We start from the raw sequence: 57267 nt of genomic DNA on the forward strand, positions 1-57267 counted from the left end.
GGATCTTGGCGTTGTTCGGCTCCTGCTCGAACTTCACCAGCTGGTTGTCCACGGTGTCCAGGCTCTCGCTGGTCTCCGTCAGAAACTCCCGCAACAGATCATCCATGAAAACAGGCCTTCATACAGGGAGGGCACGCACGAGACGTGATGCGCCAATTCGGAATGTGGCCAGCTTCACCGCAAAGCGTTTAATAATGGTTGAGTATGTGCAAAAGAACGGAACCAACAAAGAGATAAGGCGCTCCGGACAAGCCGAAGCGCCTCGTAAAGATTCGATTAATCCTTGCGGATGACGCCGCCCGTTTACGAAGCCGTAATGATGATGGCTTCGCCCTCCAGCTTGAGCGTCACGGTGAGCCCGCAGGCCTGCGCCAGCAGCCGGGTGTAATAAGGCTGGATCGCGTGCGCGTCCGCGGCAGGGCCGCGCTCGCCGCTCAGGAGCTCGGAAATGTTCTGCGGCAGGCGCGCATTATGCCCGGTCGCGGTGATGCGGAAGCTCATCGTCTCGCCCTCGCTGATCGGATCGATCGTCAGCATGCCGCCGCGCGGGATCGTGTGCTGGGAAACAACCAGCATGTTGAGCAGCAGCTTGACGCGATTCTTCGGCAGCAGAAGCCGCGGCAGATTCCAGGTGATCGAGCACTTGCCGTCCTCGATGTGGCCGCGCGCCATGGTCTGGGCGTCGCCGAGATCGATCTGGGCTCCGGAAGACCCGGCGGCACCGAACGCAAGCCGGCAGAACTGGAGACGGGCGGACGCGGTCTTGGCGCTCTTGCGGATCAGGTCGAGCGCGAACTCGCGATCGTCGGGCTTGGGATCGTCGTCGAGCACTTCGAGCCCGTTGACGATGGCGCCGACAGGGCTGATGAGATCGTGACAAACCCGCGAGCACAGCAGCGCTGCGAGTTCGAGCATATCGGGAGCAGTAGCGGTACCGGGTGACGAGGCGTCAGACATAAAGGTTTCCTGGTATTGCACGGCACGGACGCGGCGAATCACGCAAGCTTGGCGATGCCGCGGGTTCTAACATTCGCAAGCCCGCGGCAGCTAGCTTGCGATAGGGTCGAGGCGGCCCTAAAGCCACCGGCGAATCAGTCGAGGGAACGGAATTGCCGATGAATGAGGCATGCAGGTGAAGCGGATCATCGACAGGGCGGCCGCATCCGGCCTGATGGAGCCGCTGACCACGCTGGTGGTGAGGGCGGGCGAAGCGATCCTCAGCGTCAACCGCGCGGCGATGCGGGTCGAAGGCAAGCAGGACGGCTCGCCGGTGACCGAGGCCGATCTTGCCGCCGACCGCATCATCGCCGAGGGCCTGGCGCAGCTTGCGGGCGACGTGCCGACGCTGTCGGAGGAGCGGACCCAGCTCGCCTCGCCGCCGTTTCAGGGCAGCTTCTTCCTGATCGACCCGCTCGACGGCACCAAGGAGTTCGTCGCCGGTCGCGACGAGTTCACCGTCAACCTTGCCCTGGTAACGTCAGGCGTGCCGCTGCTGGGCATCGTGTCCGCGCCCGCGCTCGGGCTGCTCTGGCGCGGCATCGTCGGCCGTGGCGCCGAGCGTGTGAGCTTTGAGGGCACGACCATCGGCGCTGCCGTGCCGATCCATACCCGCAAATTGCCGGCACAGGGCGAGCCCTGGATCGCGACGGTGAGCCGCTCCCACGGCGATCCCAAAAGCGAGGCATTCATCGATAGCAGGCCCAATGCCGTCAGACGGACGGCCGGCTCGGCCGTGAAATTCGGCCGGATCGCGGAAGGCAGTGCCGACATCTATCCCCGCTTCGGGCCGACCTGTGAATGGGACGTCGGGGCCGGCTGCGCGGTCGTGACCGCGGCCGGCGGCCGGGTGACCGACGGCAGGGGCGGCGAGCTCCGCTTCGGTGAGCGGCACGATGGCGGCTTCATCATCCCGGAGTTCATCGCCTGGGGCGACTCGCAGGCGGCAAAACTCCGAGCAGGCCTCTGAGGTTGTAAAACCGCTACTGACCGAGCTGGTCCTGGATTGCGGGCCAGCGCTTGCCCACCTCGTAGAGGAAGCGTTCCGGATCGGCGGCGAAGGCGTCGCGATTGGCTTCCCGGCTGAACAGATAGAGCCGCTGAGCCGAGATCACGTAGAAGCGGGGATTGGCGGCGATGGCAACGCCCCGGGCGATGTCGGCCGGATCGTAGCCGCCGAACTGCGGCCCGTAGATTTCGGGATGGGCCAGGAACTCGGCCCGGTTGCCCTCGTTGCGGAAGCGCCAGACCGCGCCCCAGAGATTCGCCTCGAACTCGGCCGTCCCTTGCACGGCCGCGCCGTCGACGAAATAGGCCACGGGGTCGAAGCCCTCGATGGCCACGCCGCTGAAACGATTGACGACGATCCGCTCGGTGGTGGCGGCCTGTGCCGACAATCCCCAAGAGGCGATCCAAATGCCCGCCAGAAGGCAGACCAGGCGCCCGATCAAGGCAATTCCGGGGCGCAATGGGCTATCTTCCTGCCGTTGTGCCGTCATAGTTGCTGCGGATAACATCCGAGTCGAGGGGACATCCGGCGCAACCTAGAGCCGCGCCTGTTGGCGTCAGGTTAAGGAAGCGACCGGATTCGATACCAGGGGTTCTTTTATGACTTTCGCATCACGCCTTGCTGCGCTCGCGCTTGCCGCGATGGTCGGCTGGATCGTGCCGGCCTCCGCCCAGCAGGCGCCGCCGCCCGATCTGCCGCCGCCGCAGCGGACCCCGACGCCCGGCACCTATGGGCCGGACGAGCTCGTCACCGCCGGCCACCGCTTCTTCGGCAACGTCTCGCGCGGCCTCGCCTCGATCATCGAGAAGGCGGTCAGCCAATGGGGCCTGCCCAACGGCTACATCCTGGGTGAGGAAGGGTCCGGTGCCTTCGTCGCCGGCCTGCGCTACGGCGAAGGCACGCTCTACACCAAGAACGCCGGCGACCTGCGCGTCTACTGGCAGGGCCCCTCGCTCGGCTTCGACTGGGGCGGCGACGGCGCGCGCACGATGACGCTGGTCTACAACCTGCCCGCCACCAACGCGATCTACCAGCGCTTCGCCGGCCTCGACGGCTCGGCCTACATCATCGGCGGCTTCGGCATGACGGCGCTCACCGCCAACAACATCGTGCTGGTGCCGATCCGCTCGGGACTCGGCCTGCGGCTGGGAGCCAATATCGGCTATTTGAAATTCACCCCGCGCGCGACCTGGAACCCGTTCTAGCGTCCCCGCTTTCCCCTCAGGCGACGGATCAAGGTTAACGACGTGTCGGGGCTGGCTTTTTGCCGGCCCCGCATGCAATGTCGTTGGTAAATTTTTCCTTAGCTTTGGAGTTCTGGCCCATGGTCGAACCGATCATGTACCTGGCGATCGGTTTCCTGCTCTCGATGCTGTGCGGGCTTGCCATCGTGCCGCTGGTGCACAACCGCGCGGTACGCCTGACCACGCGCCGGCTCGAGGCCGCCACGCCGCTGTCGATGGCCGAGATCCAGGCCGACAAGGACCAGCTCCGCGCCGAATTCGCCATGTCGGCGCGGCGGCTCGAGATGAGCGTCGACCAGCTCAAGAACAAGACCACGAGCCAGCTCGCCGAACTCGGCAAGAAGAGCGACGCCATCAACCGCATGAAGATCGAGCTCGGCGAGAAGAACGCCACGATCTTCGCACTCGAGGCGCGCGAGAAGGCGGTGAAGGAGCAGCTGCGCGCCACCGAAGAGGAATTCAACGCCAAGACCGCATCCTTGCGCGAGGCCGAGATTGCGCTGAGCGACAAGCAGGGCGAGCTGGCAAAGATCAATTCCGAACTGTCCGACCGCTCGATGATGGCGGAGAGCCGCCAGGTCGAGCTGTTGGCTGTACGCGCGCAGATCGAAGAGCTGAAGAACCGCGTCGGCGATGCCGAGAAGGAATTTGCCACGACGCAGGCCCGGCTGACGCAGGAGCGCACCGAATCCGAGACCGCCTCGCGCGAGCTCGGCGACGCGCGCGGCCGCGTCGAGAATCTGAGCCAGCGCGTCACCGAGCTCGATCGCCAGCTCATGCTGCAGGTGAAGGAAGCCGAGATGCTGTCGGGCCGCGTCAGCGATCTCGAAGGCCGCCTCGCCACCCAGGGCAAGCTGCTTGCCGAGCGCGACTATGAGAACAACCAGCTCCGCCAGGCCAACGAGGGCAACGAGCGCACCGTCAAGGAGCTGCGCGTCGAGATCGCAGCCCTGAGCGGCGGCAAGTCGTCGGCCGCCATGGAGCAGATCCGCGCGGAAAAGACCGCGCTGGAGGAGCAACTGCGCAGCGCGCGCGACGAGCGGGCAAAACTCCAGCGCGACCTCAACGCGATCCAGCAGCAGGCGGAAAGCTCCTGGGCGACCGAGCGGATGGAGAACGCGCTGCTGCGCGAGCGCATCAACGACATCGCCGCCGAGGTGGCCAAGCTCGCGATGCAGCTCGAAGGCCCGAACTCGCCGATCGAGGCCCTGCTCGCGGCCGAGGCCGGCCAGCCCCCGAGACCGGCGCCGCGCCCGGCCAACGACGCTGCGACCAACGGCGCGGCCGCAGGCACCCTGCCCGAAGGCGGCGGAACGCTCGCCGAGCGCATCCGCGCACTCCAGGCCCACGCCTCCCGCGCCCGTCAGCAGGGCGCGTAAACGGCCCCAAAGCGGTCCCGTCGCCGGATTGCGTGAACTCCGGAAGGTTTTCGGGCCGCGGGGCGCCTGGAAACTTGACACCTTTGGCCCGCACTTCTAAATCGCGGGCTCCAATGCGCCGGCCGGCCGAAAGTCCGGCCGCCTGCATGATGGTCCCGGGCGCATAGCTCAGCGGGAGAGCGTTCCCTTCACACGGGAGAGGTCCAAGGTTCGATCCCTTGTGCGCCCACCATTCATCCCACCCCCCGCCAGCCTTCCTGAACCATCCCGTTGCGGACAAAGATCGACGCCTCGCGGCAGTCGAGACCCGTCCCGTCAAAATTGTCGAAAACAACCCCATGCACAGTAGCCGAGGCGAGCGGAAACAATAAGTTACGCTTTTCCGAATTCGATTTGACGCGTCGGGCAAGACAGGGGCCAGGATGGCATCATCCCCGGGCGTGGTGGCTCTCGCGAATGGAACCAGGCGATTCGACGAAAAGCCCGGCACGAGACCGGGCTGATCGCTAATATATTCCGAAGACGCTAATCGAGCAGCGAAGCAGGTTTAGGGCGCGCTGTCTGTATCTATTCGCGAGAATGCGGTGTTCGGCCACGCCTGAGGCAAGTCAGGTCATCACGGTCGAGGGAGGTGACCATGCCCGACGGCGTGAGGCGGGAAGCTGCGCAAGGGCCTCAATTTCATTGATGGACCCTTCCGGATGCCGCTCAGGCCGCCTCTCCCAAGACGTGGATTTCCGCGCAATCAGGACATTGCTTGCAGCAGGGCCGCGATCTTGATCGTCGCAAAGTTGGAATAGGTGTCGGAGACGGCATAGGGCAAAATAATCTGATCATGATGCCGCATCGCCCCACAGGTATAGACCACGTTGGGAACGTAGCCCTCGCGCTCGGACGGCTCCGGATGCAGCAAAGGTTCGCTCGCACGACCCAGCACCCTGGATGGGTCCTTCTTGTCGAGCAGGGCGGCGCCGATTGAATATTTTCGAACGGGGCCGACACCGTGCGTGAGCAACAGCCAGCCTTCATCGAGCTCGATCGGCGAACCGCAGTTTCCGATCTGCACGAACTCCCACGGAAACCGCGGCTTCAGGATGGCTTGACCGCCGTCCCATTGGTGCAGATCGTCCGAATAGATCAAGTAAAGGTTCTCGTTGTCCTGCCGCGCGATCATCGCGTATTTGCCGTCAATCTTGCGCGGGAACAGCGCCATGCCCTTGTTGTGGGCGGCGGTCCCCTGCAGCGGCGTCATTCGAAATGACAGGAAGTCGCGCGTTTCGATCAACTCCGACCGTATCGCTCTGCCCGTATACGCGGTGAACGTCGCGTAATACGTCTTGCGATCCTCATCGCTGAATTGGACGAAGCGGGCGTCTTCGATGCCTTGGGACTGTGACTCCGTAACCGGAAAAATCACCCGTTCGCTGATGTCCTGTTCTTCCTTGAACGTAATTTCAACCGTTTCGCCTGACGGCCCGGGTACGCGGCTCCCGATGCGGGGACTGGAGGCCAGTCGCGCGGTCGGATCGACCGCCAGGCTGCCATCGGCTGCGATCGTGCCGGTGCGAAATGTCAGCGAGGATACGTGCCCCTCGCCGACGGCCCGGAGACTGAGAACGAAGCGCAAGCCGCCTTTCGGCGCGCCCGACTGGTCGGGATGCGGCACGATGCTGGGATTGAACAGGGCGGACGCCTCGAACGAATATTCGTTGAGGAAATAGGCTCCGATCAACTGGCGCTGGACGCTCGAAAAAGCGCCGTGAGCCGCCAGCGCCCGTTCCATCTCCTCGGCGCGGAATTCGAACGTCTCCAGCAGGTTGCGATGCCGGCCCTGAAAGTTCGCCAAGACGTCCGCCAACAGGCTGGCGGTGACTTCGGGGTCAAGGGCCAAAACGCGTTCGACGATGTGATTGGCGCGCGTCTTGTCGGTCGGGTTGAGATCGCGCGGCTCAGTTGCCGGCTTGAACGGCCGAACGATCACGCGCGTAGGGTCGGGGCGCAGATGGAGCGCTTGCCGATGCAGGAAACTGGCTTGCGACAAGATGTCCTCGGATCTTTGGAGAGGTCAACCGAACTCAGACGCCGATGACGCGAAGCGCCGCCGACGGCGTCACGCTGACATTGACGCGCGCAAGCTGACGAATATCCGCAAGACTGAGCAGGTAAGACACGACGGATTCGCCGCCGCGGTTTTCGTTGGCACGGTCGGGATGCAATCCATCCCGGCAACTGCCGGTCTCGGGATCCACGAGCGCGATCGACAAATCGTTCCGGCCAAGAAACCAGGCGAAAACGTTGGTTGCGATCGCCTTCCATTCGGCATGACCTTCCGCGCGCCAGGCGGTCAGGCAGGCTGCGATCGTCGCCGCGGCCTCCACCGGCTGCTGGTCGAACGGGCGAGGCGCCCGGCGCAACTCACCGAAGCCGTCAGTGCCGATGGGGCGAAAATGCCCGGTGGAAGCCGTTTGCTGCGTCATCAGCCAACGCAAGGATCGCAATCCGGCGGCGAGGTAATCCCGTGCTTCCGTGGCCATCCCCGTGAGGATCAGGGCTTGCGACAGACGCGCGTTGTCGTACGCCAGGCCTTCCTCGAACCACGTCCAGTCCGGCGTCTCGACCGACGCGAGACTCGCCATCAACCTGTCGGCCAGAGCAAGCCGGATTGCGCGGGCGCGCGCATCATCGCGAACAGCGGCGCAATAGCCGTCCAGACCCAGCAGGGTGAAGGCCAACGCGCGGGGCGAACCAAAGGTCTCGACGACAGGCAGTGCCTCGGCAAACAAGCCGGCGGCCCATCGGCGTCGCGACGGGCTTGCGTCCCTGCGTGCGCACTCACCCAGTGCCCACAATGTTCGCCCATGGCTGTCCTCGGAGCCACGGTCTTCGAGCCAGCTTCGATTGAAACCCATGAAATTGCGAAACCGTCTGGTGTCGGGATTCCACGCATGCTGAACGAACGCGGCGAAACGGGCCGTCAACACTTCGGACAGGCGCGTTTCGCCGGGATTGTTGAGGGCGCACGCCAGCAGCAAGGCACGGGCATTGTCATCCACGCAATAGCCGTGATCCCGGTTCGGCACAGAATGCACGGCGTGCTGGAACAGGCCGGTGTCGTCGCACATCGAGAGAAAATGATCCAGTTGCATATCAGATGCCGCCGGACTGTGGGCGACCGCGACCGGCCCGGTACGCGCCACCACCTTGAGCCAGTCTCCATGACGTGCATTTTCGAACGCGACCATGTAACGCTCGGCCGTGCGCTCCCACGTCATCGATCGGCTGATGGCGTAGGCGCGCTCGCGCATCGCCTGCCGGCGAGGGGCATTGGTGAGCAATTGCGCGATTTCCTTGCCGACTGCGACCGCGTTGCCGAAGGGAACGATCACGCCACGGCCGTCATCCAGCAACTCGAGCGCATGCCAATACGGAGTCGAAACGACCGGCTTGCCCAATCCGAAGCTGTAGGCGAGCGTCCCCGACGTCATCTGCGCTTCGTTGAGATAGGGCGTAACGTAGACGTCGCTCATGGAAATGAATTCCAGCAACGTCGCCTGATCGACGAATTGGTCGAGGAATACGACGTGGTCGTCGATGCCAAGCTCGCGCACGCGCGTCATCAGACTCTCGCGATAGGCCTCGCCCTGGTCGCGCACCAGATTGGGATGCGTCGCGCCGAGCACGACATAGACCGCGTCCGGGCGACGTTCCAGGATCAGAGGCATCGCGTCGATCATGACCTCGATGCCCTTGCTGGGGGACAGCAGCCCGAAGGTCAGGATGACGGAACGCCCGCTGAATCCGAGCTTGGCCTTGGCCGCGTCGGGCTCGACAAACGGAAAATCGGGAATGCCGTGGGCAATCACCTCGATCTTGTCGTCCGGCACGCGATAGACGCTGCGCAACATCTCGCGTCCCTTGTTCGCCATCACGATGATCCTGGAAGACGCCTCGACGAGGCGCTCCATGACCGCACGCTGCGCGGCGGTCGGCTTGGCCAGCACCGTGTGCAGCGTCGTGACGACAGGCATGCTGAGGCCCGAAAGCAGCTCCAGGATGTGAGCGCCGGCCTCACCGCCGAAGATCCCGAATTCATGTTGCAGGCAAACGACGTCGAATCGGCCCGCATTCAGGAATGCCGCGGCACGGACATAGTCTTCGATGGCGTCATCCTTGATCTGCAGGGCGACGGAAGCGGGATAATCGTAGGCCTGTCCGTGGTCGTTCATTGTAACGATGCTGACCTCCAGGTCCGGCCGCGAATTCGAAATCGCCCTTTCCAGATCGGTCGTGAACGTCGCGATGCCACAACGGCGAGGGAGCGAATTGCCGATGACTGCGATGCGCCGAAGCGGGCTCACGTTCGCGCCTCGGCGAGGCCTGCGAATTGCGGAACTGAATGCGCGACCGGACGGGCATGCTTGCCGGGCTGGTCGAGACTCTGCAACAGCAAATCGACCGGGCGGCTGGCGGGATACGCGATCAGCGCGCTCAATCCATTGTCGCCAACCTCGATGCTGTTGCGGCCGCCACCGATGAAGATGGCTTCCCCGACGGATGCCGGGGCCAGACCGACTGCGGCGTGGCCCTCGAGAATGAGCATCCAGGTCTCCGGTTCGGCAAGCAGCGCCCAGTTCGAACCTCCGGGAAGTTCAATGCGTTCGAGAACGAAATGCTTGCTCGCGACGAGAAGCGTCCGGTTGGCGGTAACGGCCGCCGAATTGCCAAGCGTTCGAAGCGGCCACGGATGGGCAACGGCGACGGCGTTGTCCTCGTGCAATTCACGCTGCCGACCATAGTCGAACAGGCGGAATGTCGTGTCGCTGCGTTGCTGAATTTCCGCGAGCACGATGCCGGCTCCGATGGCGTGGATGGTGCCGGCCGGGATGTAGATGACATCACCTGCGGCAACCGATCGCCAGTGAACGAGTTCGGCGATCGAGCCGTCCTGGATCGATGCACGCAACTGCTGCGCCGTTACCTGATGTTTCAATCCAGCGCCGATCTGCGCGTCGGGCTGGGCCGAGAGGATGTACCATGCCTCGCTCTTGCCGTTCGGCATCCCCATTGCGCGCGCGAACGTGTCATCTGGATGAACCTGGATGGATAACGGTTGACTGGTGAACAGCAGCTTGAGCAGCAAGGCGGGGGTGGGTGCGCTCTCGTCGGATCGCTCGAACCACAGCTCGCCGACGGCACCGCCAGACCCGTCAATATTGCTCCAGGGTTTGAGATCGCCGACGCCCCAGGGCTTGTGGACGACCCGCACGCTGGCATGTTCGGTAGGCATAGGTGATCCTGACCCGTGACGCACACGTCGGGGCGACGTGCCGTTGACCGATTTCGTCAATAGGATTTGGCGTGGCTAAGGCGTCGCGAATCCGGGCAGGCGCCCAAGGCGTCGGATGCTGAGCTCCTCAGGTGGCTACTCCGGCACGCGATTACAACCTCCCGGAGGGCGCTTTACTCGCTCCACTTCGCAACAGCAGCGTTCGTCTCATTTGCTCCACGACGTGCCGCCAGCGTATCCAGGGGCCAAGTCGTACCTGGCTTCCGCAATGTCTCAGTCGATGATGGATGTCGGAGTGCTGGATTTCGGTCCCCAGGAAGGACGAGGCCCAGTCCATGCCGGGAGCGAATCCCATTCGGCCCATCGCATACGGCGCTCCTCATCTCCCACCCTGACAAAGACGAAAGCCGCGTCATCACTTCCCGTTTTCGATCCAGCGAACACGGCCGGCATTCCATACGCATTCCTGATCGTTGCTTTGTTGGCCATTGCGACCTCCTGGCGGGTTTGTTGCGCGGTCCGGACCGCAGAAGGGCCGACGTTAAAAGATAAACGCGGCCGCGATGAGCAGCACGAAAACGACCAGCAGCAGCGTCGGAGGCACGCCCCACTCACGCAAATCGAATTTGGCTGGATTTGACACCTGACCGCCTCCTTAGCTTGGGCGGGAGCGCAACGCTCTCAGTCACCGATAGACTGCCAGGGGCGCGCGGTGATGCCTCAGGTATAACCACTTCTGGCCGAATAGCGAGAAATTTGCAGACTTATTCCCAAATCCGCCAGGATGGGGCCTGCTGCGGTCTCGCCATCAAGAGGAACCATCCGCGAGTACGGCGCTCTGCTCGCTTGTTCAGGCTTCATGCGGCCCGAGCCGGCCGCAAGGCTGCGTAGAGGCCGACGAGGGTCCCGATGGCGACCAGCGCTGCCGCCAGCAGCACCTGCAATTCCCCATCGTCGGTCGTGCCGATGGACGACACGAGTCTGGTCACGACGACGAACAGAATGCCCACGGAGGCCGCTGCGCCCACGCTGAGATAGGCGAGCTCTCGCGTCAGGTTCCGGCCGAGAAGTCCGAGTGCCGTGAAATACATCGCGCAAGCGTTGGGATGAACGAACAAGGCGACGCGCGCGTAAGGACCGTAGGCGTCGAGAAGCGACTCACACCGGTTCAGTGCCGCCTTTGAGGCAACCCGCTGCAACAACGGTCTGAAAAAACGAGCCTGTCCGTAACTCAAGACGGCGCCCACGATGATGGCGAGCCACGCCACGACGAAAACGGAGACATCCGCGGGCTTCGGATTGAGCGCCACGGACATCAGGATGAGTGCGGTTCCGGGGAAATAGCCGAAATACGGGAAGACGGACTCCAGGAGCACGCAGACGAATATGAAGACCGGAAACCACGGTGAACCGGTCGCATCCTGGACGATGGCGTTCAAGTCGAAGAGATCAGTCCTGTACAGGACGAGGTACATGCACATGGCCAACCCAGCCAGCGCATAAAACGGCAACGCTCCCGAGAGAAACCGTCTCATCCAACCATCGGGCTTTGTTGCGCGGACACGGCGGAGACCATCGATATCAGGACAAGACAATTGAAACGCATGGCCCATGGTTTAGGCGAATGAGATCGCCCCTGTCGATAGCAATCCTCGCCTCGCCCTGCGCGCCCCTCATGCGATCGACAGAATCTCGATCTCCTGCGTGCCCGCCCCAACGACGTCTCCGACCGCCTTCCCCATCAGCGACTTCGCGACCGGCGCGACGAACGAGATCGAGCCTGCCTTGGGGTCGGCTTCGTCCTCGCCGACGATGCGATAGGTCTGCACGCGGCCGTCAGGGCGGCTGAAGGTCACCGTGCTGCCGAAGGCGACGATATCGGTCGAGGCCGGATGAGGAACGACCTGCGCCGTGCGCAGCCGTTCGGTGAGATAGCGGGCGTCCCGCAACGGCACCGCCGACTGCCGGCGCCTCTCGTTGACGTCCTCGATGGCTTGCGCGGCTTCATAGGCCTCGCGCGCTTCGTCGAGCTGTCTCTGCAACGCCTGCAAGCCTGCTTCCGTCACGAGGTTGGGATGCGGCGAGATCGGGCGATCCGGCAGCAGCGTCTCTGCCGCGGTTTCGGCGCTCTCTTCCTTGGTAAAGGCGACGCTCAATGCAAAATCCTGTCGAACTGTTTTGGACGATTTGCCAAATTATATCTCAAGTTCGACGAAACGGCGCAGCTTGAAGACGAGGTCCGGCATGGCTTGGCGGAACCGCGTCGCATTCTGGAACGTCGTCGAGAACGGCGCGAAGGTGATCATCGCGTTCCAGTGCCGGTAGCCGTAGACCGTGACTGAGGCGCCGGTCGCCGGAAAATCCTCCAGTTTGCGCAGCTCGCCGAGCACGAGATCGGCAATCGCTTCCGCAGGCAGCAATTGCCTGCCGTCCGGCGTCGTGGCGATCTTCACCGGCGGCTCGACCGGCCTTGTGACTGCCGGCACGGTTTCGGCCGCTTTCTCGGGCTTGATCTCGGCCTTGTTCTCGGGCCTGTTCTCGGCCTTGGCCGGCGCAGCATCGGGGGTGGGCGGCTCGACCAGCTCAAACCCGTTCGTCGGCGCGGTCGGGGGAACCTCGGTGAGCGGCGGCGGTACGATACTGTCTGCTGAGCGCTTGTTGCCTCCCAGGATGCTGCTGATCATGGCCACAAGGCCAGCATCCTTCACGTCGTCACTCATTGCTCCCCCCGGGCTTTGGCCTAATCTAGCACCGCTCTCGCAGACCGCCACCGGGGATGTGGGGCCGGAATCGGCAGGGCCAAGATCCCATTCCAGGGCCGTCCTTCGAGGACATCGGCGGCGCAAAGGCTGATCGCCTCGCGCCGCCGCGCGATCGTCACTGCTTATCGAACGGAATGTATTGCTGATACTGCTTGGGCACCGAACTGCGGTAGCGCGCGGGCACGGTGCCGCTGTCGACCGAATGATCGATCTCCTGCTGCCGCGTCATCTTCTTCTTCGCGGACTTCTTCAACGCGCTCTTCTTGGAATCGCTCGGCTGGCTGGAGCTGTCGGTGGCTGCGCCGGGCGCCGTCGTCGTCGCTGCCGGCGCAGTCGTTGTCGCCGCAGGCGCCGCGGTGCCGGCGGCAGCAGGCGCGCCCTGGGCCAACGCGAGCGGTGTTTGCGTGAGAAGCGCCAGCGCTGCTGTCGCAGCCAGCAAGTATGACCTATGCATCAGAACCTCCAAAATACCTGATCGGAATGTGGCAAGCGTAGTTCTCCCGGGGAGACGCATGCAAGTCTGCTCACGATAGGCCGGAACCCCATCGCAAACTGTGGCCGAGATCACATAGCCGGCCGCTCGCTGCGGCACGATGTGCCTCGTCGCGAACGCAAGGCATTCCATCGCTCGCGGCCCTGCTCGCCGTAGCATCCCCGGCCGCGCAGGCGCATCCTTCGAACGATCGATATCATCGCCTGCGCTGTACGTTCGCGCAGCAGCGCAACGACCGACGACGTCGCGGCGTGCGCGCACGACGCGCGCGTCGCTACAATCTCGACGTGAAGACGATCCGTCTCGCCGACGATCCCGCGAATTGACACTGCGCGAAGCCGCTTGCGTCTTTCGATGACGAGAATGTTATCCGCCATCGTTCCGGGAAGAATTTGCAAAGCGCAGCCGCAGCTTGTCCATCGCGCTTGCTCCCGGAACAGCATCGATGCCGCGCAACGTGTGAAGTGGCGGCTTGTGGCGTCCAAACGCCTGATCTAGCCTGACATGCATATTATGTTGAAAACAACTTTAGCTTTATTTGTTCCACCGTGACTTTTCAGGGAGGTGTTTCAATGACCAGCCGCCACGCAGTTGTTCCGCGCGGTCTGAACGCAACGCGTTCGTCGCTTTCGCAAGGCCGCTTCGGACGCATGTTCCGCAAGCTCGCACCGGCCAAATTCGGCCCGAACGATTCCGACAATGTCGCGAACCTGTCGGCGCTGGCCGACAAGATGGTCGCCGACTTCGACGGACCGAAGGACGGGCCGGATGCGGAAGAGAGCGGCATTCCCGCGCTCTACACCTATTTCGGCCAGTTCATCGACCACGACATCACCTTCGATCCGGTCAGCTCGCTGACCAAGCTGCAGGACCCCGACGGGCTCGTCGACTTCCGCACGCCGTCGCTCGACCTGGACAATCTCTACGGCCGTGGCCCGAACGATCAGCCGTACATGTATGACGGTATCAAGTTCCGCCTCGGCGAGAAGGTCACCGGCGCGGGCGTACCGGATGCCAGCGACCTGCCGCGCTTCAAGGGCCGCGCGCTGATCGGCGATCCCCGCAACGACGAGAACAGCATCGTCTCGCAGTTCCAGGCCTTGATGCTGCGCTTTCACAACCGCATGGTCGACGACAATGACAGCCTGTCGTTCGAAGACGTGCAGAAGCGCGTCAGATTCCACTATCAATACGTGGTGCTGAACGACTTCCTGCCGCGCATCGTCCACGCCAGCGTGCTTGACCAGCTGAAGACCGCAGGTCACTACGACCGCAGCAAGCTCGCCCACTACCATTGGAAGACCTATCCGTTCATGCCGGTCGAGTTCTCGGTCGCGGCCTACCGGCTCGGGCACTCCATGATCCGTCCCGGCTACCGGCTGAACGACGCGGCCAACATGCTGCTGCAGATCTTCCCCGATCCCAACAATCCCGACCACAACGCACTGACCGGCTTCCGTTCCATGGGACCGGGACGCGCCATGGACTGGAGCCGCTTCATCGATCTGGACACGCGCCCCTACGGCGTCGAGGACGACGACACCAATCCCGACAACAAGAGACGGCTTCAGTTCGCCTATCGCATCGATACCTCGCTGGTCGATCCACTGCGCAAGCTGCCGCCGGAGGTCGCCTCCAATCCGTCGTCACTGGCGCTGCGCAATCTCGAGCGCGGCTGGCGGCTCGGACTGCCGTCGGGCCAGGCCGTCGCCAGGGCGATGAACCTGACGCCGCTGACCGACGATCAGATCATCATCGGCAAGGCCGTCGACGAGCCGGGACCGGGCGATCCGCAAGTCAAGATCGCGAACATCGCGAACGGCGTGTTTGCCGACAACTGCCCGCTCTGGACCTACATCCTGGCCGAGGCGCGCAACTTCCACACCGATGTGATGGTCCCGGCGACCGGCGCGCCGGCGACGGGAGTCAGGACGCCGCAACTCGGGCTGGTCGGCGGCCGCATCGTCGCCGAAGTCTTCCTGGGCATGATGTTCGGTGACAATTCCTCCGTGCTGTCGCAGGACCCGAACTGGACGCCGGTGACCGGCTCCGGCTTCGCACTGAAGGACCTCGTCGCCTACGCGCTCGGCCAGGGCGATCCCCTGCACTGAGCACGTGACGGACGATGATGCAAAGGCCGCTCGTGTCGTGCGAGCGGCCCTTTGTCATCGCGCGCGACGGGGAGAGGCGACCGTGCTGCTAGAGCATGATCCGGAAAAGTGCGAAGCGGTCTTCCGAAAAGATCATGCTCAAACAAGAACCTAGAGCGCGATGACGATTCATCCCAACCTCAACGCGCTTTAGCGCGCATCGAGTCAGCCAAAGATTAGCCAGCTCACAGGCGTGGCCTCATAAACTCGTCGAGTCCGGATTGCTCTCAGAAGGCGACATTGAGACCGACATGCCAACAGTTCGGCCTTGGCCAAAGGCGGAAGTGAATACGTTTTCCTGCCGCCACACTCGATCTTCCAATGTGCGATATCGGTTATCGCTGTAGCGCCCGGCAAATTGCAATGATCTCCTGCGGTTCAGGCCGGTTGCGATAGTCTGCATCGACATGCGCATAGACAATATGCCCGGATCGATCAATCACGAATGTACCAGGTACGGGAAGTATCCACTTGCCGTCGGCATTTCGCTTCTCAAGATCGATGTTCGAGCCTTTCAATATGCTTTTTGCGGCATCATCCATTTCGAAGGTAAGACCGAATTGTTCGGCTATCTTCCCACCCTGATCGATCAGGACCGGAAATATCGAGCCGGCGGAAGTGGTATTGTCAGAAAAAACCGGGACGGCCTCCGGAGACACCGCTATCAAGGCTGCGTTGGCTTCGGACAACAGCGATTGAACTCCAAGCAGCCCACGGAGGTAGACATTGCAGTATCCGCACCAAGTGCCGCGGTAAAAGACCATAACCAGAGAAGAGTACTTGTTCTGGGCAAGATGCTCGGCCAGACTCCATGTTCCGCCCTCAGCCATCGGCATCGAAAAGTCCGGTGCTTTGTCGCCAACGCCGACGGCTTTGGTTCTCACGCGCAAAGCCTGAATGGCAGGATCTATCTGGCCCCCGAACAGGATGTTCGCTTGTTCGACACCTCGCCGTGCGATCAGATTTTCGCTGAACAGGGCAAGGGAAGCTGCGAGAGGGACGGTGGGCCGATTGTGAGCACTTTCATTGCTCATGTTTCACTCCATGGCAATTTGGGGCGACTTCCGCTTTGACCTCGACATCTGACGCTTACGAGATCGCGCCTCAATGCGCGGCCCCGAGGCCGATCTCTTCCAGCCGCGTTGCGAACCAGCGCGACAGCGGCTGATCGAGGAGGCCGCTGACATAGACCTCCGACATCGTCACATTGTGCGCGTCCAGCACCAGCAGCACGCCGATCCAATAGGCGAACCAGACATGCGCGTCGGTCAGCGCCATCAGCTTGTGCTGGTCGTGATCGAGCGCGGTGTGGTTGCTCGCCTTGCGGATCTCCACGGTGAGCAGATTGTTCGGGATCTCGCGCTGATGCACGACGACGTCGGGATAGATCGACTTGCCCAGATGATCGTCGGTCGAGATGATGGTGCCGTGCGGCAGGTGCAGCGTGCGCTCGCCGAGCCGGTCGTAGTTGCAGTCGACCGCCCAGCCGGCGAACTGCTTCTCCAGATGCACGGCGAAGCGGTGCGTGATCGCCCGCTCGCCAAGGTCCTTCTCGAACAGGAAACCCTCGTTGGCGTAGAAGTCCCGGAGCGCCGCGATCACCTTGTTCAGCTCGGTCTGCATCTTGCCCCCCGGCCCTCGGCGCTCCTGATGCTGTGCCCTACATCTGGACTTCGATCAGCCGCGGTCCGGGCTCGGCGACAGCCTCGGCCAGCGCCTTGTTGAATTCGTCCGCGCTGGTGACGGCGCGGCCGGGCACGCCCATGCCCTTGGCCAGCGCCACGAAATCCAGCGTCGGACGGTCGAGCCGCAGCATGTCGTTGGCGCGCTGGCCGGGCTCGCCGGCGCCGACATTGTCGAACTCGCCGCGCAGGATCTGGTAGATGCGGTTGGCGAACACGATGGTGACGATGTTGAGGTTCTCTCTCGCCTGCGTCCACAGCGACTGGATCGTGTACATCGCGCTGCCGTCGCCGACCATGGTGATCACCTTGCGGTCCGGACAGGCGATCGCGGCGCCGATCGAGAGCGGCGTCGAGAAGCCGATCGAGCCGCCCATGTTCTGGAGCCAGTCGTGCGGGGCGGCGGCCGCCGTCGGCGGGAAGAAGGCCCGGCCGGTGGTGAGGGATTCGTCGACCATGATCGCGTTCTCGGGGATCGCGTAGGCGATCGCCTGCGCGATCGAGGCGTGGGTCAGCGCGCCGGTCGGCTTGACCAGATCGGCCAGGGCCTGCGGCTTGACGTCCTTCGCACTGGCCTTCACAGCGCCCGCGAGCGCTTCGAGCGCGGCGACCGAATTCTCGCCCCAGGAGGTCATGCGGTGCACGTCGCAACCCTCGGGCCTGAGCACGCTCGGCTTGTTCGGATAGGCGAAGAACGCTACGGGGTCGTCGGACTCGACCAGCACGATGTGACGGAATTTCGCCAGCATCGGAATTGCGTTCTCGATCACGTAGTGAATGCGGTCGATCGAGTAGCGGCCGCGGCCGCGCGCCATCTTCGGGCGGAAGGTCGGGCCCATCACGGTGCAGCCGGTCTTGTTCGCGATGCGCTCGGCCAGCGCCAGGCCCTGCTCGGAGAGCGCGCTGCCGGTCATCAGCAGCAGCGTGCCCTCGCCGTCGCCATGCAGGATCTTCGCGGCCTGCTCGACCGCCTGCGGCGAATAGCTCGCGCGCTGCTGCTCGGCCGGAACCTCGGCGATGCCGTCGGCCTCGTTCCAGGCGGTGTCGGCGGGCAGGATCAGGGTCGCGATCTGCGGCGGTGCGCTTCTGGCGGCGGCGATCGCCGCGGCGCCGTCAGCGGCGATCGATTTGGAGTCCGGCGAGGTGCGGACCCAGGACGACATCGGCCGGGCAAGGCCCTCGATGTCGGAGGTCAGCGGCGCGTTGTAGCCGATATGGTAGATCGCATGCTGGCCGACGATGTTGACGATGCCGGAATTCGCCTTCTTGGCGTTGTGCAGATTGGCAAGGCCGTTGGCGAGGCCGGGACCGAGATGCAACAGGGTCGAGGCCGGCGTGCCCTTCATCCGGAAATAGCCGTCGGCAGCGCCCGTCACCACGCCTTCGAACAGCCCGAGCACGCAGCGCATGCCCGGGACGCGGTCGAGCGCTGCGACAAAATGCATCTCGGAGGTACCCGGGTTGGTGAAGCAGACGTCCACCCCGCCCTTGACCATCGTCCGCACCAGGCTTTCCGCACCGTTCATCCGTCAGCTCCCGCAACCGGCAATGTCCAATTATCCGTCCGATCAATCATTGTTCGCTGGTTCCGTCAAAGCAATAGGCGGCATCGCGGCCCAGCCCCGCGCGACGATGCGCAGGTTTGGCTAATGCTTTCCGACCAATCGGCGTGGTTGCCGATTTGGTAACGCCGATCGCCGAGGATGACGTCCCTCACGGCGCCGTGGCTTGCGAAATGCCCGCAAATATGGCCTGTGGCTTTCGTTGAATCGATTTTTTGCTGGGGGAAACAATGATCCGGTTTTTTGCCGCGCCGATTGCCGCCATCGCATTGCTGTCGGCCACATTGGGCGGCGCCTCTGCGGCCGGAATGTTCGACTTCACGGGTACCAGTTCCACCGGGTATCTCGGCGGCGGCGGCGGCGTGAGCCCGATCCCCCGGACCACCGTCATGTACAACGGCAATTATGCCCCCGGCACCGTCGTGGTGAACACGGCCGAGCGGCGGCTGTATCTGGTGCTCCAGAACGGCCAGGCGCTGCGCTACGGCATCGGCGTCGGCCGCGACGGCTTCCGCTGGGGCGGGGTGCACAGGATCACCGCCAAGAAGGAATGGCCGGACTGGACGCCGCCGTCGCAGATGCTGGCCCGCCGGCCCGACCTGCCGCGCCACATGAAGGGCGGCATCGAGAACCCGCTCGGCGCGCGCGCGATGTATCTGGGCTCGACGCTGTACCGCATCCACGGCTCCAACGAGCCGGAGACGATCGGCCAGGCGGTGTCCTCGGGCTGCTTCCGCATGACCAATGACGACGTCAGCGACCTCTACAGCCGCGTCTCGGTCGGCACCCCCGTGGTCGTGCTGAACAACTAGCCGGGCAGCGAACGGCCGCAATCCGACGGGGCGGGTGAATATGCGGTCTTGTGCGTCGCTTCCGAATACGGCAGCGTCGCATGGCAATGAGCGCACTGGTCCCGCCTTCGTCCGGCTTTCGCATCGCCCTGCTGGCGCTCGCCACCTTCGGGTTCGCCCCTGACACCACCATCGCCGTCGCGGGCGAATTGCCCGCGATCGCCTCGCGCCAGCGCGCCGAGAAGAAGAATTTTACCGACGGCGAGATCGTCGAAGGCTTCCTGAAAACGGCGTTCGGCGCCGAGTATCATCTCGCCGGCCGCGTCGACCGCATCCGCAAGTTCGACGGGCCGGTGCGCGTGTTCGCCGAGAGCGACCGCGCCGACCGCAAGACCCAGCTCGCCAAAGTCGTGGCCGACATCGGCACCCGCGTGCAGCATCTCGACATCGCCATGACCGACTCCAGCGAGGCGGCGAACGTGCGCGTGAAGCTCGTGCGCGACCGCGATCTGTTCCGCACCATCTCGAGTTTCTACGGCGCGGAGAAGGCCCGCGAGATCCGCACCTCGCTCGATCCGCAATGCCTGTCCGGCTTTCGCAAGAACGAGCATTTCGAGATCGAGCATTCCGACGTCATCCTCACCGTCGACAACGGCGATTTCACCTTCCTCGACTGCGCCTATGAGGAGCTGCTGCAATCGCTTGGGCCGATCAACGACACCGCGAGCGTGCCGTGGACGATGTTCAACGACAACGTCTCGATGGGCTATTTCGACGTCTACGACCAATACATCCTCAATCTGCTCTACGATCCCCGCATCAAGGCCGGCATGACCGTGGCCGAGGTCAAGGCGGCGCTGCCCGGCGTGCTCACCGATGTGCGCATCTGGGTGAAGCGCGTGAACGACCTGAAGGAGTGAGGCTCTGCCCCTCCCCTGGGGGCCTCACACCTTCGTCGCCTTCGTCATCAGGAACTGCTGGCGCATGACGTTGTTGCCGGCGTCGAAATATTCCGAGATCAGCGCCTCGAACCCGGCGCGGAAGCTCTTGAGCTTGTCCGGCTCGTCCTTGTACTGGCCGATCAGCTTGATCAAAGGTCCGATGGTCGTTTCCATGGTACGGCGAAAATGCTGCGGACTGAGTGCGGACGGCGTCATCATGTCCATCTCGAAGCGGAGATCCGCCACCTTGCCCGCGAGGCGCTCGGTGACGATCTTCGGATCGCCCCACAGCACCGGCGATGCAACGCCCTCGGGCGGCGGCAAATGGCGGCCGATCAGCGCGAACATCCGTCCGACGTAGAGATGCGGCGGCCAAGTGGAGAAGGCGATGGTGCCGCCCGGCTTCAGCACGCGCAGCATCTCGGCAATGGTGACGTCGGGGCGCGGCGCGAACATGTGGCCGAACTGGCTCAGCACCACATCGAACTCATTGTCCCCGTAAGGCAGGCTCTCGGCGTCGCCGTCGGCGAAGTCGACATCGAGCTTCGCCAATTGCGCGTGCTCGCGGGCGCGCTCGATCAAGACCGGCGACAGATCGAGACCCCTGACTTTTGCGCCGCGGCGCGCCGCCGTGATCGCGACGACACCGGTGCCGCATCCGACATCGAGCAGCCTTTGGCCGGCGGCAACGCCGGCAAAACCAACGAGCTTGGCGGCACTCGGCGTCGTGAACACCTCCATCGGCGTAAACAGCGACCAGGCCTCCTTCTGGACTGCCTTGAAACCTGCAAACGGATCCTGCTCGGTCACGGAACTCTCCTTTGCTCGAGGTCGATCTTCATGAGGCTCGCAAGGGTCGCCGAAGGTTCAACGCACGCGCAAGGGCCGTCCAAGGGCGGTCGCGCCGGCCTATTGAACGAGATCGGCGACGGTGGTTGCCGCCTTGAGGCCGGTGCCGGTCAGGACTGCGACCGTGGTCTCGTTCGCCTTGATGGCACCGTTGGCGGAGAGTTTTTCCAGCGCCGCGGCCGCGCTGGCGCTGGTCGGTTCGGCAAACAGGCCTTGGCGGGCAAGACGCCGCAGGGCGGCGACGATCTCGTCCTCGGTGAGCGCGACGGTGCCGCCGCCGCTCTCGCGCAAGGCGCCGATGATCTCGCGCAGGCGCAGCGGATGCTTGATCGCGGTGCCTTCGGCAATTGTCTTGCTCACCTCGCGCGCGACGGGCGTATCGACGCCGGCCCGAAAGCTCGCGTCGATCGGCGAGCAGTTTTGCGGCTGCGCCGCGAACAGGCGCGGCAGCCTTGCGATCTGGCCGGCCTTGAGCAGCTCGCGGAAGCCGAAGGCGCAGCCGAGCAGGCTGCTGCCGGCGCCGACGGGGACGATGACATTGTCGGGCGCGCGAAAACCGAGGTCTTCCCAGATCTCGTAGGCGAGCGACTTGGTGCCTTCGAGGAAGAACGGCTGCCAGTTGTGGCTGGCGTAAAAAGTCTGGCTCGACTGGCGGATGGCCTCGGCCTCAGACTCCTCGCGCGGGCCCTCGACGAGCTGCACCGCGGCGCCATAGGCACGCACCTGCGCAATCTTCGCCGGCGAGGTCGACGCCGGTGCAAGGATTTTCACGCGCATGCCCCCGGCGGCACCTAGCCCGGCCATCGACGAGCCGCCATTGCCGGAAGAGTCTTCAAGGATGGCGTCGACGCCGATCTGCCGCAGGAAGGACAGCATCACCGCCGAGCCGCGGTCCTTGAAGCTGCCGGTCGGATTGAACCATTCGAGCTTGAAGAACGGTCGCAGCTCGCCCCAGTTCTGCTGAACCAGCGGCGTGCACCCTTCGCCGAGCGTGATCGGCTGCGCGATCGCGACCGGCAGCGCTGCCCGGTAGCGCCAGAGTGAACGCGTGCGGGGCTCGATGTCCTCGCGCGACAGCCCTGCCCCCGGCGTCACCAGCAGCGGCGTACGCTGGTCCGAGCACCAGCGCGGCTGGTCCAGCGGATAAAGCTGTCCGTTGCGGGGATCGATATAGCTGGCGGCGGGCATGGCGGTCTCCAGGGCAAGGGCGTTCTGTGCGACTGGACTGATGACATGTTTTGTCCAGAAACTCGACGGCCGCCGCGCAGACCAGGCACCGCCCCTTGAAAATACAAAAATAACAATTATTTCAGTATCTTACACTAATCGCGACGGCGCGCGGGCAAGGCTCGCCGGCGTGAGATTGCGGCGCACGGAAGAGCCCCGCCGGCGCGCTGATGACGGGAATTTGGCGGCGAACGGCCCTGCCCCGCACAGCACGATTAACTTGTCTGTCGTGGCTGGCCGCTACAATATGTTGGATTGAGCTTGCGTCGCCGGCGTTCCGGCAGCGCAACAGAGCCAGGCCCGTCCGAGCGGCGGGCCGTTGGCTTTTTGGGAGCCTGGACATGAGCCGCGCGAACCGTACCGACCACATCCGCCTGACCTCCCATCCGGAGCCGGGCCGGAAGGCCGCCTTTCCGATCCACTGGGGCGCCGCCGACGCGCGCGCCCGCGGGCCGATCATCGGCACGGTGTCGCGCGCTGGGGATCGCAACGTGATCGGCAGCCATGGCGGCTCCTATGCGATGTACCGGGCGCTCGCCGTCTCCGCCGGCGCGCTCGATCCGATCCGGCGCCCCGACCTCACCAACACGTTCCCCGCGGCGACCATCGGACCGTTCGAGCAATGGCGCGATCCCGCAAAGATCGTCGCGCTCGATCCCTGGGGTCATCTGGTCGCCGAGAATTTCGGCAAGGAGATCGCCGAGGGCTCCGACATCCGGCCGAGCATCGCGGTGACGCGCGCGCGGCTCGACCTGCCGGAGATCCGCGAGGCGCTGGCCGCAAAACGGCTGCGCGCCGACGGCGAAGTCGTGCATGCCAATGGCAGCGTGTCGGTGGTGAAGATCGCGATCGATCCGGTCTGGTATTTGCCCGGCCTTGCCGAGCGCTTCGCGACCAACGAGACCGAGCTGCGGCGCACGCTGTTCGAGCAGACCGCCGGCATGTTCCCCGAGCTGGTGACCCGGCCGGACATGAAGGTGTTCCTGCCGCCGATCGGCGGCACCACGGTCTACATGTTCGGCGACGTGACCAAGCTGCCGGACCATCGCACCAAGATCACCTGCCGCGTGCATGACGAGTGCAACGGCTCCGACGTGTTCGGCTCCGACATCTGCACCTGCCGCCCCTACCTCATCCACGGCATCGAGGAATCCGCGCGCGGCGCGCAGGAGGGCGGGCTCGGGCTCGTGATCTACAACCGCAAGGAAGGCCGCGCGCTCGGCGAGGTCACGAAATTCCTGGTCTACAACGCCCGCAAGCGCCAGGAGGATGGCGATGCGGCCGCCGCCTATTTCGAGCGCACCGAATGCGTCGCCGGCGTCCAGGACGCACGCTTCCAGCAATTGATGCCGGATACGATCCACTGGCTCGGCCTGAAGCGCATCGACCGCTTCCTGTCCATGAGCGACATGAAGCACGACGCGCTGACCTCGCAGGGCATCGACATCGTCGAGCGCGTACCGATCCCGCCGGAGCTGATTCCGGCCGACGCCTATGTCGAGATCGCCGCGAAGAAGGCCGCCGGCTACTACTCGACCGACATCGCGCCGGAGAAGGACGTCAACGGCGTGGTCGGACGGTCGCTGGAAAAATATTGATCGCGTGATGGCGGACGCTTTGGAACGGCAGGCCCGCTCGCTGCTCAGCGCAGAAGCAGTGCGCACGCGGGCCGGAGAGATGCTCGAGATCGGCCTGAACGGCGGGCTCACGCATTTCACCATCGATCTCGATCGCATGGACGGCGTTGCGGAGGCCGTGCTCGCGGTCACGCGCAAGGCCTATCCGACGCTCGATATTCCCTTCCATGCGCGCTGGCGCCACTTCGTGCTCGGCGGCGTCGACCGCTGGGCGCGGCTCGCCGACGCCACGTCGTGGCCGGATCGCGCGGCGCGCGCGCGCGCCGAGTTCGACCTTGCCATCGTCAGCGTCCTGCTTGATGCCGGCGCGGGAGCGGCGTGGCGATACCGTGACGCCGTGACGGGGCAAGATATCGGCCGATCCGAGGGACTTGCGATCGCCAGCCTCGACATGTTCGCAAGCGGACTGTTTTCCGGCGATGCGCGCGCACCGTTCAGGGCCGACGCGGATTTGCTCGCAAAGCTGCCCCTCGCCGCGCTCACCTCCGCTTTTCAGGTGAGCGATGCCAATCCGCTGCTCGGCCTCGAAGGACGCACCGATCTGTTGCGGCGTCTGGGCCGGCTCGTATCCGAACGTGCCGATGTTTTCGGCCTGCGCGATACGCCGCGGCCGGGCGGCCTGTTCGATCACATCGCGGCACAGGCAGTGGGCGGCGCCATCGCCGCGCCCGCGATCCTGTCGGCGGTGCTGAACCAGCTTGGGCCGATCTGGCCGTCGCGCCTCGAACTTGCAGGAATTCCGCTCGGCGATTGCTGGCGCCATCCGGCGATCAAGGCCAACGACGCAACGGCGGGCCTCGTGCCCCTGCACAAGCTGTCGCAATGGCTGAGCTATTCGTTGATCGAACCGCTGCAGCGCGCCGGGCTCGAGGTCACCGACATCGACGGCCTGACCGGGCTTGCCGAATACCGCAATGGCGGCCTGTTCGTCGACCACGAGGTGCTGCGCCTGCGCGATCCCAATGACGCCGAGCGGGCGCATGCGGTGGATTCCCTCCTCGTCGTGGAATGGCGCGCGCTGACCTTGGCGTTGCTGGACCGTTTGGCGGAGCGCGTCCGCGCAAAGCTCGGTCGCACGCCCGAGTCCCTGCCACTCGCCAGCATTCTGGAAGGCGGCACCTGGGCCGCAGGCCGCGCCATTGCCTTTTCGCGTCGTCCCGATGGCGCGCCGCCGCTCAAGGTGATCAGCGACGGCACGGTTTTCTGACCCTCTCCTTGTGGGAGAGGGTGCCTCGCGTAGCGGGGGTTGCTTCCGCGGGAGTCTCTCTCACTGAAGCTCGCGGAAGGTACCCCTCATCCGGCGCTTCGCGCCATCTTCTCCCACAAGGGGAGAAGGAAGAAAGGCATCCGATCATGGAAGGCGTCACGATCGTCGATCATCCGCTGGTGCAGCACAAGCTGACGCTGGTGCGGGACAAATCCATCTCGACAAAGTCGTTCCGCGAGCTGATCAAGGAGATCGGCATGCTCTTGTGCTACGAGGTGACGCGCGATTTGCCGCTCGCCGATACCGTCATCGAGACGCCACTGGCGACGATGCACTCGGCCAAGATCGCCGGCAAGAAGCTCGTGTTCGTGCCGATGCTGCGCGCCGGCACAACTTTCGTCGACGGCATGATGGATCTGGTGCCGACCGCGCGCGTCGCGCATATCGGGCTCTATCGCGAGCCGCACAGTTTTGCGGCGGTCGAGTATTTCTTCAAATCGCCGTCCGATCTCAGCGAGCGGCTGGCGATCGTGGTGACGCCGGTGGTTGCGACCGCCAACACGGCGGTGGCCGCGATCGACCGGCTGAAGGAGCGCGGCGCCAAGGACATTCGGCTGGCCTGCCTGATCGCAGCGCCGGAAGGGCTCGAACGGCTGCGCGGTTTGCATCCGGACGTGCCGATCTGGACGGCGGCGGTGGATGAAGGCCTCGACGAGAATGGTTTTATTATCCCCGGCCTCGGTGATGCCGGCGACCGCGCTTACGGGACGCGGTAACGCTGAAGCTCAGATCTTCCCGCTGCCGCAAATCCCCTTCAGCGCCTGCCACTCCTTATCCGTCAGCAGCGGCGGGCCGCTTGGAGGGCGATCCTCCCTGGTCATGCGTGCGAGGCGGTCCTCGGTCAGCGGATGGCTCGCCAGGATCGAGGTGAGGCCGCCGCCTTCCTTGCCGGTGATGCGGAACATCAGCTCGGCCGCCGGCTTCGGTGAGCGCCCGAGCTTGTGCATGATCTCGATCGCGAACGTGTCGGCAGCGGCTTCCGCCTCGCGCGAATAGGAGGCTTCGACCACGCTGCGCGAGGCGAAGATCACGGCGCTCGAACCGGTGACGTCGCCGAACAGCAGGCCGATCAGGAACGAGGTGCCGCCGTTGTAGATCAGGCCGCGCATGTTGTCGTAATGCTTGAGATGGCCGAGCTCGTGGGCGAGGATGCCGGCGATCTCGTCGGGGTTCTCCGCCTTGTCGAGCAGGCCCCTCAGCACGTAGACCTTGCCGCCGGGCAGCGCGAACGCGTTCGGCACGGAAGTCGGCAGCACGCCCGCCGTCACGGAATCGTCGTCGAGACCGGCGGCATCGCGCAGGCGGTTGACGAGCTTGACGAAGGCGGCCTTGCCTGAGGGGTCTTCGCATACGTTGCGCCCGAAGATGGTCTTCACCTGGACTTCCGACGCATCGCCGATGCGCCGCTCGATCGGTTTCGGCACCAGCGGCGCGAGACGGTCGGCGGCGAGCGGCACGCCGAACAGCACGACACAGACGATGGAAACGGCGGCCGCCACCGACCAGCCGACGATTTTTACCACGCCACGACGCGAGGTCTGGTGCTCGTCGAGATGCATGCAGCGGACGGTGACGTCGGCGGCCAGCGCGGCATCGCGGATTTCGAGGCGCGCCAGGGACGGCGCGGACGTGCAGGCAAGACGCAAGATTCCGGCCGGACTGTCGGCGCGGCGAATGTCAGCATAGGCCCAGCTCACGGGCGCCCCGCCCTCCTCGGCAATCTCGAGCGCTTGACCGAGCGCCAGCGTCACCTGCCGCCTGCGGCTCGACACGCCGTCGAAGAAGATCGTCGGCCTTGCGGACTGCGCCGGGATCTCGGTGGACACCTCACTCACAGCTCAGAATCCCGCGACATCGAGCCCATCGGCAAAGCCTTCGCCGAGCGCGCTGGCGAGTTCACCGCTGCCACGCACGTCCGCCGCAGCGCCGATGTTGTGCACCTCGACGGTCTCCAGCACCTTGGCCCAGAGATCGCGCTGGAGATAGACCCGCATGACGATGTTGAGGGCAAGGGCCAGCGCGAAGTAGCCGATCACCATCATCACCAGCATCGGGATGCTCTTGGCGGCATTGTCGGGCCCGAAGGCCTGCTCGGCCGGAACGCCGCTGAGCGTGACGACGAGCATGGTCGCGCCGCCGAGATAGGCGCCGAAAATGGCCGAGAGCAGCGTCCACCAGCCGATCACTTTCCAGTACAGGCCGTAGAAGGCATCGTGCGGCAACTTCGAGGACAGGCTGACGCCGCCGATGCGGATGCCGTCGAGCCACCAGCGCCATTCGCGCGCCTTGAACTCGGCATAAAAGAACGGGGCGAGCGGGAAGATCACAATTGCGATCGGGCTGAGCAGCCACAGCCACCAGCCGCGCTTGAAGAAGGTCCAGCCGTCGGCGGCGAAATCGCCGCGCAAATCGCCGTAATGGGTGTGCCGCATCTTGTAGCGTTCGAGCGAGGCCTCGCGCCAGGGCAGCGCCAGGCCGAGCGTCAGGAACACCAGCAGGCCCCACAGCATGGCACGGAACGAATAGGCCCAGCCGGAGCCGTCCATCCAGAACCGCACGCCGCGCCAGACCGTGCGCGTCAGCCGATAGCGCCGCGCGCGAAAGATCGCGAACTGACCGAAGGCGTAGAAGCTGATGAACAGCGGCGTCGAGGCAAAGCCCTGCCACCGCTCGAACTCGATACCGACGAGGAAATAGGCGAGATAGATCGGCACCAGGATTGCCAGCGCGAACAGGAAGCCGATCAACAGCTCCTTGCCGCGGCCGGTATATTCGGCGGCGTCGCCGTCGATCGACGTGTCCGTCCACAAATGACGACGGATGTCGGTGACGAGCCAGAACCGGTAGAAGCCGAACGTGACCAGCTCCAGCATGGCACCCTTGGTGACCATTTTGCGGAACGCGGAGCGGTCACCGGTGAAGTCGACCCGCGTGGGCGGCAGCGGCGGGGGTAAGGGTTCGGAACCGATGGGGGCCCATTGCATGTCGTTCACGGCGGCAACCTCGGGATGTCGGCCTGGTGCGATCAAACTATAGATCAGAGATTGGTCGATCCCCAAGGCGGGCGGGTTCGATTCACCTCGATTCCAGTCGGTTTTCGCACGTCTCCGCAGCCGAGGGCGTGCGGGAGATCACGTTGACACATCCGCGTGACGGCCGATCAACCCTCTCGCAAAGGTTGGATGTGGCAAAACTCTCCCTTGCTCCGGCGCGGACAACCGGCTGTAATTGCAAATCAAATACCGCAGCGCAGAATTCAACGAGAACGCGCGGTTCATGTCAGGGAGAGCGGTCATGCATGGGACCATCGAGAACGCGGCGAAGCTCGACGCGTTACGCGCGCGCGCCACGTCATTGCCGCTGGAGCAGTTCGATCCGGGCGATCCCGAGCTGTTCAGGACGGATACATTCTGGCCCTATTTCGACCGCCTGCGCCGGGAAGATCCCGTGCACTATTGCAAGGATTCGATGTTCGGGCCGTACTGGTCGGTGACGCGCTACAACGACATCATGGAGATCGAGACCAACCATTCGGTGTTCTCCTCGGCCTCCTCGCTCGGCGGCATCACCATCCGCGACATCGATCCGGATCTGCGCCGCGAGAGCTTCATCTCGATGGACCCGCCGCGGCACGCCGCCCAGCGCAAAACCGTGGCGCCGATGTTCACGCCGACGCATCTGGACAATCTCGCGCTCAGCATCCGCGAGCGCTCGGCCGAGTGCCTCGACAATCTGCCGCGTGGCGAAGTGTTCGACTGGGTCGACCGCGTCTCGATCGAACTGACCACGCAGATGCTTGCGGTGCTGTTCGACTTTCCCTGGGAGGATCGCCGCAAACTGACGCGCTGGTCGGACATCGCCACCACGATTCCCGGGCCCGACGGCCTCGTCGCCACCGAGGACGAGCGGCAGGCCGAACTGACCGAATGCGCGGGCTATTTCGCGCGCCTGTGGAAGGAGCGCATCGCGCAGCCGCCGAAGAGCGATCTGCTCTCGATGATGGCGCATGGAGCCGCGACACGCGACATGGACGCGAAGAACTTCCTCGGCAATCTCGTCCTTTTGATCGTCGGCGGCAACGACACCACCCGCAATACCATGTCGGGCTCGATCTACGCACTGAGCCAGCATCCTGAGCAATATCGCAAGCTGCGCGAGAATCCCGGCCTGCTCGACAGCTTCGTGCCGGAGGTGATCCGCTGGCAGACGCCGCTGGCGCACATGCGCCGCACCGCACTCGCCGACTTCGAGTTCCGCGGCAAGCAGATCAAGAAAGGTGACAAGGTCGTGATGTGGTACGTCTCGGGCAACCGCGACGCCGAGGCGATCGAAAAGCCCTACGATTTCATCATTGACCGCGCCCGGCCGCGCACGCATCTGTCCTTCGGCTTCGGCATCCACCGCTGCGTCGGCTTGCGGCTTGCCGAACTCCAGCTCAAGATTATCTGGGAGGAGATCCTGAAGCGATTCGACCATATCGACGTGGTCGGCGAACCCAAGCGGGTCTATTCGAGTTTCGTGAAGGGTTTGGAAACGCTGCCGGTGAAGATTACGGCGTGAGTTCGAGCTATAACCCACGAGGATATTGCCCCCTCTCCCGCTCGCGGGAGAGGGTTGGGGAAAGGGTATCTCCGCAACGGGACAATCCCCTGGAGGAGAAAGCCCTCACCCGGCGCTGCGCCTTAGCCGAGCCTTCGCCTTGGCGTTCTTGAGATGTCGGCCGCCGGAGGCGGCCTGTGCCTCTCCCGCAAGCGGGAGAGGTTGGAAACAAACACTGGAGCTACCAACATGAACATCCAGACTCCGGTCAAGACCGACAAGGCCGAACGCATGCGCAAGGCCCGCGAGGAGGCCTATGCGACGCCGCTGTCGCACTTCCATCCCGGCGCGCCCCGGCTGTTCCAGGACGACACCTTGTGGCCGTGGTTCGAGCGGCTGCGCAAGGAAGAGCCGGTGCACTACTGCACCAACGCGCCGATCGAGCCGTACTGGTCGGTGGTGAAGTACAACGACATCATGCATGTCGACACCAACCACGCCCTGTTCTCCTCCGATTCAACGCTCGGCGGCATCGGGATCCGCGACGTGCCGGAAGGTTATGACTGGCCGAGCTTCATCGCCATGGACCAGCCGCGTCATTCGTCGCAGCGCAAGACGGTGTCGCCGATGTTCACGCCGACCCATCTGGACGAACTGGCAAAACTGATCCGCCAGCGCTCGCAGACCGTGCTCGACAATCTGCCGCGCAACGAGACCTTCAATTTCGTCGAGCGCGTCTCGATCGAGCTGACGACGCAGATGCTGGCTACCCTGTTCGACTTCCCCTGGGAAGAACGGCGCAAGCTGACGCGCTGGTCGGATGTCGCGACCGCGCTGCCCAAGAGCGGCATCGTCGCATCCGCCGAGGAGCGCCGCCGCGAGATGGACGAGTGCTACGCGTACATGTCCAAGCTGTGGAACGAACGCGTCAACTCCGCGCCGCGCAACGACCTATTGTCGCTGATGGCGCACAACGACGCCACGCGCTTCATGGACCCCGACAACCTCATGGGCAACATCATCCTGCTCATCGTCGGCGGCAACGACACCACGCGCAACACCATGACCGGCTCGGTGCTGGCGCTGAGCGAGAACCCGGACCAATACGACAAGCTCCGCGCCAACCCGGAACTGATCGATTCCATGGTGCCCGAGGTGATCCGCTGGCAGACCCCGCTCGCGCATATGCGGCGCACCGCGCTTGCCGATACCGAGATCGGCGGCAAGCACATCAAGAAAGGCGACCGCGTCGTGATGTGGTACGTCTCCGGCAACCGCGACGAGGAGATGTTCGAGAAGCCGAACGACTTCATCATCGACCGCCCGCGGCCGCGCACCCATCTCTCCTTCGGCTTCGGCATCCACCGCTGTGTCGGCATGCGCCTCGCCGAGCTGCAGCTCAAGATCGTCTGGGAGGAGATGCTGAAGCGCTTCGACCGCATCGAGGTGGTGGGCGAGCCGAAGCGGATCTATTCGAGCTTCATCAAGGGGTACGAGTCGCTGCCGGTGCGGATTCCGGGGTAGACCCTAGCCTCCGTCATTGCGAACGCAGCGAAGCAATCCAGAATCCCTCCGCGGAAACAGTCTGGATCGCTTCGCTGCGCTCGCAATGACGAGTTGTGGATGCATATGCGCGTCACGGCCGCGCAGGCGAGCGCGGCGGCCACCTCCAGCTATAAAATTTCGGCATGACAGCTCGCGCCAGATGCGAAGGCACGATGGCGCGCGGCTGTTCTACGACAAGCGCGCATCTAACTCAACTTGATGTCCCACACGCCGTCCTTGCGGCAGGCGGCGACCTCCTCGCGCAGGAGGGCGGTGACGGCAAGCGAGGCCGTCGAGACCGGGCGGTCGATTGGAGAAGCGAATATGAGCTCGCGCGTCATCGGCTTGGATACGACAGCGGTTTCCAGTCGCCCGTCGGCGACCTCGCCGTGGACCGACGAGGGCGGCAGCAGCGCGAAGCCGAGGCCTTCCTCGACAAGGCTGGTCAGCACACGGAACGAATCCGCCTCGAGCTGGACGTTGAGCTTGATCTTGCGCTGGGCCGCCGCATGCTCGATCAGCGCGCGGAGACCGTGGGAATGACTGGGCAGCACCAGCCGCTGCCGCAGCAGCCAGCCGATCTCGACGTTCTTCCTGCGCGCAAGGCCGCAGCCGCGCGGGCCGACCGCGACGATGTTGTCGCGGCCGAGGCTTTCCACATTGAGATGCAGATCGGCGGAGCGGCCATAGAGGATGGCGAGGTCCATCTCGCCGCGATGCAGCCATTCGACGAGATGGCCGCTGTAGCTCTCGACGATGCGCAGCGAGATGCCGGGAAACTTCTCGACGCAGCGCCGCGCGAAACGCGCCGACAGCACGCAGCTCACGGTCGGAACCAGGCCGAGCACGACCTGACCGGACAGCGGCCCCTTGGCCGACTGGATGTCGTCGCGGATCTGGTCGATCTGCCGCACGATGCCGGCGGTGCGCGCCAGCAAGAGACGGCCCGCCTCCGTCAGCACCATGCCGCGACCGTTGCGCGTGAACAATTCGGTGCGCAGCTCGTGTTCCAGCAGCTTGATCTGCCGGCTCAGCGCCGGCTGCGCCACGCGCAACGTGTCGGACGCCTTGGAGAGGCTGCCGAGCTCCGCCACGCAACTGAAGGTCCTGAGCTGACGGAAATCCATGCTTGCCAATCCTGGAAGGCTACTCCATACGCTATAGCAAATGAGCATAGGGGGATGGCGTTGTTTTCACAACGCCAGAGGATTGGCCGGCGTTATCTTAACCGCCGCACCCAACGGGAAACGCCATGAGTGAAGATCACCAGACCGAAGATCACGCCGACATCCGCGAAGCCGTCGCAAAGCTCTGCGCGCAGTTTCCCGGCGAATACTGGCGCAAGCTCGATCGCGAGATGGCCTACCCCAAGGCCTTCGTCGATGCGCTGACAGAGGCCGGTTACCTCTCGGTGCTGATCCCCGAGGAATATGGCGGCGCGGGCCTGAAGCTGTCCGCGGCCGCGGCGATCCTCGAAGAGATCCAGCGCGCCGGCTGCAACGGCGGCGGCTGCCACGCCCAGATGTACACGATGGGCACGGTGCTGCGGCATGGCAATGACGAGCAGAAGGCCAAATATCTGCCGAAGGTCGCGAGCGGCGAATTACGGCTGCAGGCGTTCGGCGTCACCGAGCCGACCAGCGGCACCGACACCACCTCGCTGAAGACCTTTGCGCGCAAGGACGGCAACGCCGGCTACATCGTCAACGGCCAGAAGATCTGGACCAGCCGTGCCGAGCATTCCGACCTGATGCTGCTGCTGGCGCGCACCACGCCGAAGGACGAGGTCAAGAAGCGCACCGATGGGCTCTCGGTGTTCATCGTCGACATGCGCGAGGCCAAGAACAGGGGCCTCGAGATCCGCCCGATCCGCACGATGATGAACCACGCCACCACCGAAGTGTTCTTCACCGACATGAAGGTGCCGGCGGAGAATCTGATCGGCGAGGAAGGCAAGGGCTTTCGCTACATCCTCTCCGGCATGAATGCCGAGCGCATCCTGATCGCGGCCGAATGCGTCGGCGATGCAAAGTGGTTCATCGCGAAGGCCACGAACTACGCCAAGGAGCGCAGCGTTTTCGGCCGGCCGATCGGCCAGAACCAGGGCATCCAGTTCCCGATCGCCAAGGCCTACGCCGCGATGCGCGCAGCCGAATTGATGGTGAAGGAAGCCACGCGCAAGTACGAGGCCGGGCTCGACTGCGGCGCGGAAGCCAACATGGCGAAAATGCTCGCGGCCGATGCGTCCTGGGAAGCGGCCAATGCCTGCGTCCAGACCCATGGCGGTTTCGGTTTCGCCGAGGAATACGACGTCGAGCGCAAGTTCCGCGAGACGCGGCTCTACCAGGTGGCGCCGATCTCGACCAACCTCGTGCTCTCCTTCATCGCCGAGCACGTGCTCGGCATGCCCCGCTCGTACTGAGGCAGCAATCATGGGCGCATTGGACGGGATTAGGGTGATCGCGGTCGAGCAGGCGGTGGCAGCGCCGTTCTGCTCGTCGCGGCTGGCGGATGCCGGCGCGGAGGTGATCAAGATCGAACGGCCGGAGGGCGATTTCGCCCGCGGTTACGATGCCGCGGCCAAAGGCCAGAGCAGCTATTTCGTCTGGCTCAACCGCGGCAAGCAGTCAGCGGTGGTCGATCTTGCCACCAAGGAAGGTTGCGCCGAGCTGGAGAAGCTGATCGCCAGCGCCGACGTGCTGATCCAGAACCTCAAGCCGGGCTCGATGGACAAGCTCGGCTTCTCGCGCGAGCGGCTGCTGAAGGACTATCCAAAGCTGATTTCCTGCACCATCACCGGCTATGGCGACGAGGGTCCCTACGCGCACCGCAAGGCCTATGATCTCTTGATCCAGGCCGAGAGCGGCCTTGCCTCGATCACCGGCAATCCCGACGGCGCCTCGCGCGTCGGCATGTCGATCGTCGACGTCGCGACCGGCGCCACCGCGCATGCAGCGATCCTGGAGGCGCTGATCGGCCGGGGCCGCACCGGCAAGGGTGCCGACATCCGCATCTCCATGTTCGACGTGATGGCCGACTGGTGCACCGTGCCGCTGCTGAATTCCGAAGCCGGCAATCCGCCCAAGCGCATGGGCCTGCGCCACCCCTCGATCGCGCCCTACGGCGTGTTCACGTCCAGCGACGGCAAGGACATTCTGATCTCGATCCAGAGCGAGCGTGAGTGGAAGACGCTGTGCGCGAAGGTGCTCGACCAGCCGGACCTGCCGGCTGACCCCCGCGTCGCCAACATGGTCGAGCGCGTGCGCAACCGCGATTTCACCGACAAGACTGTCGCGGATAGTTTTGGCAAGATGACGCGCGACGAGCTGCTCAAGCGGCTGTCGGACGCCGACATCGCCTTTGCCGAGGTCAATACCATGGCCGACCTCACCACCCATCCGCATCTGCGCCGCATCGAGGTCGACACGCCGAACGGCCGCGTCAGCTACCCCGCGCCGGCGCCGATCATCGTCGGCGAGACGCGCGCCTACGGCGCTGTGCCAGCGATCGGCGAACGGCCACAATTCAAGACATAACAGAGCGAGGCGTCATGACCGAGCAGCTCGACATCGATCATCTCAGGCAATGGATCGGCCGCAGCACGGAGGCCACCGACGTCGTCACCGCGCAGCTCGTCAAGGGTCTTCGGGCGACACTTTTCCAGGACGTGGGCGAGCCCAAGTCCGGCGATGCCGCGCCGTTCACGGTGCATTGGTGCCTGGCGCAGCCGGTGTTTCCGATGTCGATGCTCGGGCCCGACGGGCATCCGACCCGCGGCGGCTTCCTGCCGCCGGTGCCGCTGCCGCGCCGGATGTGGGCCGGCGGCGAGATCGAATTTTTGCAGCCCTTGCGCGTCGGCGATGAATCGACCCGGACTTCGCGCATTGCCGACGTGACGGTAAAGACCGGATCGACCGGCACGCTGTGCTTCGTCGCGGTCGAGCACAGCATCTCCTCGCCGCGCGGCATTGCCATCCGCGAACGCCAGGACATCGTCTATCGCGAGATGACGACGACGCCGACCGCGCCGGTAAAGGCTCCGCCTCCGCCGCCGAAGGCGCAGCATCGCGAGACCCATGTCTCCGATCCCGTGCTGCTGTTTCGGTATTCCGCGCTGACCTTCAACGGCCATCGCATCCATTACGACCGCGACTACGTCACCAAGGTCGAGGGCTATCCGGGCCTGATCTTCCACGGCCCGTTGCAGGCCGCGTTGATCATCGAGATGGCGGCAAAGCTGCGCGGCGGCAGAGCGCCGAAGAAGTTTTCGTATCGCGGTCTGCAGCCGCTGTTCGAGGGTTCGGAGTTTTCGATCAACGCCAATGAGACCGAGGCGGGCATGGAGCTTTGGACCGCGAATGCCGAGGGGCAGCCGACGATGAAGGGCACGGCGGTGTGGTAGGTCGCTGCTGTTTCCTCCTCGTCATTGCGAGCGCAGCGAAGCAATCCAGAGTCCCTCCGCGGAGATAGTCTGGATTGCTTCGTCGCAAGGGCTCCTCGCAATGACGGTGGGTCTACGAGCGTCGGTAATCAACAGGGACGGAAACCATGGCAAAGAACGGCAAGAGCGGCAGCAAATCCGTCACCGTCAAGCAGGCCACGCTCGACCTGCTGCGGTCGTTCGGCATCAAAAAAGTGTTCGGCAATCCCGGCTCGACCGAGCTGCCGTTCCTGAGCGACTGGCCCGACGACATCGACTACGTGCTGGCGCTGCAGGAAGCCTCCGCCGTCGGCATGGCCGATGGCTACTCGCAGGCGACGCGCAATGCCGGTTTCGTCAATCTGCATTCGGCGGCCGGCGTCGGCAACGCGCTCGGCAACATCTACACCGCGCATCGCAACCAGACACCGCTCGTCATCACCGCGGGCCAGCAGGCGCGTTCGATCCTCCCCTTGCAGGCGTTCCTCTATGCCGAGCGCGCGTCGGAGTTTCCGCGGCCATATGTGAAGTACAGCGTCGAGCCGGCGCGGCCCGAGGACGTGCCGGCCGCGATCGCGCGCGCCTATTACACCGCGATGCAGCCGCCCTGCGGGCCGACCTTCGTGTCGATCCCGATCGACGACTGGGCGCATGCGACGGCTCCGGTCGAGGCGCGCAAGGTCAGCCGCGAGATCGGGCCCGAGCCTGATGCGATGAAGGCGCTGGTCACAGCGCTCGGTTCGGCAAAGCACCCCGCGCTCGTGGTCGGCCCCGGCGTCGATCGCGCGGGCGCTGTCGACCTCATGGTGCGCGTGGCCGAGAAGGCGAAGGCGAGCGTCTGGGTCAGCCCGTTCTCGGCGCGCTGCTCGTTCCCCGAGCGCCATCCGCAGTTCGCGGGCTTCCTGCACGCTTCGCCCGCACAGCTCTCCGATGCGCTGCGCGAGCACGATCTCGTCGTCGTCATCGGCGCGCCGGTGTTCACCTTCCACGTCGAGGGCCACGCCGCGATCTTCGATGGCGGCGCGACGATCTTCCAGATCACCGACGACCCGGATGCCGCCGCGGTCACACCGTTCGGCACCAGCATCATCGCCACGATGAAGCCGGCGCTGGGCCTGCTGCTCGACCTCCTGCCAGAGAGCAAACGCGTGGCGCCGAAAGGCCGCACGCTGCCGCCGGCGCCGCAAGCCGGCGAGCCGCTGCCGGTGGAGTTCTTGTTGCACGCGCTGTCGCAGGCGATGCCGGACGGCAGCTCGCTGGTGGAGGAAGTGCCCTCGCACCGGCCGACGATGCAAAAATTCATGCCGATGCGCGGCCAGGACAGTTTCTACACCATGTCGAGCGGCGGCCTCGGCTACTCCCTGCCCGCCGCGGTCGGCATGGCGCTCGGCAAGCCGAAGAGCCGCACCGTGTGCCTGATCGGCGATGGCTCGGCGATGTATTCGATCCAGGCGCTGTGGACCGCCGCGCAACGAAAACTGCCGCTGACCGTCGTCGTCATCAACAATTCCGGCTACGGCGCGATGCGCTCGTTCAGCCAGGTGATGCAGGTGCGCAACGTGCCGGGACTGGAGCTGCCGGGCATCGATTTCGTCCGGCTGGCCGAAGGCATGGGCTGCGATGCGGTGCGGGTGACGAAGGCCGCGGAGCTCGGCGAGGCGCTCAAGCGCGGGATGGCATTCGCCGGCACGAGCCTCGTCGAGGTGGTCGTGGATTCAGCAGTTCCGGTATTGTACGGGCAGAAGCATTAGGGCGCTACGACGCCAGAAAGCCCCCATCCGCCGCGAGCACGTGCCCGACCACGTAGGATGACGCGTCGGACGACAGCCACACCACGGCTTCCGCAACTTCCTCCGGGCTCCCCATCCGCCGTAGCGGCAGGCCTGCACTGACGGTTGCTATGTCGCCGACGCCGGCGCGCAGCATCATGTCGGTGACGACGCGGCCGGGGGCGATGGCGTTGATGCGGATGCCGCGCGGGGCGTTCTCCATCGCCGCCGAGCGCGTCAGCGAGATCGCGGCCGCCTTCGAGGCCGAATAGAGCGAGAATCCCGGGTTGGGATTGCGCACGCCGCTGACGGAGGCGTTGACCACGATGCTGCCACGCCCCTGCGCCAGCATCGCCGGCAATTGATGGCGCAGGCACAGGAACAGCGCGCGGACATTGGTGTCGAACACGCTGTCGTAGATGTCCATGCCCTGCTCTTCCAGCGGCGCGCGGCGCTCCTGGAAGCCCGCATTGTTGAAAGCGATGTCGAGCCGTCCGCAACGTTCGACGGCGGTGCGCACGAGGCGCGCAACATCGTCCTCCTGCGTGATGTCGGTCTTGACCGGGACGGCGTCCGCACCGAGCTCGCGGCACGCCGCGGCGGCAGCCTCGATCTCGGCCTCGCGCCTGCCCGCAATGACCACGGCCTCCGCACCTTCCGACGCCATCCGCAAGGCCGTGGCGCGGCCAATGCCGCTGCCGCCGCCCGTCACGAGGCAGACCTTGCCCCGCATCCGCATCCCCGCCGGCAAAGTTCCGCTCATGGTCCGCTCCAAAACGCTTGCGCGCGGCGCTCTCCGCATATAGTTGTATGATACAACTATGTGCGGAGAGTCAAGCATGGCCGAGCTTGCGCTGATCGACGACATCCGTGCCGCCTCGCGCCTGATGGTGCGCGAGCTCGGCTTCATGGATGCGACGGTGGCGGCATCGGACTATCCGCCGTCGGCCGTGCACACCATCCTGGAGATCGGCATCCGGGGCCCGATGACATCGGGTGCGCTCGGCGATTTCCTGCGGCTGGAGAAATCCAGCGTCAGCCGTCTGGTGCGCAAGCTGATCGATTGCGGTGAGCTCAGGGAGACGGCCGATGAGACCGATGCGCGCAGCAAGTTGTTGTCGCTGACGGCGAAGGGCCGCCGCACGCTGGAGGCGCTGCACGCCTTCGGTCGCCAGCAGGTGAGTGGGGCGCTGGCGGCGTTGACGGTCACGGAGCAGCGCACGGTGCGTGAGGGCATGATGCTCTATGCGCAGGCGTTGCGTCAGAGCCGCGCGGAGAACGAGGCGCAATCGGCGGCGTAACCACCGGTGTCGTCCCGGCGAAGGCCAGGCGAAGGCCGGGACGACGGCGAGTGTTTGGCGCGAAGCTTCCCTACGTCCCGAACTCGTCCCGCATCTTGGCCTGGATCTTGGCCATGCCGCCGATCCAGCGGTCGTAGTTCTCGGTCTTCTTGCGCATGTAGCCGAGCACCTGGGGGTGCGGCAGGATCAGGAACGTTTCCTGCTCGAGGCCGGCGAGCACATCCTTGGCGACCTGCTCGGGCGTGAGATCGCCGTCGCCGGATTGCGGGCCCTTCGGGATCCCGCGCAGCATGTTGGTGTCGACGCCCTGCGGGCAGAGGATCGAGACCTTGATGTTGTCGGCCTTGTGCGAGATCGCGAGGTTTTCGGCGAAGCCCACCGCGGCATGCTTGGTGGTGGAATAAGCGGGGCTGCCGACCTGCGACAACAGGCCCGCGGCCGAGATGGTGTTGAGGAAATAGCCGCCGCCGCGCGCCTTCATGCGCGGGATCAGATGCCGCGCTGCATAGACATGCGCCATGACGTGGATCGCCCAGCTGCGCTGCCACGGCTCGTCGGAGGCGCCCCCGGCGTTGACCGACATCGGGTCGAAGCCGCCGCCGATTCCGGCATTGGAGCAGAACAACTCGATCGGGCCGAACTGCCGTTCGGTTTCCTCGATGACATGGGCGATCTCTTTTTCCTGCGCGACGTCGCATCTGAAGGCCGCGCCATCCACAGTGGCAGCAACGGCCCTTGCGTTGGCGGCATCCATGTCGGCGACGACGACCTTCGCCGCGCCCGCGTCGTGAAACGCTTCGCACAGCGCCTTGCCGATGCCGTTGGCGCCGCCCGTGACGACCACGACCTTGCCGGTCACCTGCATGCGACGTCTCCTCTTGTCTTGTTTTGTCTTTTACCGCGGCTTGTACGGTTTCTTGGATCCTGCTCAGCTCAACACGAGGTCGAGCACCGCGGTATAATGGCACGCCGCGCCGGCCAAGACAAAGCCGTGCCAGATCGCATTCTGGAAGCGCAACCGCCGCCAGGCGTGGAAGATCACGCCAAAGCTATAGAGCAGGCCACCGGCAAGGATGAAATCCAGAACCAGCGCAGGTAGCGCCTTGACCACGGAATCATAGAGCATCACGCCGCTCCAACCCATTGCAAGGTAGATGCCGACCGCGCCGCGGTCGAACCGGCCGGGATAGCGAAGCTTCAGCACGATGCCGAGGATCGCGACGCACCAGACACAGACGAGCAGCACCAGCGCGAACACGCTGTCCTTCAGCTCCAGGATGAACGGCGTGTAGGTCGAGGCAATGAGCAGATAAATCGCGGAATGGTCGAACCGCCGCAGCAGCCATTTGACCGGCGAGACCGGCCAGAGATTATAGGTCGCCGACAGCACCAGCATCGAGAGCAGGCCGGCGACGTAGATCGAGACGCCGACGATGTCGGTGGCGTCGGCATAGACCACCGCGAGCACCACCAGGACGGTCGCGGCGACGATGCCGGCGAGGACGCCGACCGCATGGATGATTCCATCGGCGATCAGTTCGGCGCGGTCGTAATTCCAGCCGAACGCATCGGCGGCGGCGTGGACGGAATTGGATGCGAGTTGTTTCAGCTGGAAGACGGTCATGGCAATCCGCAAGGTGAGACGATGCTCTCTTGTATGGGTGTTTCGGGACCGGCGCGTCGTTCAATCGATTGATTTGCCGACAAAGGCGGTGGAAGTATGAAGCTTGATTTTCTCCACGCAATTGCCACTTCTGTGAACAGTCTCACATTTTCACCCGCCCGAGATCCCCTACCGTTCATATGGCATTCAGTTTCCAGGATATGGTCGAAGAAGCGCGCCTGTCGGCGAGGGCGCTGATCGACTATGGCGAGCATTTGTTCAACCCGACGGTGCGGCTCGGGGTCACCGGCCTGTCCCGCGCCGGCAAGACGGTGTTCATCACTGCGCTGATCCATGGCCTCACCCGCGGCGGCAGGTTTCCGGTATTCGAGGCCTATTCATCCGGCCGGATCGCGCGGGCGCATCTGGCGCCGCAGCCGGACGATGCGGTGCCGCGCTTTGCCTATGAGAACCATTTGCGCGCGCTGATCGAGGAACGGCTCTGGCCGATCTCGACCGTCGATATCAGCGAGCTCCGCCTCGTCATCGACTACCAGCGCCACAACGGCGCCGACCGCACACTCACGCTCGACATCGTCGACTATCCCGGCGAATGGCTGCTCGACCTGCCGCTGCTCCAGAAGAGTTTTGAGCAATGGTCGGCTGAAAGCCTCGCACTGTCGCGCGAGGCGCCGCGCGCGCATCTGGCCACGGAATGGCACGCGCATCTCGCAACGCTCAAGCCCGAGGCGCGCGAGGACGAGCTGGCGACGCTGACGGCGGCGAAGCTCTTCAGGGGCTATCTGCAAGCCTGCCGCGACGAGCGCTTTGCGATGAGCCTGCTGCCGCCCGGCCGCTTCCTGATGCCCGGCAATCTCGCCGACACGCCGGCGCTGACCTTTGCGCCGCTCGACGTGCCCGCAGGCAGGCAGGCGCCCGAGGGATCGCTGTGGGCGATGATGGTGCGCCGCTACGAGGCCTACAAGGACGTCGTGGTGCGGCCGTTCTTTCGCGACCATTTCGCCAGGCTCGATCGTCAGATCGTGCTGGCCGATGCGCTCGCCGCGTTCAACTCCGGCCCCGAGGCGCTGCACGATCTCGAAGCCGCCCTTGCCGGCATTCTCGATTGTTTCCGCATTGGCCGCAGCACCTTCCTGACCAGCCTGTTCCGGCCGCGCATCGACCGCATCCTGTTCGCGGCGACCAAGGCGGATCATCTGCACCATTCCAGTCACGACCGGCTCGAGGCCGTGCTGCGCCGCGCGGTGACCCGCGCCGTTGCGCGTGCGGAAAATACCGGCGCGGAGATCGACGTGGTGGCGCTTGCCGCCGTTCGCGCCACGCGCGAGGCGCAGGTCGCGAATGGCCGCGACAAATTGCCGTCGATCCTGGGAACGCCGGCCGCAGGCGAAAGCGCCGGGGGCGAGTTCTTTGACGGCAACACCGAGGTCGCGACCTTTCCGGGCGACCTGCCTCTGGATCCCGAGCAGCTCTTCAACGGCACGGAGTCGTTCCGCGGTCTGGCGACGGAGGCCGCCGGGAAGAGCGATTTCCGCTTCCTGCGCTTCCGTCCGCCCAAGCTCGAGCGCGAGGGCAATAAACAGCCGGCGCTGCCACACATCCGCCTCGACCGTGCCTTGCAGTTCCTGATCGGAGACAAGCTGTCATGAACGACCGATCCCAGCCGCGGCGGCCGGCGACGTTCCGGCTCGATGATCCCGGCGTCGTCGTCACCGAAGCCGACGAGACCAGCCGGCTGAGCCGCGGCACGATCCAGATCACGCCGGAGCACGATCCACTGGCGCTGCCGGTGCCGATCGCACCGGCGCTCCCGGCGCGGCGCGGCTTTCCCTGGGGCGCATTGTTCTGGTCGGGCGTCGCCGGGCTGACGTTGCTCGGCGTCGGGCTCGGAATCGTGCATCTGATCGAGGATCTGTTTGCGCGCAGCGAAAGCCTCGGTTTTGTCGGCCTGGCGTTCGCGCTCGTCACCGCGCTGGCGCTCGCGGTGGTGATCGGGCGCGAGGCGTTCGGCCTGGCGCGGCTCGCGACGATCGAGAAGCTGCATCAGCGCGCGGCCGCGGTGCTTGCCAGCGACGACCGCAAGGAGAGCCGCGTCATCGTGCAGGACCTGCTCGCGCTCGCGCACCAGAATCCGCAGCTCGCCCGCGCCCGCGCCACGCTGGAGAGCCACGCCGGCGAGATCATCGACGGCGCCGACATGATCCGCCTCGCCGAGCGCGAACTGATGTCGCCGCTGGACGCGGAGGCGCGGCGGCTGGTGTCGTCAGCCGCGCAAAAAGTCTCGATCGTCACCGCGGTTTCGCCGCGTGCGCTGATCGACGTGATGTTCGTGTTCGTGGCCTCGTTGCGGCTGATCCGCCAGCTTGCTTATCTCTATGGCGGCCGCCCCGGCGCGCTCGGCATGATCCGCCTGCTCCGCCACGTCATCGCCCATCTTGCCATCACCGGCGGCATGGCCGCGAGCGACAGCCTGGTGCAGCAGATGCTCGGCCACGGTATCGCGGCGAAGCTGTCGCAGCGGCTGGGCGAAGGCGTGCTCAACGGCCTGTTGACGGCACGGCTGGGCCTCGCCGCGATCGACGTGACGCGGCCGCTGCCGTTCGCGGCACTGCCGCCGCCGAAACTGTCGGACCTCGCGACGGATTTGTTGCGAAAGAAAGAAGACGAGGAGTAGCACGCCGCTCATACTTACCTTCCCCTGGAGGGTAAGAGACGCCGTGCTAACCGAGCGTACGCCTCTCGAATTCCCCCGCCAGCACGCGCCACAGGAACAGCGGCGAGTCCTTCGGCGGCGACAGCTCCGGGGTCCAGCCGGTGAGCTTTTCTATCACATAGTTATCCGCCAGAACGCCGCGCCAGCGGCGCTCGACCCGGCCGAGCGGCTCGCGCCTGGCGGGGATATTCTCCCACAGCGATGAGCGGTTGTCTGGCTCGCGCCCGACATAGATACCGTCGTGGCCTTTGATCCGGTCCATGCCGGGATCGCGGAAATCCTGGAAGCGGCCGCGCTCGTTGATCTCAACGACGGGCACACGGCCCCGGAACAGCCAACGCATCATGGCGTAGGTGCGATAGTCCGTGGTGGCGATCCAGGTTGCGCCGGTCTCATCGAGTGCGGCCTGTGCGCGCGCTGCAACCTGCTCGTAGCCCGCCTCGGCGCCGATCGGATCGATCTTGCCGAGGAGATTCCAGGGCGCCGCGACATAATAGAGAAACACGATGACGACGAAGGCGATGCCCGAGACGACCGCCGTTTTGAGCCAGAAGTGGCTCGACCGAATCAACCGCGCCGACCAGTTTTCGCGTGGCAGCATCACGAGGTTGACCGCAGTGGCGGCGAACCCGACCGGCCACATGAACATCGGCCAGGTGTCGCCGACCCGGAGCGTCAGCGACTTGAAGAGGAAGTAGAGGAACGGCACCAGCACCGCAGTCGACAGCAGGATCGCGGCCGGCTCGCGCGTGCGATAGCCGCGCCATGCCATCAGCACCAGCCCTGACAGCACCACCGGCAACATGACGAAACCGACCAAGCCGAATTGCAGGCCGATGTAATCGCCGACGGTGCGGAGCGAGATGCCGTAATTGGCGGTGGCGCGTACGCCCTGGAAGCGGAACGAGGCCCAATCGTGCTGCACGTTCCAGATCAGGACGGGCGAGAACGTTGCGATTGCGATCACGACCGCGAGATATGGATAGGGGCTGCGCAGCCAGCGCCAGCGCCAATCCGGCACCAGCAGGAAGGCGGCAACCGCCGGCGCGAACATGATCATTGTGAATTTCGACAGCATCGCCAGCCCGGCGAACAGGCCGGCCGCGAGCCACCAGCGTCCGTCGCCGCCCTGTGCCAGCCGCACCAGGGACCACATCATCGCCACCGCGAACGGGATCATGGCGACATCGGGCGCGACCTTGGCCATCAGCAGGCCGTAGTAAAGCGCGGCCTCCGGCATCAACACCGCGAACATGACGGCGCGCGCATCATGGGTGAGACGGCGGACGATGTCGGCGAGCAGGAGCTGCGTCACCAGCATTGCGACGATGCCACCGAGGCGAACACCGAGCGCGGTGTCACCGAAGATCGCGGTCCCAAAGCGGATGAACCACGCGATCATGGGGGGATGATCGAGGAAGCTCAGCGCCGTCTCCTTCGACCAGGTCCAGTAATAGGCTTCGTCGGTGCGCAGCTCGATCGCGGAGGCATAGACGATCCGCAGCAGCGTCATCGCGGCGATGATCGCCGCGGCCATGACGAGGAGCCGGCGCGCGGCGCCGTGGGAGGGCACGGTGATGTCAGGACCTGTCGTCACGGCCGCGCTTTTCGCCAACCTGGGAGGGGGAGTCAATGTTGGGCGGCGAATCGGCCTATTCCGCCGTCGTCCCGGACAAGCGAAGCGCCGATCCCGGACGACAATGGAGTATTTGGCGACCTACCGCGCATGTGATCGGGCCAGCTGTCCGCCGGTGGAATTAAACGCTACGCTGGCTGTTCTCCTTGGTGAACTGATACAAGCGAATCATGGCCAAAGCTCCCGCACAGATGTCCGAACTCGTCCGCGCGACCAGCTTGCGGCAAGTGCGGCTGGTCTGCGGCGTCGTCCTGTTCGCCTATGTGGTCAGCCATCTCCTCAACCATGCGCTCGGCAACATCTCGGTCGATGCCATGGAGGTCGGGGTCTACTACCACGTCCTGTTCTGGCAGTTCCTGCCGGTCGCAATCATCTTCTATGCGGCCGCGCTCATCCATATGGGGCTCGGCGTCTACGCGCTGTATCAGCGCCGGCAGTTCCGCTGGCGGACGATCGAGCCGCTCCAGCTCGTGCTGGGGCTCAGCATCCCCGCCCTCGTCATGGCGCATGTGATCGGCGTGCGGCTCGGCCAGACGCTGTACGGACACCAGAAGCTCTATCCGCAGGAGCTCTACCTGTTCTTCGTCGCGTCGAACCGCATCTGGACCATGACGATCCTGCTGATCATTGCCTGGGTCCACGGCTGCATCGGCATTTATTTCTGGCTCCGCCTCAAGCCGTTCTTCACGCGTGCCGCGCCCTATCTGCTCGCGGCCGCGGTGCTGATCCCGACGCTGGCGCTGCTCGGCGTCTATCAGGGCGGCCGCAGCGTCGCGATCGAAGCCGACGACGGGGAATGGCGCACGCATAATCTCACCAGCCGCCAGGTCGGCACGACCGCCGAAGCCAACACGCTCGACCGCATCACCGGCGGCCTCACCATCGGCTATGTCGGCCTGCTCGGACTGGCGCTGGCCGCGCGCGGCGTGCGCGCCTGGCGCGAGCGGCGCGGCGGCATGATCGCGCTGTCCTACGGCAACGGCAAGACGGTGCGGGTCCCCAAGGGCCTCTCCGTGCTGGAAGCGAGCTTGCGCCACAATGTGCCGCATGCCAGCGTCTGCGGCGGCCGCGCCCGCTGCTCGACCTGCCGCATCCGCGTCATCGGCGATCATGGCGTCCTGCCGGAGCCGTCGCAGCGCGAGGCCTTCGTGCTCACCCGTGTCGGCACCACCGATCCGTCGATCAGGCTGGCCTGCCAGCTGCGGCCGACGTCGGACCTCTCCTTCTTCCAGCTCTTCACGGCGCATACGCTGTCGGCGAATGCGCAAGCCTCGACGCCGGCTCGGATCGGTCAGGAGCGCTATCTCGTCAGCCTGTTCGTGGACATGCGCGGCTCGACGCAGCTGGCCGAGAAGCGGCTGCCGTTCGACACCGTCTTCATCGTCAACCGCTTCCTCGGCGCGGTCTCGCAGGCCGTGATCGAGAATGGCGGCCAGCCGAACCAGTTCGTCGGCGACGGCATGCTGGCGCTGTTCGGGCTGTCAACCGATCCGCAGACCGCCTGCCGGCAGGCGCTGAAGGCCGCCGCCGGGATCGCGGCCCATGTCGACGAGCTCAACGAGCTCCTGAGCCACGATTTGCGCCAGCCGATCCGCTTCGGCATCGGAATCCACGGCGGCGAGGTGATCATCGGCGACATCGGCTATCGCGATCACATCGTCTTCACGGCGCTGGGCGATGCCGTCAACGTCGCCGCCCGCCTCCAGGACATGACCAAGACGCTGGCCTGCGAAGCCGTCATCTCGGAGGAGGTCCGCCGCACCGCGGGCGTTGCCGACGATTCGCTGCCGCAGCAGGAGGTCGCGATCCGCGGCCGCGACGAGCCGATGGCCGTGCGCGTCGTCGCGGACGTGAGAGGGCTGACGGCGCTGGTCGACGGAAGCGAGCGGGTCGCAGCGTAAGTCAGCCACGAATGCGGTGCACTCCCTCTCCCGCAAGCAGGAGAGAGCTGGGGAGAGGGTATCTCCGCCACGGGACACTCCCCTAGCAGAGAAAACCCTCACCCGGCGCTACGCGCCGACCTCTCCCGCAAGCGGGAGAGGTGCACCAAACTCGCGGCAGGACTCGATTCGGCCAACTCGGGCCGTCGCTTCGTAACACCGGCTTGCTGCAACGCAGCGGCATGGGCCTGCTGCGAAAGCACGAATTGACTTCATCCGAGTCGTCGCGACAGATGAGCGCGTGTTCGCGGTGATGATCGCGATCCAACGAAAAGCTCCGGGAGGAGACCAGAATGTTCGATCGACGCGACCTGCTCAAAGGAGCGGGCCTTGCCGCCATGGCGGCCACACTGAATTCCACCAGGGCGCTGGCACTCGACACCGTCACGCTGCCGTTTGCCAATGGCGAGCGGCCGCTGGTGAAATATCCGCAGAAGCGGCCGATGATCGGCCTGACCAGCCGGCCGCCACAGCTCGAGACGCCGTTCGCTGTGTTCAACGACGGCCCGATCACGCCGAACAACGCGTTCTTCGTCCGCTACCATCTCTCCGACCTGCCCTACAATCTCGACCCCGACAAGTTCACGCTCGAGGTCAAGGGCAAGGTCGACAAGCCGCTCAAGCTGTCGCTGAAGGATATCAGGAAGATGAAGGCGACCGAGATCGTCGCCGTCAACCAGTGCTCCGGCAACAGCCGCGGCCTCTTTGAGCCGCGCGTCGCCGGCGGCCAGCTCGCCAACGGCGCGATGGGCAATGCGCGCTGGCGCGGCGTGCCGCTCAAGGCCGTGCTGGAGATGGCGGGCGTGCAGAGCGGCGCCAGGCAAGTCACCTTCAACGGCATGGACGGCCCGGCCAGCGACAAGACGCCCGACTTCGTCAAGGCGCTCGACCTCGATCACGCCACCGACGGCGAAGTGATGCTGGCGTATGGCATGAACGGCGAGGACCTGCCGTTCCTGAACGGCTTTCCGCTGCGCCTGATCGTGCCGGGCTATTACGGCACCTACTGGGTCAAGCACCTCAGCGAGATCACCGTCGTCGACAATGTCTTTGACGGCTTCTGGATGAAGTCGGCCTATCGCATTCCCGATACCCCGAACAATGCGATCGAGCCGGGCACGACGCCGAAGGCGACGATCCCGATCAACCGCTTCACCATCCGCTCCTTCATCACCAGCGTGCCCGACGGCGCCAAGCTGAAGGCGGGGCGCACCACGCTGCGCGGCATCGCCTTCGACGGCGGCAAGGGCATCAAGGAGGTCCAGGTCTCCACCGACGGCGGCAAGACCTGGACCAGCGCCAGGCTCGGCAAGGATCTCGGCAAATACTCATTCCGTGAATGGAAGCTGGCGGTGAAGCTCGCCGCCGGCTCCTATGATCTCAAGGTCCGTGCCACCGGCAATGGCGGCGAGACCCAGCCGGACACGCCACGCTGGAACCCGGCGGGTTATCTGCGCAACGTCGTCGAAAACGTCCGCGTCAGCGTGGCCTGAAGGGAGAATGATCATGCAGCGCACCGTTCTCCTCGCCATCTCACTCGCCCTCGGGGCCGGCATCGGCGCCGTGACCGCGGCGCCCGTCAACTACCAGCTCCCGAACGAGGTCGCCGCCTTCAAGCCCGGCCCCAACCTCGAGATCGTGCAGGGCAATTGCAGCGCCTGCCATTCGGCCGACTACATCAACACGCAGCCGCCGATGAAGGACAAGAAAGCTTTTTGGCAGGCCGAGGTGACCAAGATGATCAAGGTCTACGGCGCGCCGATCGACGATGCCGATGTCGGCAAGATCGTCGATTATCTAGCCGCGACTTATTGACAGACAGCGGGACGCGTGCGGGCCGACTGACCTCGAAACGGGCAAAACCGGGTAAAAACGCCGCGAAGTTGAGCGGAATTCCGCGAAATGCCGATGTGGTTTGATCTATGAAGCCCGCCACATTCCGCGTATCTTATTAGGACCGAACCGGCCGGTTGGCGGGGACTGGCGGTTCGAGATCTCGGAGGAAGACCCGCGGAGAAGACGTGATGGCTAAAGGTACGGTCAAGTGGTTCAACCCGACGAAGGGTTATGGATTTATCCAGCCTGCGTCGGGCGGCAAGGATGTGTTCGTGCATATCTCGGCAGTGCAGAAAGCCGGCCTGTCCTCGCTCAACGAAGGACAGACGGTGGAATACGAAGAGATCGCAAACCGGGGCAAGACCTCCGCAGAGAACCTCAAAGTATAAGCCCGCCAGCCTTTGCTGCCTCCCGGATCTGTCCGGGAGTGGGCCAAAAAAATTTTAGAAGACGGTCAGTGCATTCGACGACAGGCGTTGCGATTGCACACGGAGAGCTGTTTTTCTGCAAGGACCGCCCGTCCAGCGCCTCGGCAACGACAATCGCGACGGCATTTCGTCAGTCTACCGGCAACGGTGCGTCGCGCTTGATCTCTTCCATCACCGCATAGGTTCGCGTCTCGCGCACGCCCGGCATCGATAGCAGGGTCTCGCCGAGGAAACGCCGATACGCGGTCATGTCGGCCAGTCGCGCCTTCACAAGATAGTCGAAGCCGCCGGCAACCATGTGACACTCCAGCACTTCAGGCGCGAGCTTCACCGCACGCGCAAAACGCTCGAAATTGTCGGGCGTGGTCTTGTCGAGCAGCACCTCGACGAACACCAGCAGCCCGAGGCCGAGCCGGTGCGGATTGAGCCGCGCGCCGTAGCCTTCGACAAAGCCCTCGCGCTGCAATCGCTTCAGGCGCTCGCCGATCGAGGTCGGGGACAGGCCGATGCGCTCGGCGAGTTCGACATTGGCGATTCGCCCGTCCTGCTGCAAAATCGCGAGGATTCTCCGGTCTGTTCGATCGAGTTCCATACTTTATCCTGGCAATACATAGATCGGCTTCATTTTCTAAGGCAAATCGACTAATTTGTCTATCGAACTACGGTAACGCCGGCTTTATCCTGGGTTTCAGCGACAGGACACGCCATGCCGAACATCCCGCCTCCGTTTTCCGCTCCATACGCGCCCGATGATGCCGAGATCGCCGCACGCCTCTTGCCGGGGTCGCATCTCAGCCCGCCGCAGGAGGCGCGCATCGACCGCACCGCGACGCGGCTGATCGAGGCGATCCGCAAGCGCGACGACCGGTTCGGCGGGGTCGAGGACATGCTGCGGGAATTCGCGCTCTCGACCAAGGAGGGACTCGCCCTGATGGTGCTGGCCGAGGCACTGCTGCGCGTGCCGGACGCGCGCACCGCCGACCAGTTCATCGAGGACAAGCTCGGCGAGGGCGACTTCATCCACCACGAGACCAGGTCGACGGCCTTCCTGGTCAACGCCTCGGCGTGGGCGCTGGGCCTGTCGGCGCGGGTGATTCAGCCCGGCGAGACGCCCGACGGCACCATCGGCCGTCTGGTGAAGCGGCTCGGCGCGCCGGCGGTGCGCACCGCGACGCGTCAGGCGATGCGGCTGATGGGCAATCATTTCGTGCTGGGTGAGACCATCGAGCAGGCGCTGGAGCGAGGTAGGCCGCGATCCGGCCAGAAGACGCGCTACTCCTTCGACATGCTCGGCGAAGGCGCGCGCACGGCGGCGGACGCAACGCGCTATTTCGATGCCTATGCGAGCGCGATCGAGACGATCGGCAAGGCGGCGGGCAGCCATCCCCTGCCCGACCGGCCCGGCATATCCGTAAAACTCTCGGCGCTGCATCCGCGCTTCGAGGCAATCACCCACGCGCGCGTGATGGCCGAGCTGGTGCCGCAGCTGCTCGATCTGGCGCAGCGCGCCAAGGCCCATGATCTGAACTTCACCGTCGATGCCGAGGAAGCCGACAGACTAGAGCTGTCGCTCGACGTGATCGCGGCGACGCTCGCCGATCCTTCGCTTGCCGGCTGGGACGGATTTGGCCTCGCCATCCAGGCCTATCAGAAGCGCGCAAGCGCAGTGATCGACTATGTCGATGCGCTCGCCCGCGCGCACGATCGCAAGCTGATGGTGCGGCTGGTCAAGGGCGCCTATTGGGACACCGAGATCAAGCGCGCGCAGGAGCGCGGGCTCGACGGCTATCCCGTGTTCACGCGCAAGGCGATGACGGATCTGAACTATGTTGCCTGTGCCGCGAAGCTGCTTTCCTTGCGGCCACGCATCTTCCCGCAATTCGCGACCCACAACGCGCTGACGGTCGCGACCGTGCTGGAGCTTGCCGGCAACAACGGCGGCTTCGAATTCCAGCGCCTGCACGGCATGGGCGAAGCGCTCTACGAGCAGCTCTCCAAGGATCACCCCGACATCGCCTACCGCACCTACGCGCCCGTGGGCAGCCATCGCGACCTGCTCGCCTATCTGGTGCGCCGGCTTTTGGAGAATGGCGCCAATTCATCTTTCGTGGCGCAGGCCGCCGATTATCGCGTGCCTGTCCCGGCGTTGTTGCAGCGTCCGGCGGATGCCATTGTCCGGCCGCAAGCGGCGGCCCATCCCAGGATTCCGCTCCCTGGCGACCTGTTCGCACCGGAGCGGCGGAATTCACGGGGCGTCGAGTTCGGCGCGCGCGCCGCACTCGACCAACTGCTTGCTGACATCAAGGCCGAGACGGCCGACCTCGCGCCGATCGGCGATGCAACCGCGGATCGGGCCGACGCCGCAGTGGCCGCAGCGCGCGCGGGCTTTGCCAGCTGGAGCCGGACGCCCGCCGGAACACGTGCGGCGGCCCTGGAGCAGGCCGCGTATCTGCTGGAGAGCCGCAGCGCTCGTTTCATCGCGCTGCTGCAGCGCGAGGGCGGCAAGACGCTCGACGATGCGCTGTCGGAGCTGCGCGAGGCCGCCGACTTCTGCCGCTACTATGCCGCGCAGGGCCGTAAACTGTTCGGCAGCGAGACGGCGATGCCCGGCCCGACCGGCGAGAGCAACGTGCTCACCATGCGCGGCCGCGGCGTCTTCGTCGCGATCTCGCCGTGGAATTTTCCGCTGGCGATCTTTCTCGGCCAGGTCACGGCGGCGTTGATGGCCGGCAACAGCGTGGTGGCAAAACCCGCCGAGCAGACACCGCGCATCGCGCTTGAGGCGGTAGGCCTGCTGCACGAGGCCGGCATCCCCGCTGGCGCGCTGCATCTCGTCACCGGCGACGGCCGCATTGGCAGCGTGCTGACCGCGCATCCCGATATCGCCGGAATCGTCTTCACCGGCTCGACCGAGGTCGCCCGCCTGATCAACCGCACGCTGGCCGCCAAGGATGGGCCGATCGTGCCGCTGATCGCGGAGACCGGCGGCATCAACGCCATGATCGCGGATGCCACCGCGCTGCCCGAGCAGGTCGCCGACGACGTCGTGACCTCCGCCTTCCGTTCCGCCGGCCAGCGCTGCTCGGCGCTGCGGCTACTGTTCGTGCAGGAGGACGTCGCCGACCGCATGATCGAGATGATCGCTGGCGCGGCGCGCGAGTTGAAGCTCGGCGATCCCTCTGACGTCGCAACCCATATCGGCCCGGTGATCGACGCCGAGGCCAAGCAGAGGCTGGATGCGCACATCGCGCGCATGAAGACCGCGGCGCGGCTGCACTTCGCAGGCGCGGCGCCAGAGGGCTGCTTCGTCGCGCCGCACATCTTCGAGCTCAAGGACGCAGGCCAGCTGACGGAAGAGGTGTTCGGCCCGATCCTCCACGTCGTGCGCTACCGCGCCGAGAACCTCGAACGCGTCTTGCAAGCCATCGCCCGCAGCGGCTACGGCCTCACGCTCGGCATCCATTCGCGCATCGACGACACCATCGAGGCCATCATCGACCGCGTCCAGATCGGCAACATCTACGTCAACCGCAACATGATCGGTGCCGTGGTCGGCGTCCATCCGTTCGGCGGCAACGGCCTCTCCGGAACCGGCCCCAAGGCAGGCGGCCCACATTACCTCGCGCGCTTTGCGACCGAGCAGACGGTAACCATCAACACCGCCGCGGCCGGCGGCAATGCTGCCCTGCTCGCAGGCGAGGCGTGAGGCAAGCAAGGAGCGTTGCATCCCGCCGAAACATCGGTCTAATGCTGCCGATGGCCTGCCCGCACCAATTCCAGCGCGCGGGAAACGACAAGAGCGAGGGAGCAACGCCGCGATGGAAAAAGGCATTTTTGCAGGCCTGAAGGTTCTGGATTGCGCGAGCTTCATCGCAGCGCCCGCGGCCGCGACCGTGCTGTCGGATTTCGGCGCCGATGTCGTCAAGATCGAGCCGCCCGGCGCCGGCGACCCGTACCGCAATCTACCCAACATTCCGGGCTATCCGAGCAGTGAGCACAATTTCGCCTGGCTGCTTGAAGCCCGCAACAAGAAGAGCATCGCGCTCGACCTCGCAAAGCCGGAGGCGCAGGCCGTGCTCTACAAGCTGGTGGAAGAGGCCGACGTCTTCATCACCAACATGCCGCCGCCGGTGCGCGCCAAGCTCGGCATCACCTATGACCACCTCGCCCATCTCAACGACCGGCTGATCTACGCCTCTTTCACCGGCTATGGCGAGAAGGGCGAAGAGGCCAACAAGCCCGGCTTCGACAGCAATGCCTATTGGGCGCGTTCGGGGCTGATGGACCTCGTCCGCGCCGACACCGACACCACGCCGGCCCGCTCCGTCGCCGGCATGGGCGACCATCCCTGCGCCATGGCGTTCTACGGCGCCATCGTCACCGCGCTGTATCAGCGCGAGAAGACCGGCAAGGGCTCGCATGTCGCCTCCAATCTGATGGCGAACGGCGTGTGGGCGGCGAGCGTGCTGGCGCAGGCCAAGCTCTGCGGCGCCAAATTCGCCGAGCGACGGCCGCGCGAGCGCGCGCTGAACGCTGTCGCCAACCACTATCAGTGCAAGGACGGCCGCTGGCTTATCCTGTCGCTGCTCAGCGAGGAGAAGCAGTTTCCGACGCTGGCCAAATGCCTGGGCCGCGAAGATCTAATCACCGATCCGCGTTTCGCCACCAAGCCTGACCGCCACGCCCGCTCTGTCGAGCTGATCAAGATCTTCGACGAGACCTTCGCCACAAAGGATCTCGCCGAATGGCGCAGGATCCTCGACGGCAACGGTCTGGTGTTCGGCATCGTCGGCATTCTGGACGACATCCCCAACGACAAGCAGATGCTCGACAACGAGGTGCTGGTGCCGTTCGAGAACGACACCATGCTCACGATCTCCAGTCCGATCTGGATCGACGGCGCCAGGAAGGTGCAACCGCGCAAGCCGCCCGGCGTCGGCGAGCACAGTGACGAGATTTTGCGTGGCGCGGGATACGACGAGGCCGCGATCAAGCAGCTGCGGGGCTCGGGGGCGGTGGGGTAAGCTCGCCCCACAAACACGGTCATTGCGAGCGCAGCGAAGCAATCCAGAATCCCACCGCGGATGCATTGCTGGATTGCTTCGCTGCGCTCGCAATGACGGCGTTAAAACATCTCGGTATAACAATCGGCAGAGCCCCGACGTCGCGAGGTCCCATGCCGAGCTACCGCCTGCACTACTTCCCCGAATCCGGCAACAGCTACAAGCTGGCGTTGATGCTGACGCTTTGCGGCGAGACGTTCGAGCCGGTCTGGACCGATTTTAGCGGCGGCGTCACGCGCACCGCGGAGTGGCGCAAGGCCGTCAACGAGATGGGCGAGATTCCCGTGCTCGAGGTTGACGGCGTGAAGATGACGCAGACCGCACCGCTCCTGCTGAAGCTTACCGAGCAGTATGGCCGCTTCGGCGCCGAGACGGCGGAGGAACAGTTCGAGCTGCTGCGCTGGCTGTTCTGGGACAACCACAAGCTCACCGGTTACATGGCGACCTACCGCTTCATGCGGGCCTTCACCGAGAAAAACGATCCGCAGGTGCTGAAGCACTTTCGCCGCCGGCTCGAGGACTTCCTCGGCATCCTCGACGGTCATCTCCAGCACAATGCCTTCGCGATCGGCACCAGGCCGACGGTCGCCGATATCTCGATGATGGCCTATCTGCACTATCCGAGCGACGAGCACGGCTTCGATTTCAGGGCGAGCCATCCCGCCATCCACGCCTGGCTCGGCCGTATGGCGGCACTGCCCGACTGGAAGCCGGCCTATGAGCTGCTGCCCGGCAAGCGGATGACGAATTACGCGAATTGAGGGCGCCGGCTACTTCAGCGCCAGCCAGCCGAGCGTGAACAGGATGCCGCCGACGATGACCACCATCGCAATGGCCCAGGTGCTGACGCGGACGCTGCCGCTGACCTGCTTGGCTTCCTCATTGCGCGCAATCTCGCGATTGCGCTCCTTGTTGGCGTCGCTGCTATCCGTCATGGGTCATCCAAATCGCTTGCTGGCTTTATCTTGCGCGTGATCTCTTCGAAAAACCGCTACACACTTTTCCGGATCGCGCGCTAACGCGTCTTGATGAAGCACATGCCGATGCGGCTCGAGGCCGCCGCAGCCTGACAGGTCAAGCCTTTAGCACAGCTCCATGACGTAAAACTCCTGTCGGGCGTTCCCGATCCCCCATTTTCCAGGGAACAATGCGCGCCCCAGCCGTCCTGATATTCGGTGCCGGCCAGTTCGTTGCTGCCGCGCGTCTGCGGCCGGCTGGCAAATCCGCGTGAGAAATCAGGGCGCTTGCCCGCGGCGAACGCTCTCAGGATGTCGCGGCGGCGGACCTGATCGCCGAAGAAATGCGGCGAGGCCGGCACGATATTGGAGTTCGACGGCTTGTCGGCGAGCCAATCGACGCCGGGGAAATGGAAGCCGCCGATGCCGCGGGTCTGATGGCATCCGGCGCAGGCGACGTCGTTGAGGCGGCGCCGGAAGCCCGCGACCGAGCGGATGTTCTGCATGTCGATGCCGCGCGCGGCCGCCTGCTTCAGCGCGCCGACCACGTCATTGTCGGCGAAGACAGGCTCGCCTTGCCCCTCCCCGTTGCCCTCCCCCTGCATCATCCCGAACTCCGGCTGCAACGGAGAAGCATCGAGGCCGGCTGGCGTCGGCACGATCGCAGACCTGGCCAGGAATTCCTCCGGAATCAGCACCGTGCCGCGATCGAACTCGCGAAGACGATCGGGCGCGAGCAGCCAATCCCTGAAGTCGCGCCGGAGCGCGTCGTCGGCGAGGATGCGGTCACGGTCGATCTGGTTCTCCAGCGTCGATTCCTCGAAAGTCTTCGTGGCGGCGTCGTATTTGAACACCTTGAGCAGATAGTCCGAGCGGAAATCGTGCAGCGCCGATTTTGCGGCGACCGAGAGCTGGATGTTGGTCTCGATGCGATCGAGCATCGCATCGAGAGGAGCGAAGCGGGCTCCGATCAGCCCCTGCCAGTCGCCATTGTCGAGCCAGCGCCGCGCGATCTCGGCGCAGGGGATCGGCTTGCCGTTCCCGTCCGTTTGTCGCGCATCGCGCGCCTTCATCACCAGATTGAGCGTCATCGGCAGCCGCGTTGCGGTCTTGCCGCCGTCCGGCCCGGTGTCGAAACGCGCCAGACGGTAGATCAGACGGATCTCGCCGCAGGTCTCTTCCGCAACATAAGCGCGGTCCATGCGGTTGACGATTCCGGCCAGCACGAAACGCGTCTCGCGGGATTTCAGATTGGCCCGGTCGAACAGCTGCACGTCAAAGCCTTCGCCGACACCGACGGTCTCGGTCGGATAGGCCGCTTTCAGCCGGGCGACGTAGCGGTCGAACTCCGCGTCGATCGCGGGCGGAATTTGCTTGAGCTGGGGCAGCCGCGAGAACAGCAGATCGGTCGTCAACGGAATGTCCGCGTTCCGCTCCGGCCCCAACAGGCGCGAGATCGTGAGCGCATCGTGCTGGTCGAACTCGCGCAGCAGATCGGGATCGGTGATCGCCGTGCCGCGCGTTAGCGGCGCTATCTCCGCCGCGAAAAGCGGAACGGCGCCGCCAATAAAGACGGCGGCGGCAACGAGAATTCGCAGCGCGCGGCTCATGCCTTCAATAACACCGCGCCGAGACGGCTATTCAAGCAAAAAGGCGCTTCACATGGTGGTGAAGCGCCTCTTCGGACGCCGGATATCAGCCGCTCAGCGCGCGACGATCAGGCCCTTGCTGGTGACGACCACCCAACGGCCGTCCTGGCGGCGGATCGCATCGACACGGCCAATGCCGGGGATCGGATCGCCGGCGTAGACTTCGTAGAGGCCTCCGCGGCCCTCGATCAGCGCACCGCCATTGGCGACGTCGCGCAGCACCCAGCCCTCGATCGTCGGCAGCCGGCCGACCTCGGTCTTGGGTGCGGCGGGCACCGGGGCCGGCGCAGCCGCGGCGGTCGCAACCTGGGTCGGTGCGATCGAGCCGGTGGTTTCCTTCGCAGGCGTGGCGCGGAGCTTGTCGACGGTCTCGGACAGCTTTGCGATCCTCGCCATCGGCTCGGCCTGCGCCTTCTCGAGCTTGTCGAGGCGGTCGTTGGTCCGGTTGAACTGGCCAAGGCCGGTCCTGGAGGTGTGCTCGACATTCGCCTTCAGCGCGACGACATCGGCGTCGATCCGGGCGACGGAAGCATCCAGCGCGCTGGTGTCGGCGACCTGAGTCGGGGCGGGGC

Annotated in this window: 51 protein-coding genes and 1 tRNA gene (1 of these 52 only partly in view); 26 read left to right on the top strand and 26 right to left on the bottom strand. The window is 64.9% G+C overall.

What is annotated here, in order from left to right:
* Positions 1–303: 303 nt before the first annotated feature.
* Complete coding sequence (gene chpT, locus NR187_RS14935) at positions 304–957, bottom strand: histidine phosphotransferase ChpT (RefSeq protein WP_256806935.1); 654 nt, start codon at positions 955–957, stop codon at positions 304–306.
* 169 nt (positions 958–1126) lie between these two features.
* Between chpT and NR187_RS14940 the strand changes: the two genes are divergently transcribed.
* Complete coding sequence (locus NR187_RS14940) at positions 1127–1966, top strand: 3'(2'),5'-bisphosphate nucleotidase CysQ (protein WP_256806936.1); 840 nt, start codon at positions 1127–1129, stop codon at positions 1964–1966.
* 13 nt (positions 1967–1979) lie between these two features.
* Here the strand turns inward: NR187_RS14940 and NR187_RS14945 are convergent, their stop codons facing one another.
* Positions 1980–2465, bottom strand: a complete 486-nt coding sequence (locus NR187_RS14945; RefSeq protein WP_256806937.1) for a YHS domain-containing (seleno)protein — start codon at positions 2463–2465, stop codon at positions 1980–1982.
* A 139-nt stretch (positions 2466–2604) separates the two neighbouring features.
* On the opposite strand from NR187_RS14945, the gene NR187_RS14950 reads away from it, so the two are divergent.
* The 3 genes from NR187_RS14950 to NR187_RS14960 all read left to right on the top strand — a co-directional run bounded on the left by NR187_RS14950 (position 2605) and on the right by NR187_RS14960 (position 4860).
* Positions 2605–3210 (top strand): DUF1134 domain-containing protein, encoded by a 606-nt coding sequence (locus tag NR187_RS14950; RefSeq protein ID WP_211381718.1) that lies wholly within the window; start codon positions 2605–2607, stop codon positions 3208–3210.
* 119 nt (positions 3211–3329) lie between these two features.
* On the top strand, positions 3330–4628 hold the full coding sequence (locus NR187_RS14955; protein WP_211381717.1) for a hypothetical protein: 1299 nt from the start codon (positions 3330–3332) through the stop codon (positions 4626–4628).
* 157 nt (positions 4629–4785) lie between these two features.
* Positions 4786–4860 (top strand) — tRNA-Val (locus NR187_RS14960).
* A 513-nt stretch (positions 4861–5373) separates the two neighbouring features.
* On the opposite strand, the gene NR187_RS14965 is transcribed toward NR187_RS14960, so the two are convergent.
* The 8 genes from NR187_RS14965 to NR187_RS15000 all read right to left on the bottom strand — a co-directional run bounded on the left by NR187_RS14965 (position 5374) and on the right by NR187_RS15000 (position 13547).
* Entirely contained in the window at positions 5374–6669 is a 1296-nt protein-coding gene (locus tag NR187_RS14965; RefSeq protein WP_256806938.1) for a glycoside hydrolase family 130 protein, read from the bottom strand.
* A 34-nt stretch (positions 6670–6703) separates the two neighbouring features.
* Entirely contained in the window at positions 6704–8986 is a 2283-nt protein-coding gene (locus tag NR187_RS14970) for a glycosyltransferase family 4 protein (RefSeq protein WP_211381715.1), read from the bottom strand.
* The gene (locus NR187_RS14975) at positions 8983–9975 is read right to left on the bottom strand and encodes a class I mannose-6-phosphate isomerase (RefSeq protein ID WP_256806939.1); all 993 of its coding nucleotides are present in this window, start codon (positions 9973–9975) and stop codon (positions 8983–8985) included. Before NR187_RS14975 ends, NR187_RS14970 begins: the two co-directional genes overlap by 4 nt.
* Positions 9976–10772: 797 nt before the next feature.
* Positions 10773–11450, bottom strand: a complete 678-nt coding sequence (locus NR187_RS14980; protein WP_211381713.1) for a hypothetical protein — start codon at positions 11448–11450, stop codon at positions 10773–10775.
* Positions 11451–11588: 138 nt separating this feature from the next.
* Positions 11589–12071, bottom strand: a complete 483-nt coding sequence (gene greA / locus NR187_RS14985) for a transcription elongation factor GreA (protein ID WP_211381712.1) — start codon at positions 12069–12071, stop codon at positions 11589–11591.
* Between the two features lie 39 nt (positions 12072–12110).
* Positions 12111–12635, bottom strand: a complete 525-nt coding sequence (locus NR187_RS14990) for a hypothetical protein (RefSeq protein WP_256806940.1) — start codon at positions 12633–12635, stop codon at positions 12111–12113.
* 157 nt (positions 12636–12792) lie between these two features.
* Positions 12793–13131, bottom strand: a complete 339-nt coding sequence (locus tag NR187_RS14995) for a hypothetical protein (RefSeq protein WP_256806941.1) — start codon at positions 13129–13131, stop codon at positions 12793–12795.
* 110 nt (positions 13132–13241) lie between these two features.
* The gene (locus NR187_RS15000) at positions 13242–13547 is read right to left on the bottom strand and encodes a hypothetical protein (protein ID WP_256806942.1); all 306 of its coding nucleotides are present in this window, start codon (positions 13545–13547) and stop codon (positions 13242–13244) included.
* A 195-nt stretch (positions 13548–13742) separates the two neighbouring features.
* Between NR187_RS15000 and NR187_RS15005 the strand changes: the two genes are divergently transcribed.
* Positions 13743–15281: a heme peroxidase family protein gene (locus NR187_RS15005; RefSeq protein ID WP_256806943.1), complete on the top strand. Its 1539-nt coding sequence runs from the start codon at positions 13743–13745 to the stop codon at positions 15279–15281.
* A 374-nt stretch (positions 15282–15655) separates the two neighbouring features.
* Here NR187_RS15005 and NR187_RS15010 read toward each other — a convergent pair whose 3' ends face one another.
* From NR187_RS15010 to NR187_RS15020, 3 genes are all read right to left on the bottom strand, one after another.
* The gene (locus tag NR187_RS15010; protein WP_211381708.1) at positions 15656–16354 is read right to left on the bottom strand and encodes a peroxiredoxin-like family protein; all 699 of its coding nucleotides are present in this window, start codon (positions 16352–16354) and stop codon (positions 15656–15658) included.
* A gap of 70 nt (positions 16355–16424) precedes the next feature.
* Positions 16425–16943, bottom strand: coding sequence for a hypothetical protein (locus NR187_RS15015; RefSeq protein WP_211381707.1), 519 nt, complete (start codon positions 16941–16943; stop codon positions 16425–16427).
* Positions 16944–16980: 37 nt separating this feature from the next.
* Positions 16981–18528 carry an acetolactate synthase large subunit gene (locus tag NR187_RS15020; protein WP_211381706.1) on the bottom strand — a complete coding sequence of 516 codons (1548 nt, stop codon included), beginning with the start codon at positions 18526–18528 and terminating at the stop codon, positions 16981–16983.
* 266 nt (positions 18529–18794) lie between these two features.
* Here NR187_RS15020 and NR187_RS15025 point away from each other — a divergent pair, with 266 nt between their 5' ends.
* Both NR187_RS15025 and NR187_RS15030 read left to right on the top strand, forming a co-directional pair.
* Entirely contained in the window at positions 18795–19376 is a 582-nt protein-coding gene (locus tag NR187_RS15025) for a L,D-transpeptidase (RefSeq protein ID WP_256806944.1), read from the top strand.
* An 86-nt stretch (positions 19377–19462) separates the two neighbouring features.
* Positions 19463–20275, top strand: a complete 813-nt coding sequence (locus NR187_RS15030) for a DUF2927 domain-containing protein (protein WP_211382410.1) — start codon at positions 19463–19465, stop codon at positions 20273–20275.
* A gap of 24 nt (positions 20276–20299) precedes the next feature.
* Here NR187_RS15030 and NR187_RS15035 read toward each other — a convergent pair whose 3' ends face one another.
* Both NR187_RS15035 and NR187_RS15040 read right to left on the bottom strand, forming a co-directional pair.
* Positions 20300–21106 (bottom strand): class I SAM-dependent methyltransferase, encoded by an 807-nt coding sequence (locus NR187_RS15035; RefSeq protein ID WP_211381704.1) that lies wholly within the window; start codon positions 21104–21106, stop codon positions 20300–20302.
* Between the two features lie 99 nt (positions 21107–21205).
* Positions 21206–22333 carry a threonine synthase gene (locus NR187_RS15040; RefSeq protein WP_211381703.1) on the bottom strand — a complete coding sequence of 376 codons (1128 nt, stop codon included), beginning with the start codon at positions 22331–22333 and terminating at the stop codon, positions 21206–21208.
* Between the two features lie 380 nt (positions 22334–22713).
* Here NR187_RS15040 and NR187_RS15045 point away from each other — a divergent pair, with 380 nt between their 5' ends.
* The 3 genes from NR187_RS15045 (at position 22714) to upp (ending at position 25992) form a co-directional block, all read left to right on the top strand.
* The gene (locus NR187_RS15045) at positions 22714–23970 is read left to right on the top strand and encodes a GTP cyclohydrolase II (RefSeq protein ID WP_256806945.1); all 1257 of its coding nucleotides are present in this window, start codon (positions 22714–22716) and stop codon (positions 23968–23970) included.
* A 7-nt stretch (positions 23971–23977) separates the two neighbouring features.
* The gene (locus NR187_RS15050) at positions 23978–25216 is read left to right on the top strand and encodes a URC4/urg3 family protein (RefSeq protein ID WP_256806946.1); all 1239 of its coding nucleotides are present in this window, start codon (positions 23978–23980) and stop codon (positions 25214–25216) included.
* A gap of 146 nt (positions 25217–25362) precedes the next feature.
* Positions 25363–25992 (top strand): uracil phosphoribosyltransferase, encoded by a 630-nt coding sequence (upp, locus tag NR187_RS15055; RefSeq protein WP_211381700.1) that lies wholly within the window; start codon positions 25363–25365, stop codon positions 25990–25992.
* A 9-nt stretch (positions 25993–26001) separates the two neighbouring features.
* Here the strand turns inward: upp and NR187_RS15060 are convergent, their stop codons facing one another.
* Positions 26002–27111: a M48 family metallopeptidase gene (locus NR187_RS15060; protein ID WP_256806947.1), complete on the bottom strand. Its 1110-nt coding sequence runs from the start codon at positions 27109–27111 to the stop codon at positions 26002–26004.
* 3 nt (positions 27112–27114) lie between these two features.
* Positions 27115–28269, bottom strand: coding sequence for a YjgN family protein (locus tag NR187_RS15065; protein WP_372703108.1), 1155 nt, complete (start codon positions 28267–28269; stop codon positions 27115–27117).
* Between the two features lie 301 nt (positions 28270–28570).
* Here NR187_RS15065 and NR187_RS15070 point away from each other — a divergent pair, with 301 nt between their 5' ends.
* Both NR187_RS15070 and NR187_RS15075 read left to right on the top strand, forming a co-directional pair.
* Positions 28571–29836 carry a cytochrome P450 gene (locus tag NR187_RS15070; protein WP_211381698.1) on the top strand — a complete coding sequence of 422 codons (1266 nt, stop codon included), beginning with the start codon at positions 28571–28573 and terminating at the stop codon, positions 29834–29836.
* Between the two features lie 228 nt (positions 29837–30064).
* Complete coding sequence (locus NR187_RS15075; protein WP_211381697.1) at positions 30065–31339, top strand: cytochrome P450; 1275 nt, start codon at positions 30065–30067, stop codon at positions 31337–31339.
* Positions 31340–31566: 227 nt separating this feature from the next.
* Here NR187_RS15075 and NR187_RS15080 read toward each other — a convergent pair whose 3' ends face one another.
* A complete protein-coding gene (locus NR187_RS15080) occupies positions 31567–32487 on the bottom strand; it encodes a LysR substrate-binding domain-containing protein (RefSeq protein ID WP_211381696.1) in 921 nt (306 codons plus the stop codon).
* Positions 32488–32612: 125 nt separating this feature from the next.
* On the opposite strand from NR187_RS15080, the gene NR187_RS15085 reads away from it, so the two are divergent.
* From NR187_RS15085 to mdlC, 4 genes are all read left to right on the top strand, one after another.
* Positions 32613–33782 carry an acyl-CoA dehydrogenase family protein gene (locus NR187_RS15085; RefSeq protein ID WP_211381695.1) on the top strand — a complete coding sequence of 390 codons (1170 nt, stop codon included), beginning with the start codon at positions 32613–32615 and terminating at the stop codon, positions 33780–33782.
* Between the two features lie 10 nt (positions 33783–33792).
* Positions 33793–34896: a CaiB/BaiF CoA-transferase family protein gene (locus NR187_RS15090; RefSeq protein ID WP_256806948.1), complete on the top strand. Its 1104-nt coding sequence runs from the start codon at positions 33793–33795 to the stop codon at positions 34894–34896.
* Positions 34897–34910: 14 nt separating this feature from the next.
* The gene (locus tag NR187_RS15095; RefSeq protein ID WP_256806949.1) at positions 34911–35762 is read left to right on the top strand and encodes a MaoC family dehydratase N-terminal domain-containing protein; all 852 of its coding nucleotides are present in this window, start codon (positions 34911–34913) and stop codon (positions 35760–35762) included.
* 146 nt (positions 35763–35908) lie between these two features.
* Positions 35909–37531 (top strand): benzoylformate decarboxylase, encoded by a 1623-nt coding sequence (gene mdlC / locus NR187_RS15100; protein WP_256806950.1) that lies wholly within the window; start codon positions 35909–35911, stop codon positions 37529–37531.
* A gap of 4 nt (positions 37532–37535) precedes the next feature.
* Here mdlC and NR187_RS15105 read toward each other — a convergent pair whose 3' ends face one another.
* Positions 37536–38312 (bottom strand): SDR family NAD(P)-dependent oxidoreductase, encoded by a 777-nt coding sequence (locus NR187_RS15105; RefSeq protein ID WP_256806951.1) that lies wholly within the window; start codon positions 38310–38312, stop codon positions 37536–37538.
* A gap of 76 nt (positions 38313–38388) precedes the next feature.
* On the opposite strand from NR187_RS15105, the gene NR187_RS15110 reads away from it, so the two are divergent.
* The gene (locus NR187_RS15110; RefSeq protein WP_256806952.1) at positions 38389–38850 is read left to right on the top strand and encodes a MarR family winged helix-turn-helix transcriptional regulator; all 462 of its coding nucleotides are present in this window, start codon (positions 38389–38391) and stop codon (positions 38848–38850) included.
* Between the two features lie 70 nt (positions 38851–38920).
* Here NR187_RS15110 and NR187_RS15115 read toward each other — a convergent pair whose 3' ends face one another.
* Together NR187_RS15115 and NR187_RS15120 are read right to left on the bottom strand one after the other, a co-directional pair.
* Positions 38921–39715 carry an SDR family oxidoreductase gene (locus NR187_RS15115; RefSeq protein WP_211381689.1) on the bottom strand — a complete coding sequence of 265 codons (795 nt, stop codon included), beginning with the start codon at positions 39713–39715 and terminating at the stop codon, positions 38921–38923.
* A 63-nt stretch (positions 39716–39778) separates the two neighbouring features.
* Positions 39779–40474 (bottom strand): hemolysin III family protein, encoded by a 696-nt coding sequence (locus tag NR187_RS15120; protein ID WP_211381688.1) that lies wholly within the window; start codon positions 40472–40474, stop codon positions 39779–39781.
* A 179-nt stretch (positions 40475–40653) separates the two neighbouring features.
* Here NR187_RS15120 and NR187_RS15125 point away from each other — a divergent pair, with 179 nt between their 5' ends.
* Together NR187_RS15125 and NR187_RS15130 are read left to right on the top strand one after the other, a co-directional pair.
* Positions 40654–42123 (top strand): YcjX family protein, encoded by a 1470-nt coding sequence (locus NR187_RS15125; RefSeq protein WP_256806953.1) that lies wholly within the window; start codon positions 40654–40656, stop codon positions 42121–42123.
* Positions 42120–43148 carry a YcjF family protein gene (locus NR187_RS15130; protein WP_211381686.1) on the top strand — a complete coding sequence of 343 codons (1029 nt, stop codon included), beginning with the start codon at positions 42120–42122 and terminating at the stop codon, positions 43146–43148. The genes NR187_RS15125 and NR187_RS15130 overlap by 4 nt, the downstream gene beginning before the upstream one ends.
* A 46-nt stretch (positions 43149–43194) precedes the next feature.
* Here the strand turns inward: NR187_RS15130 and NR187_RS15135 are convergent, their stop codons facing one another.
* Positions 43195–44724, bottom strand: a complete 1530-nt coding sequence (locus NR187_RS15135; protein WP_256807077.1) for a glycosyltransferase family 39 protein — start codon at positions 44722–44724, stop codon at positions 43195–43197.
* A 269-nt stretch (positions 44725–44993) separates the two neighbouring features.
* On the opposite strand from NR187_RS15135, the gene NR187_RS15140 reads away from it, so the two are divergent.
* From NR187_RS15140 to NR187_RS15155, 4 genes are all read left to right on the top strand, one after another.
* Positions 44994–46724: an adenylate/guanylate cyclase domain-containing protein gene (locus NR187_RS15140; RefSeq protein ID WP_256806955.1), complete on the top strand. Its 1731-nt coding sequence runs from the start codon at positions 44994–44996 to the stop codon at positions 46722–46724.
* A 332-nt stretch (positions 46725–47056) separates the two neighbouring features.
* Entirely contained in the window at positions 47057–48256 is a 1200-nt protein-coding gene (locus NR187_RS15145) for a molybdopterin-dependent oxidoreductase (RefSeq protein ID WP_256806956.1), read from the top strand.
* A gap of 13 nt (positions 48257–48269) precedes the next feature.
* Positions 48270–48578 carry a cytochrome c gene (locus tag NR187_RS15150; RefSeq protein ID WP_211381683.1) on the top strand — a complete coding sequence of 103 codons (309 nt, stop codon included), beginning with the start codon at positions 48270–48272 and terminating at the stop codon, positions 48576–48578.
* 209 nt (positions 48579–48787) lie between these two features.
* Complete coding sequence (locus NR187_RS15155) at positions 48788–48988, top strand: cold-shock protein (protein ID WP_008134691.1); 201 nt, start codon at positions 48788–48790, stop codon at positions 48986–48988.
* Positions 48989–49157: 169 nt separating this feature from the next.
* Here the strand turns inward: NR187_RS15155 and NR187_RS15160 are convergent, their stop codons facing one another.
* Positions 49158–49619 carry an Lrp/AsnC ligand binding domain-containing protein gene (locus NR187_RS15160; protein ID WP_256806958.1) on the bottom strand — a complete coding sequence of 154 codons (462 nt, stop codon included), beginning with the start codon at positions 49617–49619 and terminating at the stop codon, positions 49158–49160.
* A 114-nt stretch (positions 49620–49733) separates the two neighbouring features.
* Between NR187_RS15160 and putA the strand changes: the two genes are divergently transcribed.
* From putA to NR187_RS15175, 3 genes are all read left to right on the top strand, one after another.
* Positions 49734–52733, top strand: a complete 3000-nt coding sequence (putA, locus tag NR187_RS15165; RefSeq protein ID WP_256806959.1) for a bifunctional proline dehydrogenase/L-glutamate gamma-semialdehyde dehydrogenase PutA — start codon at positions 49734–49736, stop codon at positions 52731–52733.
* Positions 52734–52845: 112 nt separating this feature from the next.
* Entirely contained in the window at positions 52846–54051 is a 1206-nt protein-coding gene (locus NR187_RS15170) for a CaiB/BaiF CoA-transferase family protein (RefSeq protein ID WP_211381680.1), read from the top strand.
* Between the two features lie 152 nt (positions 54052–54203).
* A complete protein-coding gene (locus tag NR187_RS15175; RefSeq protein WP_256806960.1) occupies positions 54204–54851 on the top strand; it encodes a glutathione S-transferase family protein in 648 nt (215 codons plus the stop codon).
* Between the two features lie 9 nt (positions 54852–54860).
* Here the strand turns inward: NR187_RS15175 and NR187_RS15180 are convergent, their stop codons facing one another.
* From NR187_RS15180 to NR187_RS15190, 3 genes are all read right to left on the bottom strand, one after another.
* Positions 54861–55025: a hypothetical protein gene (locus NR187_RS15180; RefSeq protein WP_211381678.1), complete on the bottom strand. Its 165-nt coding sequence runs from the start codon at positions 55023–55025 to the stop codon at positions 54861–54863.
* Between the two features lie 80 nt (positions 55026–55105).
* Positions 55106–56656: a hypothetical protein gene (locus NR187_RS15185; protein WP_256806961.1), complete on the bottom strand. Its 1551-nt coding sequence runs from the start codon at positions 56654–56656 to the stop codon at positions 55106–55108.
* 93 nt (positions 56657–56749) lie between these two features.
* On the bottom strand, positions 56750–57267 hold the 3' portion of the coding sequence (locus NR187_RS15190; protein WP_211382407.1) for a hypothetical protein. It continues 451 nt past the right edge of the window; the window shows 518 of its 969 coding nt (coding positions 452–969); its start codon lies off the right edge, out of view; the stop codon is at positions 56750–56752.

Origin of the sequence: Bradyrhizobium sp. Bra64, from assembly GCF_024519875.1 — a bacterium.
Taxonomy (GTDB): Bacteria; Pseudomonadota; Alphaproteobacteria; order Rhizobiales; family Xanthobacteraceae; genus Bradyrhizobium; species Bradyrhizobium japonicum_G.

Bases quoted from the DNA above. Each gene is read 5' to 3' on its own strand.
- chpT (WP_256806935.1), bottom strand. From the start codon at position 957: ATGTCTGACGCCTCGTCACCCGGTACCGCTACTGCTCCCGATATGCTC.
- NR187_RS14940 (WP_256806936.1), top strand. From the start codon at position 1,127: ATGCAGGTGAAGCGGATCATCGACAGGGCGGCCGCATCCGGCCTGATG.
- NR187_RS14950 (WP_211381718.1), top strand. From the start codon at position 2,605: ATGACTTTCGCATCACGCCTTGCTGCGCTCGCGCTTGCCGCGATGGTC.
- NR187_RS14955 (WP_211381717.1), top strand. From the start codon at position 3,330: ATGGTCGAACCGATCATGTACCTGGCGATCGGTTTCCTGCTCTCGATG.
- NR187_RS14980 (WP_211381713.1), bottom strand. From the start codon at position 11,450: ATGAGACGGTTTCTCTCGGGAGCGTTGCCGTTTTATGCGCTGGCTGGG.
- NR187_RS14990 (WP_256806940.1), bottom strand. From the start codon at position 12,635: ATGAGTGACGACGTGAAGGATGCTGGCCTTGTGGCCATGATCAGCAGC.
- NR187_RS14995 (WP_256806941.1), bottom strand. From the start codon at position 13,131: ATGCATAGGTCATACTTGCTGGCTGCGACAGCAGCGCTGGCGCTTCTC.
- NR187_RS15000 (WP_256806942.1), bottom strand. From the start codon at position 13,547: ATGGCGGATAACATTCTCGTCATCGAAAGACGCAAGCGGCTTCGCGCA.
- NR187_RS15005 (WP_256806943.1), top strand. From the start codon at position 13,743: ATGACCAGCCGCCACGCAGTTGTTCCGCGCGGTCTGAACGCAACGCGT.
- NR187_RS15010 (WP_211381708.1), bottom strand. From the start codon at position 16,354: ATGAGCAATGAAAGTGCTCACAATCGGCCCACCGTCCCTCTCGCAGCT.
- NR187_RS15015 (WP_211381707.1), bottom strand. From the start codon at position 16,943: ATGCAGACCGAGCTGAACAAGGTGATCGCGGCGCTCCGGGACTTCTAC.
- NR187_RS15020 (WP_211381706.1), bottom strand. From the start codon at position 18,528: ATGAACGGTGCGGAAAGCCTGGTGCGGACGATGGTCAAGGGCGGGGTG.
- NR187_RS15025 (WP_256806944.1), top strand. From the start codon at position 18,795: ATGATCCGGTTTTTTGCCGCGCCGATTGCCGCCATCGCATTGCTGTCG.
- NR187_RS15030 (WP_211382410.1), top strand. From the start codon at position 19,463: ATGAGCGCACTGGTCCCGCCTTCGTCCGGCTTTCGCATCGCCCTGCTG.
- NR187_RS15040 (WP_211381703.1), bottom strand. From the start codon at position 22,333: ATGCCCGCCGCCAGCTATATCGATCCCCGCAACGGACAGCTTTATCCG.
- NR187_RS15045 (WP_256806945.1), top strand. From the start codon at position 22,714: ATGAGCCGCGCGAACCGTACCGACCACATCCGCCTGACCTCCCATCCG.
- NR187_RS15050 (WP_256806946.1), top strand. From the start codon at position 23,978: ATGGCGGACGCTTTGGAACGGCAGGCCCGCTCGCTGCTCAGCGCAGAA.
- upp (WP_211381700.1), top strand. From the start codon at position 25,363: ATGGAAGGCGTCACGATCGTCGATCATCCGCTGGTGCAGCACAAGCTG.
- NR187_RS15070 (WP_211381698.1), top strand. From the start codon at position 28,571: ATGCATGGGACCATCGAGAACGCGGCGAAGCTCGACGCGTTACGCGCG.
- NR187_RS15075 (WP_211381697.1), top strand. From the start codon at position 30,065: ATGAACATCCAGACTCCGGTCAAGACCGACAAGGCCGAACGCATGCGC.
- NR187_RS15080 (WP_211381696.1), bottom strand. From the start codon at position 32,487: ATGGATTTCCGTCAGCTCAGGACCTTCAGTTGCGTGGCGGAGCTCGGC.
- NR187_RS15085 (WP_211381695.1), top strand. From the start codon at position 32,613: ATGAGTGAAGATCACCAGACCGAAGATCACGCCGACATCCGCGAAGCC.
- NR187_RS15090 (WP_256806948.1), top strand. From the start codon at position 33,793: ATGGGCGCATTGGACGGGATTAGGGTGATCGCGGTCGAGCAGGCGGTG.
- NR187_RS15095 (WP_256806949.1), top strand. From the start codon at position 34,911: ATGACCGAGCAGCTCGACATCGATCATCTCAGGCAATGGATCGGCCGC.
- mdlC (WP_256806950.1), top strand. From the start codon at position 35,909: ATGGCAAAGAACGGCAAGAGCGGCAGCAAATCCGTCACCGTCAAGCAG.
- NR187_RS15105 (WP_256806951.1), bottom strand. From the start codon at position 38,312: ATGAGCGGAACTTTGCCGGCGGGGATGCGGATGCGGGGCAAGGTCTGC.
- NR187_RS15110 (WP_256806952.1), top strand. From the start codon at position 38,389: ATGGCCGAGCTTGCGCTGATCGACGACATCCGTGCCGCCTCGCGCCTG.
- NR187_RS15115 (WP_211381689.1), bottom strand. From the start codon at position 39,715: ATGCAGGTGACCGGCAAGGTCGTGGTCGTCACGGGCGGCGCCAACGGC.
- NR187_RS15120 (WP_211381688.1), bottom strand. From the start codon at position 40,474: ATGACCGTCTTCCAGCTGAAACAACTCGCATCCAATTCCGTCCACGCC.
- NR187_RS15125 (WP_256806953.1), top strand. From the start codon at position 40,654: ATGGCATTCAGTTTCCAGGATATGGTCGAAGAAGCGCGCCTGTCGGCG.
- NR187_RS15130 (WP_211381686.1), top strand. From the start codon at position 42,120: ATGAACGACCGATCCCAGCCGCGGCGGCCGGCGACGTTCCGGCTCGAT.
- NR187_RS15135 (WP_256807077.1), bottom strand. From the start codon at position 44,724: ATGGCCGCGGCGATCATCGCCGCGATGACGCTGCTGCGGATCGTCTAT.
- NR187_RS15140 (WP_256806955.1), top strand. From the start codon at position 44,994: ATGGCCAAAGCTCCCGCACAGATGTCCGAACTCGTCCGCGCGACCAGC.
- NR187_RS15145 (WP_256806956.1), top strand. From the start codon at position 47,057: ATGTTCGATCGACGCGACCTGCTCAAAGGAGCGGGCCTTGCCGCCATG.
- NR187_RS15150 (WP_211381683.1), top strand. From the start codon at position 48,270: ATGCAGCGCACCGTTCTCCTCGCCATCTCACTCGCCCTCGGGGCCGGC.
- NR187_RS15155 (WP_008134691.1), top strand. From the start codon at position 48,788: ATGGCTAAAGGTACGGTCAAGTGGTTCAACCCGACGAAGGGTTATGGA.
- NR187_RS15160 (WP_256806958.1), bottom strand. From the start codon at position 49,619: ATGGAACTCGATCGAACAGACCGGAGAATCCTCGCGATTTTGCAGCAG.
- putA (WP_256806959.1), top strand. From the start codon at position 49,734: ATGCCGAACATCCCGCCTCCGTTTTCCGCTCCATACGCGCCCGATGAT.
- NR187_RS15170 (WP_211381680.1), top strand. From the start codon at position 52,846: ATGGAAAAAGGCATTTTTGCAGGCCTGAAGGTTCTGGATTGCGCGAGC.
- NR187_RS15175 (WP_256806960.1), top strand. From the start codon at position 54,204: ATGCCGAGCTACCGCCTGCACTACTTCCCCGAATCCGGCAACAGCTAC.
- NR187_RS15180 (WP_211381678.1), bottom strand. From the start codon at position 55,025: ATGACGGATAGCAGCGACGCCAACAAGGAGCGCAATCGCGAGATTGCG.
- NR187_RS15185 (WP_256806961.1), bottom strand. From the start codon at position 56,656: ATGAGCCGCGCGCTGCGAATTCTCGTTGCCGCCGCCGTCTTTATTGGC.